The sequence below is a fragment of the Mesorhizobium sp. M8A.F.Ca.ET.057.01.1.1 genome (assembly GCF_003952565.1).
Taxonomy (GTDB): domain Bacteria; phylum Pseudomonadota; class Alphaproteobacteria; order Rhizobiales; family Rhizobiaceae; genus Mesorhizobium.
On the sequence record NZ_CP034454.1, the window covers coordinates 3,081,171 to 3,137,088 of the forward strand.

Sequence of the window (55,918 nt, forward strand, 5' to 3'; positions counted from 1 at the left end):
GGAAGCGGCGCCGCCCACGGTTCCAAGCAGAAGACCAAGCATTGCAATGCCCGACTCGCTGGCCGTCAGGCCAAGTATCGATTGCAGATAAACGGGCAGATAGACGGCAAGGCCGACGCTGGAGGCCTGGAGCAGGAACATCGACAGAGTGCCGGCCAGAACGATCGGGTTGCCCAGCACTTCCAGCGAAATGAGCGGTTCGGCCGCCCGCATCAGCCGCAGGGCAAAGGCGCCCCAGAAAAGCGCGGAGCAGACCAGGACGCCAACGACTTCCGGCGACATCCACGGGTAGGCGCTGCCGCCCCAGTTCAGCGCAAGCAGCAACAGCGCCGTGGCCACGATGAGCAGCAATGCGCCAAGGCCGTCGATGCTGTGATTCTTGGCCGTGATCGGCAGCTTCTTGAGCGGCTTGTTGATGATCGCCATCGCAACAAAGCCCAGCGGGATATTGATCCAGAAGATGAGCGACCAGTGCAGATGTTCGGCAAAAGTGCCGCCCAGCAACGGCCCGGCGACGCTGGCGACGGCCCATGTGCCGGAAAACCACGCCGCATAGCGCGCCCGCTCGCGCGGTGGGACGAGGTCTCCGACCACGGTCTGCGTCAGCGCGAAAAGGCCGCCGCCGCCGGCCCCCTGGATCGCGCGCCCCAGGACAAGGACGAACATGTTGGGGCCAGTGCGCTGACCAGCGATCCGGCAAGAAAGATGAGGATTGCCGCATAGACGGTCGGCCGACGCCCATGGACGTCGGAAATCTTGCCGTAGAGCGGTGCCACGGCGGTTGCGGTCAAGAGGTAGCCGGTGACGATCCAGGGCAGGTATTCGGCATGGCCGAGCGAGCGCCCGATGGTCGGCATGGCGGGCGCGACAATGGTCTGGTCGAGGGCCGCCAGCAGCATCGACAGAAGGACGCCGCCGATAATGGCGTTCTTTTCGCTTTCGGTCAGCGGCGCGCTCGCGGCCGCCACGGCCTGCTTGTCGACAACCTGGTCCATAATTTCTCGTCCATGCGCCTTGCGCTGCCGCATCACCATCGGGTCTTTGTGGTGCATTCGCGGCGTGATGCTCGTGCTTCCAGCTTGTGCCCGTGGCAACCCTGGATATGTCGTTCCCTATAGGCCGATTTCGACCGGTGCTCGAAAAAAATTCGAAGCTGGCACTACGCTTCCGCCCGGTTGGCTTGCATCCAGGCGAACGGAGCCGGAGAGGAAATTCAGGTCGGCGGCGGCAATTGGCCACTCCCGATGCGTTCCATCCGGTAGCGCATCAGCCGCAGGATGCGGCTTTCGAAATTGACGCCCTCGACACGGTCGAACCGCAACTGGTCCTGATCGTGTCTGGCAAGCTCGGCCGCCGTTATCTCGGCGGCCTTGGCCTTTGCCGCATTGCAATCCTTCTGCGGATGGGTTGCCTTCAGGGCGTCTTCCAGGGCGCGGCCGTGGTTCTTGGCGATCTCGACATGGCGGTCTTCATGGCGCTTGATGTCGGCGGACAATGTATCCCAGAACAGCCGCACATCGGCATCGGCTTTGCGCGGGCGGCGCCATTCGGGAAGGATCACCTTGACCTTGACGGTCACGACCGCGTCGGCGATCCGGCAGGAGCCGGACTGGCTGGCGTAGCTGATGCGCGTCGTGAAGGCCATCTGCGTGGCGCCAGGGTGGCGCGACCCCGTGCTTTTGACCTGTGGCCCGTGTTCGGCGAGCTGCTGCTCGATATCCTCCAGCGTTCTGCCGCCAATGGCGAAATAGCTGTATGTCTTCACCAGATTGGCCGCATCCGCCGGAACGGCGACGGTAAGCAGTAGTGCGCAGAGCAGGGATCGTGTCATCATGTTGCCTCTTCGGTCACCTTGCTTTACGGCGTTTGCCGGCGCAACGGAACTGATCCGATGCGGATCACACATCGTTGATGACCCCCTTGGTTGATGAGCCCATGGTTGATGCGCAATGACGGCGAGGCGATGGCAGCTGGCGCATGGGCGTCATCTCGAGCTTGGCGACAAGGCCGTGGTGGTCGGCATCCTCAATGTCACGCCCGACAGCTTTTCCGACGGCGGCCTGTTTGATGCTCCCGAAACCGCGCTGGTCCAGGCGCGCCGCATGATCGGGGAAGGCGCCGCGGTCATCGATGTCGGCGGAGAATCGACCCGGCCGGGCGCGGCGGCGATCTCGGCCAGCGAGGAGCAGGCCCGTATCCTGCCGGTGATCGAGGCTCTGGCGCGTGCCGGCGACGTGCTGATCTCGGTCGACACCTATCGTGCGGAGACAGCGCGGCTTGCTGTGGCCGCCGGCGCACACATCGTCAATGATGTCTGGGGTCTGCAGCGCGAGCCAGACATTGCGCGGGTGGCGGCCGAAACCGGCGCCGGGCTCGTTATCATGCATACCGGCCGGGACCGCGAAAAGCTGCCCGACGTGATCGCCGACCAGTTGGCGTTCCTGGGAAAATCGCTGGAGATCGGGCGCGGGCAGGGTGTCGCCGACGACCATATCGTGCTCGACCCCGGCTTTGGTTTCGCCAAGGAGACGGCGGCGGAAAACCTCGATCTGATGGCGCGGTTTTCCGAGCTTGGCGCGCTCGGCTTCCCGCTGATGGCCGGGACGTCGCGAAAACGCTTTATCGGCACCGTCACCGGCCGCGACGCAGCCGACCGGGCCGCCGGGACAGCGGCGACCAGCGTCATTCTCAGGCTCAAGGGCGCGCATCTGTTTCGCGTCCATGATGTCGCAATCAACGTGGACGCGCTGGCCGTGGCGGATGCTATGCTGGCGCGGGACACCGGATCGGAACGCTGAGCCATGTACGTCATCCGCATGAAGAATTGCGCCTTCTTTGCCAGGCACGGCGTGCTGGACGAGGAGGAAGCGCTGGGGCAGCGCTTCTATGTCGATGCCTCGCTCACCGTCGAGCCCGGGCGCGCGCTCGTCGATGACGCCATCGGGGAAACCGTCAATTACGGCGTTGCCTTCACCGTCATCGAGGAGATCATCACCGGACACAGGCGCTTCCTGATCGAGGCCCTGGCCCTGGAAGTCGCAAAGGCTCTCACCGGGCGCTTTCCCCAGATCCGCAAAGCCGAGGTCACCGTTCGCAAGCCGAATGCGCCGGTGCCTGGCGTGCTCGATTACGTCGAGGTGACCGTTGTCTGGCCCGAGTAACACCGTCTATCTGAGCCTCGGCGGCAATCTCGGTGATCCGGCCAACTCGATGGGGGCTGCGTTGCGCCTGCTCGACGCCGATGCCGATACTGACGTGGCCGCCGTTTCCTCGCTCTACCGGACGCCGCCCTGGGGCAAGCTCGACCAGCCGGATTTCCTCAACGCGGCCGCAGCACTGTCGACGCGGCTGTCGCCGCGGGCATTGCTCGACCTCTGCCTCGATGCCGAGCGAAAGCTCAAACGCGTGCGCGAGGAGAGGTGGGGGCCGCGCCTGATCGACATCGACATCCTGGTGTTCGGCGACCGCATCATCCATGAAACGGGCCTTGAAGTGCCACACCCGCGCATGCTGGAGCGCGCCTTCGTGCTGGCACCGCTGGCCGAGATCGCGCCGGACCTCACCGTTGGCGGCAAACGCGTTGTCGATCGCCTGGGCTCGGTCGATGCCGCGGGCATCGAGCGGCTGTCGTCAGGCCAGGATTGGTGGCTGCGCTAGACCCGGTGGTGTCAGCCGGAGAAGCCACCGTCATCCAGGAATGCTTTTTCCTCGGCGGTCGTTTCGCGGCCAAGCATCCGGTTGCGGTGCGGGAAACGGCCGAAGCGCTGGATGATGTCGCGGTGCTCCAGCGCGTATTTCAGGTTGAACTCGGCCCTGGCGGTGTGAAGCTCAACCGAACGGTCCTGGTCGGCAAGGTCTTCCGAATGTTCGAACGGCAAATAGAGGAATACGCGGACCTCCGGCTCCAGCGCCACATCGTGGCCGGCAGCGACCGCCTTTCGCGCGAAATGCTTTGCCAGGGGGTCGGTCGCAAACATATGGCCGGTACCGCGAAAGCAATTGCGTGGAAACTGGTCGAGCAGGATCATCAGCGCCAGCGAGCCTTCGGCATGTCCTGACCAGTCGTCGCATTCGCGCCGCGCGGCGGCGTAATGAAGGTCGAGGAAACGGCCGCGGAAATCGGCATCGAAAGCGTCGTTCTTCTCGAACCACGCATCCTCGCCGGCGTCGCGCCAGAATTTGGTGACCGACAGGGCCCTGCTGTCCAGTTCCATTGTTGATTCCCCCGTTCAATCCGCCGGTTCGGATTTATGCAGGACGCCGGCCGTTTCCTCGTTAAGCGCCTGGCCAGGACGGCGAGGCGTGGAAAGCGGGGTCGGGATCGGCGTGCCGATGTTGCCTTTCAGGAAACGCTGTCCCGAGCGGATGCCTTCGGCGAGCTGGGTCTCGAAGCGGGCCGTGTCGCGGCGCCTGACGTCCTCGATCGTTTCGGCGACGTCTTCGGGATCGACGCCCAGCGCCTCGAGCGTCGAGCCACCAAAGACGAGCGCCGATTCGAAGGTTTCGCGCAGCTGATAGTCGACGCCGGCGCGGATGAGCTGCAGCGCCGTGCCGCGGTCGAACGCACGTGCCAGCACCGTAAGCAAGGGAAACTCCGCCTTGACGAGTTCGGCGATGCGGATGGCGGCGTCGGGCTTGTCGACACAGATCAGCACGGCCCGCGCCCGGCCGGCCCCGGCCGCGTGCAGGATGTCCAGCCGCGTGCCATCGCCATAATAGACCTTGAAGCCGAAATCGGCGGCCGCTTGGATCATCTCGACATCGTTGTCGATGATCGAGACGTCGATACCGCGCAAGAGCAGGGGTTGGCTGGCGATCTGGCCGAAGCGGCCAAAGCCGATGATCAGCACGCTGCCGGTCAGGCCGTCGGCGACTTCGACGCCGTCCAGCGACTGCTCGTCGCGCGGCGTCAAATAGCGCAAGGCGATGATCGCCAGCGGCGTCAGCACCATGGAGATGATGACGATCGCCGTCAGCGTCGCGTTTGCCTGGCCGTCGATGATGCCGACGGCGGCGGCCGCGGAATAGAGCACGAAGGCGAATTCACCGCCTTGCGCCATGAAGACCGCGCGCTCCAGCGCTTCGCGGTGGCCTGATTTCAGGATGCGGGCGACGATGTAGATGCCGAAAGCCTTCATCACCATGTAGGCGACGACATAGATGGCGATCAGCTTCCAGTTCGCGGCCACCACATGCAGGTCGAGCGACATGCCGACCGCAAGGAAGAACAGGCCGAGCAGGATGCCGCGGAACGGCTCGATGTCGGCTTCGAGCTGATGGCGGAAGGTCGATTCCGAGAGCAGCACCCCGGCCAGGAACGCGCCCATCGCCATCGACAGGCCGCTGAGTTGCATGGCGAGCGCCGACCCGAGCACGACCAGCAGAGCCGCGGCGGTCATCACCTCGCGCGCACGGGCATCCGCCAGGATGCGGAAGAAAGGGTTGAGCAGGTAGCGTCCCGCCACCACCAGTCCGACGATCGCGGCGAGACCGATACCGACCTCGGTCAGCCGCTCCGACAGGCTGGTATCGGCACCGCCGGGCGCCAGGAAGGCGATCAGGGCCAGCAGCGGCACGATGGCCAGATCTTCCAGCAGCAGGATGGAGACGATGCGCTGGCCCTTGGGCGAGGCGATTTCGCCGCGCTCCTCCAGGAGCTGCATGACGATGGCAGTCGAGGTCAGCACGAAACCGGCGCCGGCGACGAAGGATTGCGCGATCGGAAACCCTCCGGCCATGCCGACACCGGTCAGCAGCACCGCGCAGACCCCGACTTGAAGCGCGCCAAGCCCGAAGATCTCGCGGCGCAGGCCCCAGAGCCGCGAAGGCTGCATTTCCAGGCCGATGATGAACAGGAACATGACGACGCCGAGTTCGGCGACATGGAGGATGGCTCCCGATTCGGAAAAGACGCCGATGCCGAACGGGCCGATCACCACGCCTGCGGCGAGATATCCGAGAATCGAGCCGAGACCCATGCGCTTGAAGATCGGCACGGCCACCACGCCTGCCGCCAGCAGCGCCACCACCTGAACTAGATCACTGCCCGATGCTTCCGCTGCCATGCCTCTTGTCCCTGTGTCCGACAGCACTCCTTGCATGCAGTTGGAGCGGGAGGCAAGGGCGGGAGCCTGGCAGGACGGGTTGGGTGCCGTTGAAGCGATTCCCCTGGTGGAACAGCGGTCTCCGCTTGCCTGCCGGACGTTTGGTGTCTATATCGGCGGGATGACTGACCATTCGTCCCGGCCGGGTCCCCCGCCTCACATCCCGATGGATGCGCTCAGCGAAGTTCTACAGGACTTTCGGTTGAGTGGAGTCAATTATGGCCGATGCGAGCTCCGACATCCGTGGAGCATCGCCTTTCCGGAGCAACCGCTGCTTCGTTTTCACTTTGTAAGTCAGGGTCCATGTTGGATCCATACCGAAGCGCAGGGATGGCATGAGTTGCGCAATGGCGATTTGGTGCTGCTGCCGCAAGGCATCGCCCATCGGCTGGCCAGCGCGCCGGACGTTGCAGGCGGCTCGCTCGATGATTGCCAGGTGACCAAGTTGGGGGGCAACGTCTGCGAAGTGGTGCGGGAAGGCACTGGCGCGACAAGCACCCTTTTCTGCGGCTCCATGACCCTGGGCGCCTGTGCGCTTAACCCATTGATCGCGTTGATGCCACCTATCATCAAGGGTTGCGACGTTGCCGGCAATGACCCGGTCGTTGGTCCCTTGCTGGCGGCAATGACCGCGGAGGCCGCGCAACCGCAGATGGGCAGCGCCACCATCTTGTCGCGTATGGCGGACTTGCTGACAGCCCGGCTCATTCGCTGCTGGGTCAATTGCACGGGAGCTTCGACCACCGGTTGGCTCGCGGCCATCCGCGACCCCCACATTGGCCGCGCTCTGGCAGCCATGCACCGAGACCCCGGCCATAACTGGACGCTCGAAAGCCTGGCCGGGCTGGCAGGCCAATCGCGCTCGATTTTCGCGGAGCGCTTCAGCGCCGTATTGGGAGAAGGCGCGGCACGCTATCTCGCCCGTCTGCGCATGCAGCTTGCCCGCGAGTTGTTGGGGCAAAACGGCTTGTCGGTGGCCGAGGTCGCTACCCGTTTGGGCTATGATTCCGAGGCATCCTTCGCTCGCGCCTTCAAGCGGATCACCAATGTCTCGCCGGGCGTTGTGCGTCGCACAATTCCTGGACGAATAGACATGAATTTCGGATTTTGAGATACATATCATCCGAAAAGACTCGTTTATGAAGATCTCCAAACTTTTGGAGATCCTTCCGTGACTGACACAACATTACAGCTTGAAGACGCGGCGATAGACCTTGATGCCGCCGCATCGGCCAGGTGGAGCGCAACCACATGGTTCGCGGTCCTTTCGTTGGCGGCCACCAGCTTTGCGCTGGTGTCCGCCGAATTCCTGCCGGCAGGTCTGTTGACGCCGATGGCGCGCGATCTCGGCATCAGCGAGGGGACGGCCGGGCAGGTGGTCACCGCCACTGCTTCCGTCGGCGCCGTGACGGCCATGTTGAGCAATGTCCTCATCGGCCGATTGAACCGCAAGACGGTGCTTGTCGGCCTCATGGCCTTGGCGGTCGGTTCCAACATTCTTGCGGCCCTGGCGCCCAATTTCTGGCTGTTATTGTTGGGCCGGGCCGGGCTGGGGATCGCTCTCAGCGCGTTCTGGGCACTTTCGGTAGCCGTCGTGGCGAGGCTGGTTGGCGCCAATGCGACGGGGCGGGGCATGGCTATCGTCACCCTCGGCGTCTCGCTCGCAACAATTGCCGCACCGTCGATGGGCGCGTTGATCAGCGACTGGCTGGGTTGGCGCAGCGCCATGGCCATGACGGCGGGGTTGGCCTTGCTTGCCATGCTGCTGCAGTTGCTCAGCCTGCCGACCTTGCCTGCAACGGCAAGCAATAGTCTTGCAGACGTGCTTCGGCTGACACGGCGGCGTGGCATTCAACTCGGTATGCTCGCCATCCTTTTGCTGATGACAGGGCATTTTGCCGGCTCGGTCTATGTGCGTCCCTTTCTCGAACATGTGACGCTCCTTGCGACCGGGCCAATTGCCCTGGCATTGCTCGGATTTGGTATCGCCGCAGTGATCGGCAATATTGCCGGCGGCCGCATGGCCGACGCCAATATCCACGTGGCTCTCGTGGTTACGGCCGCATTGATGGCGTTCGCGGCGCTGGCCTTGGTGCTTTGGGGCGTGCACATCGGCGTTGCCTTTGGCTTCGCCACGCTATGGGGCTTCGCCTTCGGCATGGCGCCGGTGGTGCTGCCGACAAATCTGTCTCGCGCGGCGCCGGACGCGCTGGAAGCAGCGGGCAGCCTGATGGTCGCGTCCTTTCAGGTCGCCATCACCTCCGGCGCAGTTGTCGGCGGTTATGTTGTGGACACTTATGGCCCTACAGCGCCTTTGACCGGGACTGCCATCCTTGCCGCATCGACAGCCGTCTTGGCGCTGCTACAGCCACGCAGCTGAACTTTGCCGCCGCCGACACAGCAGCCTGATCCGGCCGTTGGCGATGTTGCAGGCGCGTTACACAACTTAACGTCGGCAACGCGTTGCATCTTGCCACAATCGAGGGTTAGAGCACGCTCGGCTTCGGCCATTGGGGGTGAGCGACGATCAAGTCGAGCCCTTTTGAGGAGATGACTGACATGAAGAAGTTTTTGCTTGTTGCCGTCGGCCTGGCGGTGCTTGCCGGTTCGGCCTGTTCGAAGGCGCCGGAATGCACGACCGAGATCGCCACCAAGAAGGCGCAGGACATGGCCGCCGCGCTGCAGGAGGCGATCACCAAGGACCCGTCCAAGGCGGCTGACCTGACCGCCAAGGTCCAGGCGGTGACGACCAAGTACCAGGGTTCCACGACCTTGGCCGACGCTTGCAAGGCCTATGACGAGGTGACCGCCGCGATCAAGGGCTGACGCCCGGTTCGCCTGTTTCAAAGGAGGCGGTGGCGATGGGCTGCCGCCTCTTTTGTTTGGGGTATCCCGGCAATGCCAAGAACCATCCGGAATTGCGTAAAGAAATGAGGCGGGCTGCGCTCAGTTCGGCGTGATGGAGCCGACTTCGACGGCATCGACTCGCTTAAGGCTCATGCCGATCACCGGCACCAGTTGGTCCTGAACGCGCACGGCGACCGTCACCGTCATCGAATTGTCGTCGGGAATGCGTGCCTGCATGACGCCGCGCAACTGGTTGCGGTTGATGGTGAAGACCACCTTGCGGGCGTCGACGACATTGCCGCCGATGATATCGAGCCCGGCACCGGCCGAGCCACCCATGAAGGAACCCTTGTAGTCGCGGCCCTTGCGCTCGATCTTGGCCGACATCGGCTGGGTGAACATGCCGACCCGGCAGCCGCCGTCAAGCGTCATGCCCGTCTTGCCGTCGGGGGCGGAGCCGGTGAAGCTGCAGTTGAACTTCGTGCCCTTGTACTTGCCGGCGACGATTTCGCCGGGGCCGACCCACTTGCCTTCGGCCGACTGGAAAAACTGCTTGTCCGGCTCTCCGGCGCAAGCCCCGGAGGCAATACCGGCGACTGCTGTGATCGCCGCCGCCAGGGGCAAGATGCTGGACAGAATTACGCTTTTCATCGACGACACCCGGCAACAACGAGGCTGTTTGAAACCGGTTTGACCATGAAGAAGATTGGTTAATGCTTCGTCACCTCAGGGCCTCGAAAGCGCAATCCGGTCGTGCCGCGAAAGAGGCGCTCGTCATTTGTCGGGTGCGTTTGTTTCGGCGTCTTTCCTTGTCGCGAACGACGTCAGCGCGGCGAGGAAATCGCCCAGTCCCGGGCGCTTGGCGGCGCTGAAGGGCAGGGGGCGCGCCGTCTCCATTGCCGCGATGCCGATGCGCGCCGTCATCATGCCGTTGACGACGCCTTCGCCGAGCTTGGCCGAGAGGCGCGCCGCCAGGCCGTGGCCGACGATCTGCTCGACAAAGCTGTCGCCGACGGCGATCGAGCCGGTGACCGCCAGATGCGCCAGCACACTGCGCGCCAGGCGGAAGAAACCCAGCGTTCCGGGCCGTCCGCCATAGAGTTCCGACAGCCGGCGGATGAGGCGCCCAGCCTCGAAGACGACATAGGCGACGTCGACGAGCGCGCGCGGGCTGACCGCCGTCACCAGCGAGACGCGCTTGGCGGCCTCGAGGACCATCACCTTGGCCCTGGCATCGAGGGGGCCGAGGATTTCCGCTTCCGCCAGGCGCACCAGATTGGCGCCGTCGATGATCTCGCCGCGCAATTCGGCCAGCGCGCGCCGGCCGGCCGCGGTCTCTGGTTTGGCAGCGACAAAGGCCGATAGTTCATCGACCACCGCGCGTGCCGCCTTCGGATCGTCGCGCGCGATGGCGTCGAGGGCCCGCTTCTGCAGCTTTTCGACCTCGGCGAGCCGGGCGATCGCCAGGAATTCGCGAATCAGGATCACCAGAAGCGCGAGCAACGCAATCGCCGCCATGCCGGCGGCGAGCCAGCCCAGCCATTCGGCACGGGCAAAGAGATCGCGTATCAGCTGGTCTGTCCACAGGCCGACAGCCAGCGAAACCAGCACGCCCAAGGCGCCGAAGAAGATGCTGCCGAGAACCGAGCGTTTTGGGGATGCGACCGACGCCGGCGGCTCGGCGGCAATAATGTCCGGTTCGTCGAAGACGTCGACCTCCGCCGGGATGACCAGCGTCATATCGGCCTTCATCGAGCGTGGTTTGCCCGGCGGTTCGGCCTGGCGTGCTCGTGGCGCATCTTGTTTCGCCGCGGCTTCCGGCTCGATACGGAATGCCGCCGGTTTGCGGGGCGCTGTCATGCCAGATGGTCTCCGATCAGGAACTGCAGGGCACGGTCGAGCCGGATATGCGGCAGCGACAGCGTGACGCCTTCGGCCGTGCGTTCGAGTTTCGGCGGACGGAACCGGACGAAGCGGATTGCCGGGTCTGCGGAGTCCTGCCTGTGGTCCGGCCCCGAAAGGTCGAAAACAGCATCAAATTTTTCCGGTAAATCACCAGGAAATATAGCTGTTTCCGTCTTTCCGTCGAAGATTTCGCCATTGATCTTCTCGTCGGCGATCGGCGTGCCGATGATAACGGGCAAAGTTTCCCGACCCTGTTTGACGGTGCCTTCGCGGGTCGCGCGCACCGCCGCCATGGCGACCACGTCGACATCGGCGCCGGTGAAATTCGCCCGCGCCACGGCGCGGTCGGCCAGGCGCCGCACGATCGCCTGCAACCGGTCATGGCTTTCGTGGTGCAGATGATCGGCCTTGGTCGCGGCAACCAGGATGCGGTCGATACGCCGGGAGAAAAGGTCGGTGAGGAAGCTGCCCCGGCCGGGGCGGAAGCAGCTGAGGATCTCGGTGACGGCGCGCTCCAGGTCGGCCATGGCGCCAGGCCCGGCGTTCAGCGCCTGCATGGCGTCGATGAGTACGATCTGGCGATCCAGACGCGTGATATGTTCGCGGAAGAACGGTTTGACGACATGTGTTTTGTAGGCCTCGTAGCGCCGTTCCATCATGGCGTGCAGCGAACCGTTGCGCGCGCGCCTGTCGCCGAGGCCGGCCAGCGGCGCGAAAGTCAGCGCGGGCGAGCCTTCAAGGTCGCCCGGCATCAGGAAACGTCCGGGCGGCAGGGTCGAAAGCGCTCGTTCGTCGAGCTTGCATGCCTTGAGATAGGCGGCGAAGCTCTCAGCCAGCCGGCGTGCCGTCATTTCGTCGGCGTCGGCATTCGGGTCGATTTCCGCCGAGATCGCCCGCCAGGCGCGCGACAGGTCCTCGCGCACCGGCAGCGTGGCCATTTCGAGGGCTTCGCGCGAAAAATTGGTGAAGGATTTGCCGAGCAGCGGCAGGTCGAGCAGCCATTCGCCGGGGTAATCGACGATGTCGACCGACAGTTTGCCCGACGAGAACATGCGGTTCCAGCCGGAGGCCGATTCATATTCGATCGTCAGCCGCAGTTCGGAGATGGCGCGGGTCGAGTCCGGCCAGACGCGATCGTTGACCAAAGCGGCGATGTGATCCTCGTACTGAAAACGCGGCACTGCGTCGTCGGGCTGCTGTTCGAGGAAGGCGCGTGCGATACGCCCCGATTTCTGCGCCTCGAACAGCGGCAGGCGTCCGCCGTGGATCAGATTGTGGACGAAGGCCGAGATGAAGACGGTCTTGCCCGCGCGGGAGAGACCCGTGACACCCAATCGCAGCGATGGAGAAAAAAGTCCGGTGGCACGTCCCGACAATGTGTCGAGGGCAATTCTTGCCTCGTCGGTGAAGGTGGTCAGCGATGATGCCAAAATATGCTCTCTCGGACTTGCGTCCGCCCGATATAGGCGCTGGAACCCGGCTTTGAAATGGCGCTGGGAATCGGCATTAGAGATCGGTCGGTGTTAAAAACGCTTCGAGATAGCCCGCTCCCTGGGCCGCTTTCGCCAGATTGCCGGGGAAGCGGACGACGGCGAGGCCCGAGGTCGGAAAGCCATGATTGAGCATTGCCCGCTCCGTCTCGCCGCCATCGCCCGAAACCGCCATGGCGAGATCCTCCGTCATCGGGTTGTGGCCTATGACCAGCAATGACCCGGCTCCGCCATGATCCCGGACGAGCCGGAGATAGCCGGCCGCGTCTTCGCTGTAGAGCGTGTCGAAAACAGCACCTTGCCTGTGTCCGTCTGACCGGCCAGTCCCTCGAGCGTTTCCCTGGCGCGTTTTGCGTTGGAGCACAGCGTCAGGTCCGGCACATAGGAACGGGATCGCATCGCGACCCCCATCTTTTCGGCATCGGCGCGGCCGGATGCGTCGAGCGGACGATCGAAATCACGCATGCCCGGCAAGGCCCAGCCGGCCTTGGCGTGTCGCAACAGATAAAGCCTGCTCACTCAACCTCCAATGATGCCCGAAAGCCGAAGTCCTGCCGCGATTAGCCACGAGAAAAGCATCGCGCACAATGGTGCACGTTCTTCGGCGCGGCGAATCACTTGCGGGGGCGAGCGGCGGAGATCGTCCTACTTTCGCCACCAAAACAGTTCTATCCCGCTCCGGAGAAGGCTGCGGGTGCACTTTAACAATTGCGTGAGCCGGTGGCTGATTGCGCTTGTGCAGGCGTCTGGCGGCGAATATATAGGCGCCAAATTTGGGGCTGTTTGGGTGAGTCGAATGAACGACATCGTTACCGCCGATTACGTACCCTCCGAAGACGAGCCGTTCATGAACGAACGGCAGAAATCCTACTTCCGCCTAAAGCTCGTCACCTGGAAAAATGACATCTTGCGCGAAGCGCGCGAAACCCTCGAAATTCTGCAGCAGGAAAACGCCAACCATCCCGACCTCGCCGACCGCGCCTCTTCGGAAACCGACCGCGCCATCGAGCTCAGGGCCCGCGACCGTCAGCGGAAGCTCATCTCGAAGATCGATTCGGCGCTGCAGCGCATCGACGAAGGCACTTATGGCTATTGCGAGGAGACCGGTGAGCCGATCGCATTGAAGCGGCTCGACGCCCGCCCGATCGCTACCTTGTCGATCGAAGCGCAGGAGCGGCATGAGCGCCGTGAAAAAGTCTATCGCGACGACTGACAGATAGCGTTGCATTGATTTTCCAAATGGCCGGTTTTCCGGCCATTTTTGTTCGATGTCGCCGCGCATGCCAAAGCGCGCTTGAATATCGACCGGTTCAACTCACCGGCAGGCTGCCCGGGCGCAAATCATCTCTTCTGGCTTGAGAGTTCGCCCAAAAGCCTCGTCATTTCATCATCGAGCGACGGCGGCGCCTTGACTGCCGGTTTGGCCGCCGGACCGCCGGACCGTGGCTGGTCGAGCGAAACCTCGAGTTCCTTCATCAGCGTGTCGTCGATGCTGTCCTGCCTCGGCGGCGGCGGGGGCGCGTGTCTGATGGCATTGGCATTGGCGGAGCCATAGGCGGGCAGCGGCGTGACATTGGTCGACTGATAGGGTTGCGCCGCCGGTTTCGGTGCGGGAGCCGGTGGCGGCGCTGCCGGGCGCTGGCGGGCGGGCCCTGCCACCGGCTGCGGAGCGGGTGCTTGTCTGGGAGGCGCGGGAGCGGGCTGCGGCGGCCGCGGCTTCGCGGCCGAGGCCCCGGACGCTGGGATGGGCTGCGGGCCGCCATCTCCGGTCAAGGCCGGACGGCGCGGCGCTGCGAGGCGGATGTCGCGTTCGACAACGACGTCGGTCGGGCCGCCGATCAGGAGCAGATGTTCAATGTCGTCGCGTCGCACCAGCACCAGTCGGCGATGGCTGTCGACGGCGGTGGCGTCCATGACGGCGAGCCGCGTCTTGCGGTTGCGGCCACCGGCGACGAACGTGCCGAACGTCAGGTTGCGCACGAGCCTGACGATGATGAGAACGATCACCAGCAGGATCAGCGCCGCGAAGGTCCACAGGAGTGCCGCCGCATAACCGGGGCCCGCCACGCTATCCAGCCACTGCATTGGTTTCCCCTGATCGGTTTTGGAAAGTGACGCGACACTAGACCGTTGCGACTGGCCACCGCAAGTTGCCTTTCACGCATCGTGAACAGCTTGAAAGGCAGGGAAGGCCGGTCGACATCATTTTTATCTGACATTTGCCGCTCGGGCCTTTTCCGGACTAGGAGAATGTGATTCAACCGGCTAAAGCGCGTCGCGCTGAAACGGATTCATGCGACGCGCTTCAGGTTCTTGTTTTTCATGCATGTCGTTTTCCTAAAACCGAAGTTACTTTTGGGCGACATGCGTTAGGGGCGGGTGTCGGAACCTCGGATTTCACGAGCAGGGGGCATATGGCCAAGGAAGCGCGCGGCGATTTCTATCCGGTACCGATCGTCGACCAGAATACGCGACCGGGCGCGGTCACCCGGCTCATCATCTTCATCGTCGTTCTGACGGGCGCGGCCATCGTCTTCGGCCTTTTCCGCGAGCGCCTCGGCGATCCCTTCCTGCTCGGCATGCTCGGCGTGCTGGCGATGATCGGTGTCGGCTTCCTGTTCGCGACCGCGATCGGCTTCGTACAGATCACACCGCGCTCGACGGGCGACGAACTGTCCAAGGCTTTCGTCGATTCGATGGGCCAAGGCCTGCTGGTCACGGACACCAAGGGCCGCGTCGTCTACGCCAACCGGGCTTATGCCGATATGACCGGGGCCTCCTCGGCAGCCGATCTGAAGACGGTCGAAGGACTGCTCTCGGATGTCCCCGAGGCCTCGGTGACCATTTACCGGCTGGCGTCCGGCTTGCGTGACGGGCAGCCGGGCGATGGCGAGTTCAGGCTCGCGCAATCGATCCGGCCCGGCGCTGAGCCGGGCGCCCGCTGGTACCGGGCGCGCGCCCGCGCGTTCAGCGTTCCGGGTCAGCGGTTGCCGATGCTGGCCTGGCAGCTGGCCGATATTTCGCAGGAGCGGGCCGAGCAGGAGCGTTTCTTCCTCGATCTGCAGAAGGCCATCGATCACCTCGACCACGCACCGGCCGGTTTCTTTTCGGCCGACCAGGACGGCCGCGTCACCTATATCAACGCCACGCTCGCCGGATGGCTGGGCATCGATCTTGCCAGCTTCACGCCAGGTGCCGTCACCTTGCCTGATATCGTTGCCGGCGACGGGATGGCGCTGGTGCGCTCCGTCAAGGCGGATCCCGGCACGACGCGCAATGCGGTCGTCGATCTCGACTTGACGACGATGACCGGCGAGGCGCTGCCAGTGCGCTTCATGCATCGCGTTTCGGCCAGCCGCGAGGGCGTCGGCGGCCCGACCCGCACCATCGTGCTCAACCGCACGCAAGGCGAGGATGCCTCGGCCGATCTGCGCGCTTCGGAAGTGCGCTTCACCCGCTTCTTCAATTCCACACCGATGGCGATCGCCGGTGTCGATGCCAGCGGGCGCATCCTGCGCACCAACGCACCTTTCCTGTCGCTGTTTTCATCGGTCGTCGACCGCGATGCCGTGGATCGCCGGGTGCGGCTCGACACGGTAATCCATGACCGCGACCGGCCGGCCTTTGCCGCGGCGTTCGAGAAAGCCCGGCAGCGGCAGGCCGACATCGAACCGATCGACACGGTGCTACCCGGCAACGAAGAACGGCACATCCGTTTCTACGTCAACGCCGTCGCCGACGGTACCGGCGGCGAAGGGGCCGAGGAATCGGCCATCGTCTACGCCGTTGAGACGACCGAGCAAAAGGCGCTCGAAGGGCAGATGGCGCAAAGCCAGAAGATGCAGGCCGTCGGCCAACTCGCCGGTGGCATCGCGCATGACTTCAACAATGTGCTGACCGCCATCATCATGGCGTCGGACCTACTTTTGACCAATCACCGGCCGTCGGATCCGTCCTTCCCCGACATCATGAACATCAAGCAGAACGCCAACCGGGCCGCGTCGCTGGTCAGGCAGTTGCTCGCCTTCTCGCGCAAGCAGACGCTGCGGCCGGAAGTGCTGAACCTCACCGACGTGCTCGCCGATCTCAGGATGCTGCTTGCTCGGCTGGTCGGCAACGACATCAAGCTCAAGGTCGACCATGGCCGGGACCTGTGGCCGGTCAAGGTCGATATCGGCCAGTTCGAGCAAGTGGTGGTCAACCTGGCGGTCAACGCGCGCGACGCGATGCCGGCGGGAGGCGATCTCACCGTGCGCACCCGCAACGTGACCGCCGAGGAGTGTAAGACCTTCCCGTATCGCGAACTCGCGGCCGCCGATTATGTGGTGGTCGAGGTCGAGGACACCGGCTCAGGCATCGCGCCTGACGTGCTGAAGAAGATCTTCGAGCCGTTCTTCACCACCAAGGAGGTCGGCAAGGGTACGGGCCTTGGTCTGTCCATGGTCTACGGCATCATCAAGCAGACCGGCGGTTTCATTTTCTGCGATTCCGAAGTCGGCAAGGGTTCGACTTTCCGGATCTTCCTGCCACGTCACATCGCGGAAGCGAAAAAGGCGGCCGAACCCGGTGAAGCGCCGGCCGCCGCGGCAGTCAAACTGGCCGACAGCACCAAGGACCTCTCGGGGTCGGCGACGGTGTTGCTGGTCGAGGACGAGGACGCCGTGCGCATGGGCGGCATGCGAGCACTGACCTCTCGGGGTTACACCGTCCACGAGGCGTCCTCCGGCGTCGAGGCGCTGGAAGTGTTCGAAGCGCTCGGCGGCAAGGTCGATATCGTCGTTTCCGACGTGGTGATGCCGGAAATGGACGGGCCGACGCTGCTCGGTGAATTGCGCAAACGCCAGCCGGACATCAAGTTCGTCTTCGTCTCCGGCTATGCCGAGGACGCGTTCGCCAGAAACCTGCCGGCGGAGGCGCATTTCGGCTTCCTGCCAAAACCGTTCTCGCTCAAGCAACTGGCCACGATCGTCAAGGATGTGCTTGAATCTTAGGTATTTCCAATGCCGCGCCCCTTGCACAACGCGGTAACAACGCCATGATTATTGACAATACGGCAGACGGGCTTGGGGGAGCAGCTGTTGACGCCACACATCGAGGCAAGCAAGGGCGACTACGCCGACACGGTTTTGTTGCCGGGCGACCCGCAGCGCGCGGAGTGGATGGCCGGCACGTTTCTTGACGCGCCGTGTTGTGTCAATCGTCGTCGCGGTGCGCTTGGCTTTACCGGCTCGTTTCGAGGCAGGCCTGTCAGCATTCAGGCGACGGGCATCGGTGTTTCATCGTTCCTGATCTATGCGCATGAATTGCTTGATTATTATGGCGCTCGAACACTGATCCGCACCGGTACCTGCGGTGGCCTGAGCGCCGAGGCAAAGCTGCGCAGCCTTGTGATCTCGCAATCGGCACGGCCTGAAGACACTGAGAACGGTCAGGTCTTTGGCCTTTACGAGGCTGATGTCGGCCCGGACCCGGCGCTGCTCGCTTGCGCATTGGCCAAGGCAACTGAACTCGGCATCGACTACCACGCCGGCCTGACAGCCTGTACCGACATATTCTACCATCCCGACGCGCGGGCCCGCTATGCCGACGCAAGGGCGCTGGGAGCCCTGGCCGTAGACATGGAAACCAGCGCTCTCTATCGCATCTCGGCGCATTTCGGCGCGAGGGCATTATCGCTGCTGACCGTCGTCGACAATCTGGTCACCGGCGAACAGACCGACTATTCCGAACGCCAGGAGCTTTTCACCGACATGAGCCGCCTGGCGCTCGAAATTGCCACGGAAGAGTGCTAGGCGGCCTCGCGCAACGATCGTTGTTTCATAGCCATCGGCGGCGGCGTGGGTCTTGTCGTAGACGCGTCATCGACGAGCGCGTTTCGCGCCGCACGCTCCTGAAAGGCAGCCTTGCATCCAGCGCATTGATCGCCGGCGGCAGCTTTGTCGGCTCGTTGTTTGCCGGCGAAACACATGCGGCCGCCGCTCTCTCGACACTCGGCTTTCCCGAGTTGAAGCGTCGCGAATGACGGGGGGAGGATGAAGACGGGCAATTGGCCATGGTGTCTGCCTCTCGATGTGGATGTGACGGCGCACCGCTGCCTATCCAGTTTCGGCAACATCCAGATGACACGGCAGACGTGCAGACTGCCGAGGCAGCCTCGATGGGAGGCGAGGGCCTACTGATTGCCTCCCTTGGTGCAGGTCGAGGCGGTGAAGGCCCCGTCGGGTTGCTTCATGATGATGTCGAAGGAGGGCGGGGTCTGGCCGTCCAGGGTTGCCTGGGTCATCGAGAGTGCGTTGCCGCCGGCGGTATAGCCGCCGAGCGGGCCCAGCCACGAGATCACACCGTTTGCGTCCATCTGATAGTTGTAAGCCTCTTGGGCGGTACCGAAGGTGACGGGGCCTGTGTAGACGTTTCCCTTGATGGTGATGTCGCCGAGGTTGAGGAACAGGCCGAGCAGATAGACTTCGCAGTGATAAGTGCCATCGGGCATCTTGCCATCGCTGAAGTCGGCTCGTGCCGCTCCGGTCGCCGCCGCCACAGACAAAATGCCGATGAATATGCGTGAAATGCCTGATGTCATGACGTCGTCCGTTTTGAACGACAAGCTTGCCCTATTTTTGTGCCGCGCGGCAACATTTGTCGTCCGCGACCCGCGCGTCACGGTCAAAATATAGGCATGTGGTAAAAATGCGCTAAAAATAGGCACCCGCCTTGTGCGCTGCGCAAATTTCCCTCAATCAATTTTTAACCGGCTCTCTTATCTTTGTTCATCCTAATGTATCAACCAACTGATAACGTTTGGCTATTTTGCTGTTTTCAGCATGCCGGCAGCGGTTGGCACGGGGGTTGCATTGTAAAGTTGCGGTGCAATCAACCAGCTTGGGAGTCTTCGGTATGAGGGGTAATTTCTCGACAATAACAAAAATGGTCTCGGTGGGCGTAGTCGCCGCCGGTTTGATGATGTCCGCTCCGGCCAGGGCCGCCGACGACACCATCAAGGTCGGTATTCTCCATTCGCTGTCGGGCACCATGGCGATTTCGGAGACGACGCTGAAGGACGCCATGCTGATGCTCATCGACGAGCAGAACGCCAAGGGCGGCCTGCTCGGCAAGAAGCTTGAAGCCGTCGTCGTCGATCCGGCTTCCAACTGGCCGCTGTTCGCCGAAAAGGCGCGCGAACTGATCTCCAAGGACAAGGTCGCGGCGGTGTTCGGCTGTTGGACTTCGGTGTCGCGCAAATCGGTGCTGCCGGTGTTCTCCGAGCTCGACAACATCCTGTTCTATCCCGTCCAGTATGAGGGCGAGGAAAGCGAGCGCAACGTGTTCTACACCGGCGCGGCTCCAAACCAGCAGGCCATTCCGGCCGTCGACTATCTGATGAGCAAGGACGGCGGCTCGGTGAAGCGCTGGGTGCTGGAAGGCACCGACTACGTCTATCCGCGTACCACCAACAAGATCCTCGAAGCCTATCTGAAGTCCAAGGGCGTCGCGGCCGAAGACATCATGACCAACTACACGCCGTTCGGTTTTTCCGACTGGCAGACCGAAGTTTCGGCGATCAAGAAGTTCGGTTCGGCCGGCAAGAAGACCGCCGTCGTCTCGACCGTCAATGGCGACGCCAATGTTCCGTTCTACAAGGAACTCGGCAACCAGGGCATCAAGGCCGAAGACATCCCGGTCATGGCCTTCTCGGTGGGTGAGGAAGAACTTGCCGGTCTCGACACCAAGCCGCTGGTTGGCCATCTTGCGGCGTGGAACTATTTCGAGAGCGTCAGCACGCCTGAGAACAAGAAGTTCATTGCCGACTGGCACAAGTTCATCAAGAACAACAAGCGCACCACCAACGACCCGATGGAAGCCCACTATATCGGCTTCAACATGTGGGTGAAGGCGGTTCAAAAGGCCGGCACCACCGATCCGGACAAGGTCATCGATGCCATGGTCGGCGTTTCGGTGCCGAACCTGACCGGCGGCTATTCGACGATGATGCCGAACCATCACATCACCAAGCCGGTGCTGATCGGTGAAATCCAGGCCAATGGCCAATTCGAAACGGTTTCGAAGACACCGGGCCTGGTGATGGGCGACGAATGGTCCGACTACCTGCCCGACTCCAAGGATTTGATTTCCGATTGGCGCGCACCGCTCAGCTGCGGCAACTTCAACGTCAAAACCGGTAAGTGCGGCGGCAAGGGCACGAACTGATCCTCCCGGGCTGGACCTTCGGGTCGACGCCCAAGACCGCGCGCGTCCGGACAGTTCCTCCGCTGTCCGGACGCCCACTTCAACCTTCAATGGTCACCGAAAGCCGATGAAGATTCTCCACGCGATTGGCCTGACGCTTCTGTTCTTGCTGACGACGCTGTCGTCTTCGGGCGCTGCGGAAGCCGATCTGCGTGCAATCATCGCCAAATTCGCGACAGTAACGGACTTTTCCGAGACAGGAGCTGTCGTTCAAGAGTTGACGGCCACAGGCGATCCGGCTGTCGAACGGCCGCTTGCTGCACTGGCGGACGGCAATCTTTACATTCGTACGGCCGACTCGATGGTGTTTGTCGGCAAGGAAGGCGACGAAAACGTCCAGCTTTTCGACCCGCTGAGCGGCGAGCCTGCAGGCGAGGCCTCCGAGGACGACATAACCAAGATCAGCGTCAACAACACGTTGCGCCGCACGATCCGCGATGCATTGGGCACGTTGACGCTTGGTTCCAAGGATCCGACGGTCCGCATCGCCGCCGCGGACACCATGTTCAAGACACCGGACGCCGCCAATATCGGCCCGCTCGACGCAGCCATCGCCAGTGAAAGCGTGACGAGCGTCAAGGCTTTGCTGGAACAGGCGCGTGCCGCTTCCATACTGGTTTCAGACAAGCCCGACGCAGACAAGCTCGCCGCGATCGCCCTGATCGGTGCGCGTGGCGACCGCGATGCTGTTTCGTTGCTCACCTCGGTCGAGGCCAACGCCTCTGGAGCGGTCAAGGACGCGGCGACGGCTGCGATCGCAAACATCAATTCGACACTGGCCTTGTGGGATGCCGGCCAGAACATCTGGTATGGGATTTCGCTGGGTTCGGTGCTGCTGCTGGCGGCGATCGGGCTTGCCATCACCTTCGGCGTCATGGGCGTCATCAATATGGCGCATGGCGAGATGGTGATGCTCGGCGCCTACACGACTTTCGTCGTCCAGCAGGTGATCCGCACGTCCTTTCCCGGCCTGTTCGACTGGTCGCTGGTGATCGCGCTGCCGCTTGCCTTCCTGGTTGCGGCGTTCGTTGGTCTCATCATCGAGCGCGGTGTCATCCGCTTCCTCTACGGCCGGCCGCTGGAGACGCTGCTGGCGACCTGGGGCGTCTCGCTGATCCTGCAGCAGGCGGTGCGCTCGATCTTTGGACCGACCAACCAGGAGGTCGGCAATCCCACATGGATGTCCGGTTCCTTCGACGTCGGACAACTGGCCATCACCTGGAACCGGCTGTGGATCCTGGTGTTCGCGCTCACGGTGTTCGGCATGTTGCTCTACGTGATGAAGCGCACGCCCTGGGGCTTGCAGATGCGCGCAGTCACCGCCAACCGGCGCATGGCCGCCTCGATGGGCATCAGGACGCCGTGGGTCGACGCGCTGACTTTCGCGCTGGGGTCCGGCATCGCCGGCATTGCCGGCGTCGCGCTCAGCCAGATCGACAATGTCTCGCCCAATCTCGGTCGCGGCTACATCATTGACAGTTTCATGGTCGTCGTCTTCGGCGGTGTCGGCAATCTCTGGGGCACGCTGGTCGGCGCCTTCTCGCTCGGCATCGTCAACAAGGTTCTCGAACCCTATGCCGGCGCCGTGCTCGGCAAGATCGTCGTGCTGGTGCTGATCATCCTGTTCATCCAGAAGCGCCCGCGCGGCCTGTTCGCGCTCAAGGGCAGGGCGGTGGAAGCATGATGTCAGGACGCTTCTTCGCCGCAGGTGCCGACCGCCGCATCGCCATCACCATATTCGTCCTGCTGGCGGTGGCCGTCATCGTGCCGCTGCTCAACCTGGCTGTTTCGCCAACCAGCGCCTTCTACGTGCCGTCCTACATAGTGGCGCTCACCGGCAAGTATCTCTGCTACGCGCTGCTGGCACTCTCGCTCGATCTGGTCTGGGGCTATTGCGGCATCCTTTCGCTCGGCCATGGCGCCTTCTTCGCGCTCGGCGGCTATGCGATGGGCATGTATCTGATGCGCCAGATCGGCTCGCGCGGCGTCTACGGCAACCCGATCCTGCCCGATTTCATGGTGTTCCTGAACTACAAGCAATTGCCCTGGTTCTGGACCGGCTTCGACCATTTCTGGTTCGCGGCAATCATGGTCCTTGCGGTGCCCGGCCTGCTTGCCTTCGTCTTCGGCTGGTTCGCCTTCCGCAGCCGCGTCACCGGCGTCTATCTCTCGATCATCACCCAGGCGATGACCTATGCGCTGCTGCTCGCCTTCTTCCGCAATGACATGGGCTTCGGCGGCAACAACGGGCTCACCGATTTCAAGGATATTCTGGGCTTTAACGTCCAGGCCGACGCGACCCGTTCGGCGCTGTTCGCCGCCAGCGCGGTAATGCTCGCGCTCGCCGTTTACGTCACCTGGGCGATCGTCGGCTCCAAATACGGCAAGCTGCTGATGGCCGTGCGCGACGCGGAAAGCCGCACGCGGTTCCTCGGCTGGCGGGCGGAGAACGTGAAACTGTTCGCCTTCACCGTTTCAGCCGTCATGGCAGGGATTGCCGGCGCGCTCTACGTGCCGCAGGTCGGCATCATCAATCCCGGCGAGTTCGAACCGTCCAATTCGATCGAGGTGGTGATCTGGGCGGCCGTCGGCGGGCGCGGCACCATCGTCGGGCCGATCATCGGCGCGCTGCTCGTCAATGCCGGCAAATCCTGGTTCACCGGAGTGCTGCCGGAATTCTGGCTGTTCGCGCTGGGCGGCCTGTTCGTCACCGTCACCTTGCTTCTGCCGAAGGGCATAATCGGCATGTGGGACAGCTGGCGCGGCAATGCCAGGGCGTTGCGAGCAGCTTCCCTCGCCGGTGAAGCCGGCACCGAGGTGAGAGTCGCATCCGCCACCTCGAAGCCCGCTCGCTCGCCGGCGAGAAATCCAGGCGAATGGTCGTGGTCCGACCCCGAACCGCAGGCGGCGGAGTAAGCGGCCATGAGCAAGTCCAACACCATCCTCTATCTCGATGGCGTCTCGGTCTCCTTCGACGGCTTTCGCGCCATCAACAATCTGTCGCTGGTGCTCGACAAGGGCGAAATGCGCGCCATTATCGGCCCCAACGGCGCCGGTAAGACGACGATGATGGACATCGTCACCGGCAAGACGCGACCCGACGAAGGCGAAGTGTTCTTCGACGGCCAGGTGGACCTCACCAGGCATGACGAAGCCGAGATCGCCATGATGGGCATCGGCCGCAAATTCCAGAAGCCGACCGTCTTCGAAAGCCACACGATCGAGGAAAACCTGATGCTGGCGCTGAAGGGGCCGCGCTCGATTTTCCCGGCGCTGTTCCACCGCCAATCGGCCGCCGAGGCGCGACGGATCGACGAGATTCTTGGCATCATCCGGTTGGGCGACAAACGTCATGACCTGGCGGCCAATCTCAGCCACGGCCAGAAGCAGTGGCTCGAGATCGGCATGCTCTTGGCGCAGGACCCGAAGCTGCTTCTGGTCGACGAGCCGGTCGCCGGCATGACCGATGCCGAGACCGAGGAAACCGCGCGGCTGCTCAGGGACATCGCGCGTGACCATTCGGTCATCGTCGTCGAGCACGACATGCATTTCGTGCGCGAACTCGGCGTCAAGGTCACCTGCCTGCATGAGGGCTCGGTGCTCTCCGAAGGCACGCTCGATTTCGTATCGGCCGACGAGCGCGTCGTCGAAGTCTATCTGGGGAGATGAGCATGGTCTGGCGGGTGCAATTCCATCGCTTCGACATGTCGTTTCTTCGGTTCTGGAGAAGGCGTTGACATGCTCGAAGTTTCCAATGCCACGCTCCATTACGGCGCCGCCCAGGCGCTGCGTGGCGTGTCGCTGAAGGCGGCTGCCGGCCAGATCACCTGCGTGCTCGGCCGCAATGGCGTCGGCAAGACAAGTTTGATGAGATCGATCGTCGGCCATCACCGGCTGACGAGCGGAAGCGTTGCCTTCGAGGGGAAGGCGCTCGACCGGAGCGCGGCGTATGACCGCGCCCGGTCGGGCATCGCATTCGTGCCGCAGGGCAGGGAGATCTTTCCGCTACTCAGTGTGCGCGAAAACCTCGAATCCGGCTTCGCGCCCTTGAGACGCGCCGACCGCAACGTGCCGGCGCACGTCTTCGAGCTGTTTCCTGTGCTGAGGCAGATGCTTGGCCGCCGTGGCGGCGATCTTTCCGGCGGTCAGCAGCAGCAGTTGGCGATCGGCAGGGCGCTGGTAATGCGGCCGAAGCTGCTGGTGCTCGACGAGCCGACCGAAGGCATCCAGCCCTCTGTTATCAAGGACATCGGCCGCGCTATACGTTATCTGCGCGACCAGGCCGGCATCGCTGTGTTGCTGGTCGAACAGTATCTCGACTTTTGCCGAGAGCTTGCGGACGAGGTCAACATCATGGATCGCGGCCAGATCGTCCACACCGGCTCCGCGCAAGATTTAGACCGGGCTGACGTTCGCAAATTCCTCACCGTCTAGAATCGGCACTGGACTTCAATTGAAGATTTGAAGTTCTTGGCAAGTCCAATATTTCTTCCATCCATCATCTGCATCTCTGGCACACGCGAAATCGCATGCTAGTCTTTTCCTGGCTTTGTGAGTCGGCCGCTTCCGTATCAGTCTGGTTATCGCAGATCGAGGCGCGGCGAAGGTTCTGCAAGTTCCACGCAAGCAAGGCTTCCTAGCTTCCCGATCTCTGTCGTTCAAACGCGTTTGGGCACACAGGCTAAGGGACAGCCATGGAACGTTACGTCGAGGACTACCAGAAGCGGCGGCTTACCGAACGTGTCGACATCATCGCCGCCATCAACATCTTGAGGTCACAGGGCTGCGACTACGATGATCTGATCGAGGAGATCACCAAGGTCTTTTACGTCGACCTCGACGCCTTCAATGAAATCGTCATGGCGGCCTAGGGGCAGTCTTCGCTATTCAACAATCACAGAGTGATCAGCTCGCGCGCCGGAATGGCGAGGCGATGACGCGGTTGCGGCCTCCGCGCTTGGCGTCGTAGAGCGCCTTGTCGGCGGCGCTGAGCACCTTGTCCAAGCTGAGGCCCTCTTTGCTGCCAAACGCAAATCCGGCGCTCACCGTGCAGGTGAGCGAACCGGTTTCGGTTTCTATCAGTCGCATCGCGAAAGCCGCCCGAATGCGCTCAGCTGCTTCCTCGACCGTCTCCAGCAGAGTGCGCCTCAGCACCAGCGCGAATTCCTCGCCGCCCATACGCGCGGCGACGTCGGTCTGGCGAAGATTGCCGGCGAGTTCCCTGGCAAACACCTTCAGCACCTCGTCGCCCGCCGCGTGGCCGAATTCGTCGTTGATGGCTTTGAAATTGTCGAGGTCGAAGACGACCACCGCGGTAAAGGCGCCGATCGGAACATCACCGTGCATGTCGAACAGGGCGCGCCGGTTGAGCAGGCCGGTCAGGGGATCCGTCAGGGCGTTGCGGTGGTGGTGCCGCGCCAGACGCCCCTGGTTGAGGGCAAGCGAGAGTGCCCCAATACCCGTCATGCTGGCAATCACCACGATCAGGCTGAGCTCCTCGGCCCAATTGCTTGGCGCATGGCCGAGCACCAGTTTTCCATCCCAGGCGAGAACCATCGCGCAGAGCGCGAAGGACGTGGCCGTGGCTGAATAGAGCGTGGTGATGCCGATCGTCAAAGCGGGCGCCTCATCGCGGCCTCTCCAATATTCGAACGCCGTGGCGAACAGGAGCAAGGCGGCGAACATGTTCTCGAAGATGAAGCCGAGGCCGTCATAGCCCAAAGCCATGGGAGGCAGCGCCATCGCCAGGGAAACGCAACCCGACAGCGCCCGCGGCAGCGGCGAGCCGCCGGTGCGGAACTGATAGGCGGCACCCAGCATGGCCGAAAAGCCGATCAGCAGGAACGCCGAGGTGGCGATGCCGAGCAGGCGCCCGGGCATGTCGATATAGGCGTCATAGATGAAAATATCGCCGACCACGAACACCAGGCTGATCGCCCATGTCAGCAGGAATTTCTCCGAGCGGGCGGTCAGCCACATGCCGAACAATGTCATGCTGAGGCAAGCAGCGGAGAAACCGACAGCGAGCAGAAGTGAAGTGTAGTCGAGCGACATGCCCCTCTTTCCCTGCCGGCGACGGTTCGACCTCTGCGGCTTGGCGTCGGCGTATTCATGCGGCAAGGAAGTGTCGATAAGGTTACGATCACGGCGAAGATGCCCAGGAATAGGCGCTTTGCTACGCCCAAAACGCATAGGCGACGCACTTATAGTTGGCTGGAAACCGACTGATGCTTTTTCAGTCGCTTACACGCTTCATCAGCGCCATTGCCCCGAACGGTGCGCGCACCTTGCCCTCGGTGATGAAGTAGACGAAGACGTCGCGCGGCTGGACCGGGGCGTCGGTGGCGGGGTCGGCGCGCCGCAGATCGGCCGGCTGCTTGCCTTCCGCCCAGATTTTTGCGCGCGCCGCCCATTCGTCGAGGCCCTTTGGCGTGTAGCAGTCGGGATTGTCGTCGCTGCCGCTCTGCAGCCGCGCATAGACGAAATCGCCGGTGATATCGGCGATGTCGGGATATTTGGCATGGTCGGCATAGACGATCGCCGCCTTGTATTTGCGCGCGAGCGCAGCGAATTCCGGCACGATGAAGCTGTCGTTGCGCACTTCGAGCGCGTGACGCAACGCGACACCGTCCTGTTTTTCCGGCAGCAGTTTCAGAAACGCCTCGAAATCATCAGGATCGAATTTCTTGGTCGGCGCGAACTGCCACAGGATTGGGCCCAGCTTGTCGCCGAGCGCGGCCACGCCGGAACCCAGGAAACGCATCATCGACTCGCCGGCTTCGCCCAGCACACGCCGGTTGGTGACGAAGCGGTTGCCTTTCAGCGAATAGACGAAACCGTCCGGCGCCTCGTTGGCCCATTTGATGAAGGTCGGCTCCTTGAAGCTGGAATAATAGGTGCCGTTGACCTCTATGCTCGGCACCTGCCGGCTGGCATATTGCAGTTGCTTCGCCTTCGACAGTTTTTCGGGATAGAAGGACGTGTCCCAAGGCTCGAAGGTCCAGCCGCCCATGCCGGCGCGGATTGATCCCGATTTGCTCATCGTCGTCCTCCCAAATTTCTAAAAGCGATCAGGCCGCTGTGGGCCTGTCGAGGGGTTTGGCCATGTCGACCAGTATCCACCCCGGCCGATAGGGATTGGGTCGGCGACCCGTTTCGTGAAAACCATAGGCGAGATAGAGCGCGATGTTCCGTTCCATCTTGGCGTTGGTGTAGAGCCGCACCTCCGGCAGGCCCCACAGCCGCGCCTGTTCATCCGCGTGCTTGAGCAGCGCGATGCCAAATCCCTTGCCTTGAGAGCAGGGGGCGACCGCGACGGAGAAGATCATGACGTGGTCGGGATGGCGTTCCAGCGTGATCAGCCCGGCAAGCGCGGCGTCACTCTCCAGCAGCCAGACCCCGCCCTGGGCGACGCGCGGCGCGTAGTCCTCGGTAACCGGGATCGGTTGCGCGTCGAGTATAGCGTTGTAGGGGCATAGGCCGCTTGCGTCAGTGCGACGATCGCGGCGAGATCTTCGGGACGGGCAAGCCTCACGCTAAAGCGACTCTGGACCGTGATGAGACCATCCTTACCCATCACTCCGCCGCTTCGCGCTTGCCCCCGGGCGCCGTTCCAGAAGCTCCTTGAGGAACTGGCCGGTGTAGCTGCGCTTCTCCCGCACGATGGTTTCCGGCGTACCCTGGGCGACCAACTCGCCGCCGCCATCACCGCCTTCGGGACCCAGGTCGAGCACCCAGTCGGCGGTCTTGATCACTTCGAGATTGTGCTCGATGACCACCACCGTGTTGCCCTGGTCGACCAGTTCGTGCAGCACTTCCAGCAATTTGGCGACGTCGTGGAAATGCAGGCCGGTGGTCGGCTCGTCGAGGATGTAGAGCGTCTTGCCCGTCGCCTTGCGCGACAGTTCCTTGGCGAGCTTGATGCGCTGCGCCTCGCCGCCCGACAGCGTCGTCGCCTGCTGACCGATGTGGATGTAGCCGAGGCCGACCTGCTTCAGCGTGTCGAGCTTGTCGCGCACGCCAGGCACGGCGGCGAAGAAATCGACGCCTTCCTCGACGGTCATATCGAGCACGTCGGCGATCGACTTGCCCTTGAACAGGACGTCGAGCGTCTCTCTGTTATAGCGCTTGCCGTGGCAGACGTCGCAGGTGACGTAGACGTCGGGCAAAAAGTGCATCTCGATCTTGATGACGCCGTCGCCCTGGCAGGCCTCGCAGCGGCCGCCCTTGACGTTGAACGAGAAACGTCCCGGCTGGTAGCCGCGCGCCTTGGCTTCCGGCAGGCCCGCGAACCAGTCGCGGATCGGCGTGAAGGCGCCGGTATAGGTGGCGGGGTTCGAACGCGGCGTCCGCCCGATGGGCGACTGGTCGATGTCGATGACCTTGTCGAGGAATTCCAGCCCCTCGATGCGGTCGTGCTCGGCCGGATGCTCGCGCGAGCCCATGATGCGGCGCGAGGCCGCCTTGAACAGGGTCTCGATCAGGAAGGTCGACTTGCCGCCGCCCGACACGCCGGTGACGGCGGTGAAGGTGCCGAGCGGAATTTCGGCGGTGACGTTCTTCAGATTGTTGCCGCGCGCGCCGACAACCTTCAGGCGCCGGTTCTTCTTCGCCTCGCGACGCACGCCGGGCGTCGCCACTTCGAGCGCACCCGACAGATATTTGCCGGTGATCGAATTGGGGTTGGCCATCACTTGCTGCGGCGTGCCCTGGGCGATGATCTCGCCGCCATGGATGCCGGCCGCCGGACCCATGTCGACGACATAGTCGGCATGCAGGATGGCGTCCTCGTCATGCTCGACGACGATCACCGTGTTGCCGATGTCGCGCAAATGCTTGAGCGTGTCGAGCAGACGCGTGTTGTCGCGCTGGTGCAGGCCGATCGACGGCTCGTCCAGCACGTAGAGCACGCCGGTTAGGCCCGAGCCGATCTGCGAGGCCAGCCGGATGCGCTGGCTTTCGCCGCCCGACAGCGTGCCGGAATTGCGCGACAAAGTCAGATAGTCGAGACCGACATCGTTGAGGAAGCGCAGGCGCTCGCGGATTTCCTTCAAGACGCGGACAGCGATCTCGTTCTGCTTGTCGTTGAGTTGCGCCGGTAGGTCGGTAAACCAGCGATCGGCGTTGCGGATCGACTGTTCGGTGACCTCGCCGATATGCTTGCCGCCGATCTTCACGGCCAGCGCTTCCGGCTTCAGGCGGTAGCCCTTGCAGACCGGGCAGGGCGTTGCCGACATGAAGCGCTCGATCTCTTCGCGCATCCAGGCGGATTCGGTCTCTTTCCAGCGCCGTTCGAGATTGGGGATGACGCCCTCGAAGGTCTTGGTCGTCTTGTAGGAGCGCAAGCCGTCATCATACTGGAAGGTGATTTCGCGCTCGCCGGTGCCGCGCAGGATCGCCTCCTGGGCTTGCGCGGAAAGATCCTTGAACTTGTCGCCGAGCTTGAAGTCATACGCCTTGCCCAATGCCTCGAGCGTCTGCGAGTAATAGGGCGAGGTCGACTTCGCCCACGGGCTGACGGCGCCGTCGCGCAGCGACACGTTCTCGTCGGGCACGACGAGGTTGGGATCAATGGCGCGCTGGCTGCCGAGACCGTCACAGGTCGGGCAGGCGCCGAACGGGTTGTTGAAGGAAAACAGCCGGGGCTCGATCTCTGGAATGGTGAAGCCGGACACCGGGCAAGCAAATTTTTCCGAGAACAGGATGCGCTCATGCGTCTCGTTCTTGGATTTGTTGACCGAATCCTCGCCGGTCTGGCTGGCGTCGAGCGGCTTGTCGGCGAACTCGGCCACCGCTAGCCCCTCGGCCAGCTTCAGCGCGGTCTCGATGGAGTCAGCGAGACGCGTGGCGAGATCGCCGCGCACGACGATGCGGTCGACGACGACGTCAATGTCGTGCTTGTATTTCTTGTCCAGCGCCGGCACGTCGGCGATTTCATAGAAGACGCCGTCGACCTTGACGCGCTGGAACCCCTTCTTCTGCAACTCCAGCAGTTCCTTGCGGTATTCGCCCTTGCGGCCGCGCACGATGGGCGCCAGCAGGAACAAGCGCGTGCCTTCCTCGACCGCCAGTACCCGGTCGACCATCTGGCTGACCGTCTGGCTCTCGATCGGCAGGCCGGTGGCCGGCGAATAGGGCACGCCGACACGGGCAAACAGAAGCCGCATATAGTCGTAGATCTCGGTGACGGTGCCGACCGTCGAACGCGGGTTCTTCGAGGTGGTCTTCTGCTCGATGGAGATGGCCGGCGAAAGGCCGTCGATCTGGTCGACGTCGGGCTTCTGCATCATTTCGAGGAATTGCCGTGCATAGGCCGAGAGGCTCTCGACATAGCGGCGCTGGCCCTCGGCATAGATGGTGTCGAAAGCGAGCGACGATTTGCCGGAGCCCGACAGGCCGGTCATGACGATCAGACTGTCACGCGGCAGGTCGAGATCGACATTCTTCAGATTGTGTTCGCGCGCCCCGCGAATGGAAAGGAATTTATGGTCGGCCATCGCCGGTCGCCGCCTCAGATCTGGAATTCGTGGGATTGGCGGGATTTTCCCGGCCATCCCCTATGTAGGTCTTTTTGCCGCCACGTCGAGAGACGCCACAACTCCCGACAGAAGTCGTTTAACCGTCTTTCGCGCAAAGGGGCAAGCGGAAAGAACAAAGGCCGAACACGCTCCTGACAAAGCTTTGCGGAAACTGACCCTCACGTAACCTCCCGGCGATCACATTTTTCCGTAACCGGCTATTGATGGTTGACGCGGCCGGCTCACGGGGGCAGTGTTGAGAGGTCAGCGAAGCCGGCTGTCTTTCGATGGCCTCGCCGCCCCAAGGCGGCCTGCGAGACGCCGCAGGCATTTGCGATTTGCGCTTCGCGACGGCAATGTCGCAACGGACAAAAGGAGCGGAGCATGACGCCACCGGACAGTCCCCCAGGGCTCCACGTCTCGTTGGAGCCGAGGCAGGCATAAGTGCCAGGGTATAACGTTTGCGCTACCCGACAAACCGTGACCTGCCATATCCCCCAAAATCAGAGACTGTTAGTCGGATCGTCGGCTGAATGCCGCGAAGCATCCGAAATCCAACGCCGGCAGTACACTCCCGGCAAGAAATGGATTTGAGATCCAGAAAAGCCCCGTCCGTTTGCCCCAGGCACGGCGGGGCTATTCTTTTGGGCGGCTCGAGTTTGCAGCCCGGATCTTCTGCTTACCTGGGCGGCTTGATCCCACCACCCCCGACATCGACCGTGATGCTGCCGGAAATCCTGACATCGGTATCGCCGATTTTGAACTGCCCGTTGCCGCTGCTGGGGAAGGCGTCGTCGGGTTCGGGCACCGGGGCCGGCTTGGCGATGCGATAGTCGCCGCTCACGCCGGGCAGGGCGCTTTTTTGCGCTACCGTCGAAGCGTCTTCGGCAAGTGCCGAACTGGAGACGAGGCCGACGATGGCGAGCACCATGGCGGCTGTGACGCGGTGCGATGATCTGGATCGATGAGTGTCGGTCATCTCCCTGTTATAGGGACCTGCCGCCACTGGAACCAGACCGGTATCGTCAAATCTTTGACATAGGCGGATTTGACCTGGTTCTCGGGTCACGCCGCCTTTTTGCGGGTGTCGAAAACATGGTCGACAAGGCCCCATGCCTGGGCCTCGCGGGCCGTCATGAAATGGTCGCGGTCGAGCGTGCGTTCGACTTCTTCATAGCTGCGGCCGCAATGCTGGGCGTAGAGTTCGGTCATGTGGCGTTTGGTCTGGCCGATGCGTTCGGCGTGCCGCTGGATGTCGGAAGCCTGGCCCTGGAAGCCGCCGAGCGGCTGATGCAGCAGGATGGTGGCGTTGGGCAGCGCGATGCGGCGCCCGGCCGTGCCCGCCATCAGCAGGAACGATCCCATCGACGCGGCAAAGCCCATGCATACGGTCGACACCGGGCAGCTGATGTATTGCATCGTGTCGTAAATGGCGAAGCCGCTGGTCACCATGCCGCCCGGCGAGTTGATGTAGAGCGAAATCTCCTTCTCGGGATTGTCCGACTCCAGCGACAAAAGCTGTGCGCAGACCAGCGCCGAGACGTCGTCGTTGATCTCGCCGTTGATGAAGACGATGCGCTCGCGCAGCAACCGCGAGAAAATGTCGAAGGCGCGCTCGCCGCGGCTCGATTGCTCGATCACCATCGGCACAAGACTGGCAACACCGCTCATTTTTCTTCTCCAATTTCCGTGTTCAGGCCGCGCGCAGCAGAAGATGCGGCGTGTTGCTCGCGGCGATGGGCTTTGCGGCTCCGCGCAACGAAAGCCGGCAGCCGGCGCTCGTGATGGTAACGGCCGCCTTGCGAGCAAAGCCGTCATGGACGATGCGCAGATGCGTGCCGCCCGAAACGGTGCGGGCGAGTGTGAAGGTGACGGTGCTGTCGAGCGGGTGCTGTCGCGCCGCGGCGTCCGACTGCTCCCGCCAGGAATAGCGCAGCAGGCGCTCGGGCTCGGCGTCGAGGATCTCGCACTGGATCGCCGCGTCGGGCCCGGCGAAGGCAAAGCGGCTGCCGGTCTGTGGCCTGATATCATTCGGCATCATCCAGGCGGCGAGCAGTTCCGGCACGGTCAACGCCCGCCACACCTTTTCCGGCGGCTCGGCAAGGTCATATTCGAATTCGATCGCATTCGGAGCGACTTCGCTTTGGCTCTTCATTGATCCATGTCCTTCAAAACCGTCTTCAGCCTTTCGATGCGCTCCGGCCAGAACGTCCGGTAGCGTTCAATCCAGGAGAGCAGCGGGGCAAGCCCCTGCGGATCGGCCCGGTAATAGGCGTTGCGGCCTGCCCGCCGTTCGACCACGAGCCCGGCACCGCGCAGCACCGCCAAGTGCTGGGAGACGGCCGGCTGCGACACAGTCAGGCCGCTGCGCAGTTCCGACACGCTCATCTCGCTTGTCGCGAGCCGCTCGAAGACGGCACGGCGCGTCGGGTCGGCCAGGGCGCGAAAAATCTCTGCTTCGATCATGGCAAAAGCATAAGTCGATACTTATTGATTTGGCAAGCGCTGTTTTGCAACCCATATGAAGGCCTTGGCCATTGCTGCCATTCCTTGACAATCAGCAGCAGTGCATATAGGAACGAAAAGGGAACAAAAACCTTGTGGGAAAAGCCAGCCTTGGCAGGCGGCTGACGTTTGTAGCCTGTAAGGTGCTGCGACAAAAATTTGTGTCGGATGAGCGCGGAGAAATATCATGGCGGGTAGCGTCAACAAAGTCATTCTGGTCGGCAATCTCGGCGCGGACCCTGAAATCCGCCGCCTGAATTCGGGCGAGCCGGTCGTCAACATCCGCATCGCCACCTCGGAAAGCTGGCGCGACAAGAATTCAGGCGAACGCAAGGAAAAGACCGAGTGGCATAACGTCGTCATCTTCAATGAGGGCATCGCCAAGGTGGCGGAGCAATATCTGAAGAAGGGCATGAAGGTCTATGTCGAGGGCCAGTTGCAGACCCGCAAATGGCAAGACCAGACCGGTGCCGACAAATACACGACCGAAGTCGTGCTGCAGAAATTCCGTGGCGAGCTGCAGATGCTTGACGCGCGCGGCCAGGGTGAGGGCGGCCAGGTTGGCGGCTACAGCGGTGGCGGCAGCAGCCGCGGGTCGGATTTCGGCCAGTCGAGCCCGAATGAAGGGTTCAACCGCGGTGGCGGCAACGCTCCCAGGGGCGGCGGTGGCGGCGGTTCGTCGCGCGAACTGGACGACGAAATTCCGTTCTGATCGGAAGCCATACCAAACGGCGAATGCTTGTGCTTGAAATGCCCCGAGGGTCCTTCATGGACTTTCGGGGTTTTGCATTGTTGATTTGAGCTGACGCCGGCGCGATCAACGGACTGAAAGGACAGGGCGATGAAGGCACGGGTAAAATGGGTCGAGGAGCGGACCTTCGTCGGCGAGTCCGGCAGTGGCCACAAGGTCGTATTGGGAACCGCGTCCAGCCCGGAAGGAAAGACGCCGGGCCGAGCCCGATGGAACTGGTGCTGATCGGCACCGGCGGCTGCTCGGCCTATGATGTCGTCCATATCCTCGAAAAGGGGCGTGAGGCGGTCGAGGACTGCGTGGTCGAACTCGACGCCGACCGGGCCGAGACCGATCCGAAGGTGTTCACCCGCATCCATATGCATTTCATCGTCAAAGGCCGTGCGCTGTCGCGCGACAAGGTCAAGCGCGCGATAGATCTGTCGATCGATAAATATTGCTCGGCTTCCGCCATGATGGCCAAGACGGCCATGCTTACGCATGACTTCGAGGTGGTCGACACGACGGCGAAGTAGGGCAGTAAGGCTCAACTAGCCATCAGCGCCTTGATGCCATCCGCCACGAACTGCACCGCCAGCGCCGCCAGGATGACGCCGAGCAGGCGGGTCAGGATCGAGCGGCCGGTCTGGCCAAGGATGCGGTCGATGCGTTCCGACAGCACGAACACCAGATAGGTGATGGCGAGGCAGACGAAGATGATGCCGACCAGCGCCGCCTGCGCGGCAAAGCCCTGAAACGAGCCGGAGAGCAGCACAGTCGCCGAAATCGCGCCGGGACCGGCGATCAGCGGGATCGCCAGCGGGAAGGCGGCGATATTGTGGATCATGTCCTTGGTGATGGCGACGTCGCCGATCTTCTCCTTGCGGTCCTGGCGGCGCTCGAAGACCATTTCGAAGGCGATGAAGAACAGCAGAAAACCGCCGGCGACGCGGAAGGCCGGCAGCGTGATGCCGAACACCGACAGGATCGAGGCACCGGCGATCGCGAACAGCGCCATCACCAGGAAGCCGATGATCGAGGCGCGCACGGAGACCTGCTGGCGTTCGTCGCGATTCATGCCGCGTGTCACGGCTAGGAACAGCGGTGCCAGCCCGGGCGGATCGATGGTCACGAGAATGGTGACGAAGGCATTGAACAGGCTGTCGAAACTCGGCATCGCTGACCCCTCCCGCCGGGCCGGGCCCGCACTCCGGTATTGGTAGAGCAAAGCCCGGCCGGTGGGAACTGTCAGGAAAGAAATGGTGCGCGAAGCTGTGAAGCCGGCGGGACAGCGCGCCCCTCTGTCCTGCCGGACAGAGAGGGGCGCGAAGGATCGCTCCTTTTTCAATTCCTCGCAATTTTCGATCGCTACCGAGCTTCATTCGTCCGCCGCGCCAGGAACTCAACTTCCTGCCGCCATGTCGCGCCGTCGTCGTGCGAGCGCTCGCCAAGCCAGCGGAAGGAGTTCTCGGTGATCCGCGAAAAGCTCCAGCGCACCGACGACCCGGTGCCGTCGGCGCCCACTTGCACGATGGTGTCGCCGTCGGCGTGGCCAAGCTGGCGGCTGTAGTACTGGTTGCGCGGGTCGCTCCAGAAAATGTGCCAGGCATCGGCGCTTGGGTCATAGACCCGCAATGTCGTGCCGTAAAAAGTCCATTTGCCGAGCGAAGGCGAGGGGCCGGCGTCACGCGCGGGCAGGATCCAGACGTCCTGGATCGCTCGGCCTTCCAGCACCCAGCCGAAATGCACCTCGCCACGGCCGGTCAGCAGCGTGCCGTCCTCGAGATGGCGTGAGGCGTCAAATGTCCAGGCGCCGACGAAGCGGCCGTAAAGGTTCAGCTTTTCGGCGCGCCCTTCGATCGGTCCAGGACTGTGCAAGGCTTTGGCAAATGAGGATTGATCGAACATGGCTGCGACCTCTTCTTGTCAGGAGACCGCGAGGAATAGGCCGTGGCAGGGTTCTGGGCTTGGGAAAAATTGCTATATTTCGGCGATGACGGCGACCGTGAATACCCTTTCATCCGGACCTGGCTGGCACGTGGCGGATGTCATCTGCACGGCCAGCGCCGGCGATCGGCCGTTCGAGGAAGCACATCGGGATTTTTGCGTCGCGGCGGTCACCAACGGCTCGTTCCGCTACCGCGCGCAGCAAGGCACGGCAATGCTCGCGCCAGGCAGTCTCCTGCTCGGCAATTCCGGCACGTGCTACGAATGCGGGCACGAGCATGGCAGCGGCGACCGTTGCCTCTCCTTCCATTTCGCCCCGGCCTATATGGACCGGATCGTGGCTGATGTGCCTGGCGCCAGGGCGCTCACCTTCGCGGCGCCACGCCTGCCGCCGTTGCCGGCCTTGGCGCCGTTGCTGGCCGAGGCGGAAGCCGCGCGCGACCTGGCCAACGCAGACGCCTTCGAGGAACTCGCCTTGCGCATCGCGGGTGCCGCCGTGGCTACAATCTCCGGCGCTACGCATGCAGGGTGCGACCCAAGCCGCCGCGATCAGAAAAGGGTTGCCGAGGCGGTGCGGCGGATCGAACTGGGTGCCGACGGACCGATCTCGCTTCCGGCGTTGGCGGATGAGACCGCGACCAGCCCCTATCATTTCCTGCGCACCTTCCGGCAGGTGGCCGGCATGACGCCCCATCAGTACCTGCTCAGGACCCGGCTGCATCGCGCGGCAGTGCGATTGCACACGTCGAACGATGCCATCTCGGCAATTGCGTTCGAGACCGGCTTCAACGATCTGTCGACCTTCAACCGCCGGTTTCGGAGGGTCATGGGCGAGACCCCGGGCCGCTATCGCGCCAGGCGCGCGGGCTGCGGCTGAGAAGTTGCGTCACCACCCGTGGCATCAGTCCATGGTCGGCCCGCACCAGCCGGGCAGATAGTCGGCGTCCTTGCCTTTGGCCAGCACGAGCGCATCCTTCATCGCCTTGTCGAAATTTTTCGCCACCGCGCCTTTGACGATGCGCCTGCGCAGGAAATCCGCCCACAGGAATTCGCTGAACGGCGTGGTGTCCTTGGCGTAGCCACCCAGCCGGCGCAGTTCGCCAGCCATGCTCCGGTAAGGGTCGTCGACCAGTTCGCCGATGGTCTTTGGCAGGGCGGCATAAGCCTGACGCTGGCCGTTTTCATCGAACGGATGCATCCAGCCGCGGTTGTCGAGCATCAAAAGGAACGCATCCTTGTCCAGCGCCGACAGGTCGCTGATCACCGTCACGAGGACATCCTTGACGCCTTCCTCGATCAGGGCCCTGGCAAGATGATGGTGATCGGTGACGTAGTTGCGATTTTTCGGGCCCAACACGACCGGGATCATGTGCTTGCCCAGAAAGGCGCCTGTCTTCGCGGCGCTCTGCGAGCGGATCAGCTGGCGTTTGAGGTCCACCTCCCGCATCCCGACCGTAATCTGCGTTGGCCGCAGCTCCTCGACCGGGACCGGGGTCACCAGCGGCTCTCTCGGGACGATCATGGTGCACTCTCCTGGTTTTCCGGCGGGCCGGAATGCAGAGCCTTGACGGCGGCATCGACGCTGTGGAAGATCCGCTGCGGGCCGACGAGATCGATGATGCCGAACCGCGCAAGGGCTGCCTGCGCACGCACCGATTCCATCCGAGCAATGGCGAATATTGCGCCCGCATTACGGCAATGAGTGATGGTTTCGATCAATGCCTGGGCGGCGGTGTAGTCGATCTCGACAATGTTACTGGCCTCCAGCACGACGAGTTTCACATCGCCCTTGCCGGCGTCGACCAGATCACAAAAGCCGCGTTTGAAACGGTCGGCATTGACGAAGGACAATGGCGCCTGGAACGCCGCGACCAGCACGCCGGGAAGTTGTTCGCCAGCGGTCGGCTTGCCCGGCGGCCACCACACCGAAGTTCCCGGCACCTGTTCCAGTTCGATCGGCAGCGTCTGGGTCGCGCTCCAGATTCCGTGCAGCAGCGACAGGCCGATGCCGACCGCCACGCCGGTCTCGATGGGCAGGACCACGATGGCCGCCATGGTGATCAGGATCAACGCGAATTCGACCGGCGCCTGCCGGTAGACATTGGCGAACACCTTCCAGCGCAGAATGTGCTGGGCGACGAACATCAGGACACCGGCGAGGGCGGCCTGCGGAACATCGGCGAGCAGGCCGCCGCCAAAGGCGCCCAGCACTAGAACGAGCGCCGCGGCAATGAGGCTCGAGAGTTGCGAGCGGCCGCCCGACTGGGAGACGATTGCCGTGCGTGGTGGGCTGGCGTTGATGGCGAAGGCGCCGAACAGGCTGGACGCGATGCTCCCGGCGCCGACACCAACGAAATCCCGATTGACGTCGGGCGCGTCGCCCTGCGGGGCAAAGGAACGGGACGTGGCGGCCGTCTGCACCATGACGACGATGGCGATCAGCAATGCCAGCGGGACGAGCGCCTGCACGTCGTCGAGACCGGCCAGTGGCGACCCTGCCCGCGGCAGCCCATTCGGCAAGGCGCCAAGCACCTCGACGCCGTGATCCTTGAGGCCGAAAACGGCGACCGCGATGGTGGCAAGCACCATGCCGATCAGCGCGCCGGGGATGCGGGCGCTGATACGCTCGGAAAACAACACGATTGCGAATACCCCAGGGCCGAGCGTCAGGCTCCAGGGGTTGGTGAGATGGAGGCTGCTGGCGATCTCGCCGATGCGCCGCACGGTTTCGCCGCTTTCCGCCGGCAGGCCGAGCAGTCCAGGCAATTGCGAAACGATGATATGGACGGCGATGCCCGCGAGAAAGCCAGTCGTGACCGGCACCGAAAGCAGGTCGGCGATCCAGCCGAGGCGAAAGACGCCGCTCAGCATCACGATCAGCCCGACCATCAGCGCCAGCGTGGCAGCCAGCGTCAGATAATGCGGTGAGCCTGATGATGCGAGCAGCGCCAGGCTGCCGGCAAACAAAGGCGTGATGGTCGAATCCGCGCCGGCCGAAAGGTGGCGATTGGCGCCGAACAGCGCAAACGCCACCGAACCGGCGACAAAGGCGAAAAACCCGATCTCGGGCGCAAAGCCGCCGAGCCTGGCTGTTGCCATCTGCTCGGGAATGGCGATCGCGGCCAGTGTGACACCTGCGATCAGATCGCCATTGAAATCCCGGGGCGTCCAACCGTGCAGCGCACGCAAAGGCAGCCATGAGCTCCAATTCATGGTGATCGCGGCTTTTGCTTGGGGAGTTGGTCCATTACCGGCTTTTGCCTTGGTGGCGGCGAAAAGCGTAACGGCCATATCGTCGCAATTAGCGGTATCCTTTTGAAATTACCACTAAAAATGACACTGGAAAAGTGCCGCGAACATTGGAGTTTCGGCCGTGCTTCCTATATAAGCGGTCAGTGATTCCTGATTAGATTGTGATCCGATTTGACCGACCAAAAGACACCGCGCGGCGCCGACGGCGGCCCCACCGGCATCGAACCCATCTCCATCATCGAGGAGATGCAGAGTTCTTATCTTTCTTACGCCATGAGCGTGATCGTCAGCCGTGCGTTGCCCGATGTGCGCGATGGCCTGAAGCCGGTGCACCGCCGCATTCTCTACGCGGCGCATGAGAGCGGCTACCACTGGAACCGTAAATACGTGAAGTCGGCGCGTCCTGTCGCCGACGTGATGGGTAAATACCATCCGCATGGCGATGCCTCGATCTATGACGCCTTGGTGCGCATGGCGCAGGACTGGTCGCTGCGTGTGCCCTTGATCGACGGGCAAGGCAATTTCGGCTCGATCGATGGCGATCCGCCGGCGGCGATGCGCTATACCGAATCGCGCCTGACCAAGGTCGCGCATGAGCTTCTGGAGGATATCGACAAGGACACCGTCGATTTCCAGGACACTTATGATGCGTCGGACACCGAGCCGAAGGTTCTGCCGGCGCGCTTTCCCAATCTGCTGGTCAACGGCTCGGGCGGCATTGCCGTCGGCATGGCGACCAACATCCCGCCGCACAATCTCGGTGAAGTCTGCAACGCCGCCATTGCCGTCATCGACAATCCGGCGATCGACCTGCCGGCGCTGATGGAGATCATTCCGGGCCCTGATTTCCCGACCGGCGGCATCGTGCTTGGCCGCTCCGGCATCTACAGTGCCTATTCGACCGGCCGCGGCTCAATCGTCATGCGCGGCAAGGTCAACATCGAGCAGCGCGGCAATGACCGTGAATCGATCATCATCACCGAGGTTCCCTATCAGGTGAACAAGGCCTCGATGATCGAGAAGATGGCCGAACTGGTGCGCGACAAGCGCGTCGAGGGCATTTCCGACATTCGTGACGAAAGCGACCGTCAGGGTTATCGCGTCGTCATCGAACTCAAGCGTGACGCCGTTGCCGACGTCGTCCTCAACCAACTCTACCGGTTCACGCCGCTGCAGACGTCTTTTGGCGCCAATATGGTGGCTCTGAACGGCGGCAAGCCGGAACTGCTGAACCTGACCGACATGCTGACGGCGTTCGTCACTTTCCGCGAGGAGGTGATCAGCCGGCGGACAAAGTTCCTCCTCCGCAAGGCGCGCGACCGCGCCCATGTGCTGGTTGGTCTGGCCATCGCCGTCGCCAACATCGACGAAGTGATCAAGCTTATCCGCACCGCGCCGGATCCGCAGTCGGCGCGCGAGCAGTTGATGGAGCGGCGCTGGCCTTCGGGAGACGTTGAATCGCTGATCCTACTGATCGACGATCCGCGCCATCGCATCAACGAGGACGGCACCTACAATCTGTCCGAGGAACAGGCGCGCGCCATCCTCGAACTGCGCCTGCAGCGCCTGACCGCGCTTGGCCGCGACGAAATCGCCGATGAGTTGAACACGATCGGCGACGAGATCAAGGACTACCTCGACATCCTGTCGTCGCGCGCACGCGTCCAGCAGATCGTCAAGGACGAGCTTGCCGCCGTGCGCGACGAGTTCGGCACGCCACGGCGCACCGAGCTCACCGACGGTGGCGCTGACATGGAAGACGAGGACCTGATCCAGCGCGAGGACATGGTCGTGACGGTGAGCCATTCCGGCTACATCAAGCGCGTGCCGCTTTCGCTCTACCGGGCGCAGCGCCGCGGCGGCAAGGGCCGCTCCGGCATGTCGACCAAGGAAGAGGATTTCGTCACCCGGCTGTTCGTCGCCAACACGCACACGCCGGTGCTGTTCTTCTCCTCGCGCGGCATTGTCTACAAGGAAAAGGTCTGGCGCCTGCCGATCGGCAACCCGCAGTCACGCGGCAAGGCACTGATCAACATGCTGCCGCTGGAGCAGGGCGAGCGCATCACCACGATCATGCCGCTGCCCGAGGACGAGACGAGCTGGGGCGAACTCGATGTGATGTTCGCCACCACGCGGGGCACCGTGCGCCGCAACAAGCTTTCCGACTTCATCCAGGTCAACCGCAATGGCAAGATCGCCATGAAGCTGGAGGAAGAAGGCGATGAGATCCTCGGCGTTGAGACCTGCACCGACAATGACGACGTGCTTTTGACCGCCAGCTCGGGACAGTGCATCCGCTTCTCGGTCGGTGACGTGCGCGTCTTCCAGAGCCGGAACTCGGTCGGCGTGCGTGGCATCACCATGGCCGACACCGACCGCATCATCTCGATGTCGGTGATCGAAAATGTCGATGCGCCGCCGGCTGAACGCGCCGCCTATCTTAAGCGTGCCGCGGCCGAACGGCGGCTTGCCGCGGGCATGGCGGCCGGTGAAGAGGAAGAGATCGCGCTGACCAACGAAGAGGTCGGCGAGGAGACGGAGCTTTCCGACGAGCGCTACGAGTTCCTCAAGATGCACGAGCAATACGTGCTGACGGTCACCGAATATGGTTACGGCAAGCGTTCTTCGTCTTATGATTTCCGCCTGACCGGACGCGGCGGCAAGGGCATCCGCGCCACGGACGTCTCGAAGACGGCCGAAATCGGCCGTCTCGTGGCAACTTTCCCGGTCGGCAATGACGATCAGATCATGCTGGTGTCGGACGGCGGCACCGTCATTCGTGTGCCCGTCAATGACATCCGTTTCGCCAGCCGCGCGACCAAGGGCGTGACCATCTTCAACACGGCTGAAGGTGAAAAGGTGGTTTCGGTCGAACGGATTTCGGAGCCACAAGCGGACGAGGAAGAGATCGAGGGTGGCGCGGAGCCCGATTCGACGACTGACAGCAGTCCGGATAACGCCGAATAATTGTTGGTTGACATAGCAACGCCGGCTTGGTGGCCGGCGCGGCAGCAAGTCGACAATAACTTAGTAGTGCTTACGCAGGCCAAAGCCTTCGAAGCGTTTGGTGGTGGCCTTGACGCGAATGCGCTGTGCCTCCTGATGCAGCCCGAATACTGTGGCGATCAGCATGGCGACGGTCATTGCGGTGGCGAGCATGTAGATCAGCATGTGCGTGTTCTCCTGCGCCTTACAACGAATATATGGGGCTTTGGTTTCATCTTATTAAGGGTGCAACCTAGTGAACGCTGCGTGAAGGCTTCGTGATCAGCGTATTCATCTGTCGTTCATGTGCCGGAAAAGGTTCACGGGCCGCCTGCCGATCGGATTTGCCTTTGTGAGAGAGGCTCGCTAGAAGCTCCGGCATGACCGAACGCATCGCCCTTTATGCCGGCTCCTTCGACCCGCTGACCAACGGCCACCTCGATGTGCTGAAAGCGTCACTGGCGGTTGCCGACACCGTCTATGCGGCGATCGGCATTCATCCGGGCAAGAAGCCGCTGTTCTCCTTCGAGGAGCGGGTGCGGTTGATTGAAGCCGCCACGAAAGCCGAATTCGGCCGCGACGGCGCCCGCATCAAAGTGGTCGCTTTCGATGGGTTGGTGATCGATGCCGCCAGAAGGGAAGGCGCCTCGATCATGATCCGCGGTCTGCGCGATGGCACCGACCTCGACTACGAAATGCAGATGGCGGGCATGAACGAAACCATGGCGCCGGAGTTGCAGACGGTTTTCCTGCCCGCCAGCCCGTCGGTGCGAACCATTACCGCCACACTTGTGCGCCAGATAGCCTCGATGGGCGGCGACATCCGTCCCTTCGTTCCGGCGGCCGTGGCCGGTGCGCTCACCGCAAAATTCGCGAAATAGCTCGGAGAAAATCCTCATGCAGCTCAGAAGGCTCGCCTCATTCCTTGTTGTGCTCGCCGGTCTCTTGACCGCGTCCGTTTCCGCCTATGCCGCGGACCCGGAAAACACCATGATCATCACGCTGAAGGGGGGCGACGTCACCATAGCTTTGCGCCCCGATCTGGCACCCAAGCATGTCGCGCAGATCAAGAAGCTGGTGCGCGATCATGCCTATGACAATGTGGCTTTCCATCGCGTCATCGACGGCTTCATGGCGCAGACCGGCGACGTCAAGTTCGGCAACATGGAGAAGGGATTTAACGCCCAGGCCGTCGGCACAGGCGGCTCGGACCTGCCCGACCTGCCGGCCGAATTCTCTCAGACCGAGCACTACAAGCGTGGCGTGGTCGGCATGGCCCGCTCGCAGGATCCGAACTCCGCCAACTCGCAGTTCTTCATCATGTTCGCGCCGGCACCGCCGCTCGATGGCCAATATACCATCGTCGGCAATGTCGTCAGCGGCATGGAGCTGGTGGACAAGATCAAGAAGGGCGACGAGGCGGACAATGGCACGGTCGCCGATCCCGACCGGATGATCAAAGTGCGCATTGCCGCCGACAAATAGTTCCATTTTACAAAAGGATATCTGACATGGCTGAGATCAAGGACCGCGAGAACGCGCTCATCATGGAAACGACCAAGGGCGAGGTCGTCATCGAACTGTTTCCCGATTTGGCCCCCGGCCACGTCGCTCGCATCAAGGAACTGGCGCGCGAAGGCGCCTATGATGGCGTCGTCTTCCACCGCGTCATCGAAGGCTTCATGGCGCAGACCGGCGACGTCAAGTTCGGCAACTCGTCGAAGCCGACCTTCGCTCCCTCCCGCGCGGGCATGGGCGGATCGGAAAAGCCTGACCTGAAGGCAGAGTTCTCCAACGCCAACCACGGCCGCGGCACCTGCTCGATGGCCCGTTCGCAGAACCCGAACTCGGCCAACTCGCAATTCTTCATCTGCTTCGACGATGCCGCTTTCCTCAACCGCCAGTACACGGTCTGGGGCCAGGTCATCGAAGGCATGGACAATGTCGACAAGATCAAGCGCGGCGAGCCGGTGCAGGATCCCGACAAGATCGTGTCGCTGAAGGTCGCGGCAGACGTCAAGTAAAGCGAAACGACAATGATGGGCGTCGTCTGGTCGCTTCTCGGCATCCTGTCCGGCGCCTTCATTGCCATTCAGGCGCCGATCAACTCGCAGCTTGCGCGCGGCCTGGGTCTCCCGGTCGCGGCGGCCGCGTTTTCGTTCCTGTCGGGCGCGGTCGTGCTCGGCATCATCTCCGTTACGGTGGTGAAGCTGCAAGGCATTTCGCTCGACTGGAAGGCGCCGGCGCCGTGGCTGTTCGTCGCCGGCGGCATGCTCGGCGGCTTCTATGTCACGCTCTCCACCATACTGACGCCACGCATCGGCGCGGCCGCCCTGATGGCGTTCCTGGTGGCCGGCCAGTTGCTCGCCGGCATGCTCATCGACCGCGTCGGCTTCCTCGGTGTCGCGGTGCGTGAAATCTCGCTCGGCCGCGTGGCCGGCGCCGTGCTTCTGCTGGCCGGAGCGCTGCTCGTTCGGCTGTTTTGATTCCCGATGCGCGTCGACCTCTTTGATTTCGACCTGCCGGAGGAGCGCATCGCGCTTCGCCCGGCGGAGCCGCGCGACAGCGCCAAAATGCTCGTCGTAAAGCCGGGCAAGGGCCTGGAGGACCGGACGGTTGGCGATCTGCCGTCCTTGCTCCGCGCCGGCGACGTGCTGGTTTTCAACGATACCAGGGTCATTCCAGCGCAGCTGAAAGGCATCAGGCGGCGCGGTGAAGCGGCTGCGCAGGTCGAGGCCACGCTGCACATGCGCATGGCTCCAGACCGCTGGCTGGCGTTCATGCGGCCGGGAAAGCGCATCGCCGCCGGCGACCGCATCCATTTCGGTCATGACGGCAATTCCTGTTTCCTTGGCCAACTCGATGCCACGGTGCTCGAGAAGGGCGAGGGCGGCGAAGCGCTGCTCGGCTTTGATCTATCCGGGCCCTTCCTCGACGAGGCGCTGCACGCGGTCGGCCACATTCCGTTGCCGCCCTACATTGCCTCGAAGCGCGATGACGACGAGCGCGACCGTGCCGACTACCAGACCATCTATGCCCGGGAAGAAGGCGCGGTAGCGGCGCCGACCGCCGGCCTGCATTTCACGCCGGAGCTTTTTGCGGCGCTGGACGCCAAGGGGATCGAGCGCCGCTTCGTCACGCTGCATGTCGGCGCAGGTACGTTCCTGCCGGTGAAGGCGGACGACACCGCCGACCACAAGATGCATGCCGAGATCGGCTCGGTCAGTGCGGCGACCGCCGATGCGCTCAACGCAGCAAAAGTGAGGGGTGGGCGCATCATTGCCGTCGGCACGACCTCGCTGCGTCTGCTGGAGAGCGCGGCGCGTGAAGACAGTACGGTGGCGCCATGGTCCGGACCAACCGACATCTTCATCACGCCCGGCTACCGCTTTCGCACCGCCGACATGCTGATGACCAATTTCCATCTGCCGCGCTCGACACTGTTCATGCTGGTTTCGGCCTTCAGCGGTCTCGACACGATGCGTGCCGCCTATGCGCATGCCATCGCGACCCGCTACAGGTTCTACTCCTATGGCGACGCAAGCCTGCTTTACCGAGCGGAGATGAGCGATGGACGATGATCTGCAAACCCTCGATCGCGAAAGCCTTGTCGCGGAAGTGAAAAAGCAGCGCGCCGGTATTCGCGCGCACCGCGATACATCAGGCCATGATCTGTGCTGGCATCACCCCGATCTGTGGGACCTGCTGCCTGAAAAGACCGCGCCGGCGATCGCCGTGCCACCCTGGCCCAAATTCATGCGCGGCTGCATCCAATACCGTCAGTCGCTCGACAGGCAGGCGCCGGATGCCCCGGTCCACGACAAGGAATTCAATGGCTGAGACGTTCACTTTCCAGGTGCAGGCGACAGATGGCAAGGCGCGGCGCGGCCTGATCGACATGCCGCGCGGCGAAATCCGCACGCCGGCCTTCATGCCGGTCGGCACCGGTGGCACCGTCAAGGCCATGTACATGGACCAGGTGCGCGGCGTCGGCGCCGACATCATCCTGGGCAATACCTATCACCTGATGTTGCGGCCCGGCGCCGAGCGCGTGGCGCGGCTTGGCGGCCTGCACGAATTCGCCCGCTGGCCGCGCCCGATCCTGACCGACAGCGGCGGATTCCAGGTGATGTCGCTATCTAAGCTGAGGAAGCTGACAGAGAAAGGCGTCACCTTCCGTTCGCATATCGATGGCGCGGCTTATGAGATGTCGCCGGAGCGCTCGATCGAGATTCAAGGCCTGCTCGATTCCGATATCCAGATGCAGCTTGACGAATGCACGGCGCTGCCGGCCGAGTTGAAAGAGATCGAGCGCGCCATGGAACTGTCGCTGCGCTGGGCCGAGCGCTGCAAGACGGCGTTCGGCGACCAGCCGGGCAAGGCGATGTTCGGTATCGTGCAGGGTGGCGACAACGCCGCGCTCAGGGTGCGCTCGGCGCAGGAACTGAGCGCGATGAACCTCAAGGGTTATGCCGTCGGCGGCCTGGCTGTCGGCGAGCCGCAAGCAGTGATGCTCGACATGCTCGACATCACGTGCCCGGAACTGCCTGACAACAAGCCGCGCTATCTGATGGGCGTCGGCACGCCGGACGATATCCTGAAATCGGTGGCGCGCGGCATCGACATGTTCGACTGCGTGATGCCGACGCGAGCCGGCCGGCATGGTCTTGCCTATACCAGGCGCGGCAAGGTCAATCTGCGCAACGCCCGTCACGCTGACGATCCGCGCCCGCTCGACGAAGAGAGTGATTGCCCCGCGGCGCGCGACTATTCGCGCGCTTATCTGCACCATCTGGTGCGCTCGCAGGAGGCGCTCGGGGCGATGCTGCTGACCTGGAACAATCTTGCGTATTATCAGAAGCTTATGCAGGACATTCGTGCCGCGATCGAGAGCGGCACCTTCGTAACGCGCGGGGCCGAAATCACCGAGGGCTGGGCGAGGGGTGATATCGCCGTCCTATAAGGTTCAGGTGCTTAACGAATTCGACGCGCGCAGGCTGCAGCCGGTGATCTGGAATGTGCCGTCGGGCTGCTGCTGAAGCGTGTAGACCGCCTCATAGTCCTTGCCGTCAGGGCCTATGATCAGCACTTGCTGGACGATCGAACCCGGCCCCGTCTGCTCGACCTTGCCGAAAGAGTAGGACCGTGGCTTGCGTACAGGCGGGTAGCCGTTGGTTACCATGTTCATGAAGGCATCGATGGTCGGGAATACCTGCTTCACGTTCGGGGCGGCGAAGCTGTAGGCCTTGGCGCCGTCATCGGCGATGAGGGCCTTCAATTGACTGTCGATGACGGCCTGGCCAGCCTTGATCTCGGCATCGCCGGCAAACGCCTGGGAAGCCAGCATGAGCGAAACGAATGCGAATGCGAAAAAGCCGCGGCGCATGGCCTGTCTCCACCGTCCCTCGAAAAGCCGCCTCCAGAAAAGCTGTTGCGGAGGCATCCTAACATACGGGTGACGGCGCTTCACGGTTTCAGCGGTCGCCAATATTCGTCCCGCCTCGGCGGATTCCTCGAGCGCGGCATGCCGGTTGCGGAGCTGTGCGAGGCCGTGGCCAAGGCCCGCGCCGGCTAAGTGCGCATTCCAGCGCTTGAAAGCCCGCCTCCAGTCTGCCAGAAGGGCCGCTTGAACGTGGACGTTTAGCGGGACCAGGCCATGAAGGCGTTTTTCGTGCAGATCAAATGCGAGCTGGGCAAATCCTACGAAGTCGCCAGCGCGCTTGCCGACGCCGAGATCGCCTCGGAAATCTACTCCACCGCCGGCAATTACGATCTGCTCGCCAAATTCTATGTCGACGATGAGGAAGATGTCGGCCATTTCGTCAACGAGAAGGTACAGATTCTTCCCGGCATCAAGGACACGTTCACCGTCGTCACCTTCCGCGCCTTCTAGTCGCGAAGCGGATTTGCCCGGGCACGAGGCAAAGCCTGATCAAGCGCATATTTCAGCTGCCTCAATTTTAGGCAGCCGCGACATACTCATCGTCCGGATCTCCCAAATCGCCGATTGCGCTTGATTTTCTCCGGCGACGCCAGTGAAATGGCCTCACAGGGGAGTATGCGATTGGCAGCGTTCGATGAAATGCTTCCGGAAGTTTCCGGATTGAGAAGACCGTATTCGGCTTACGATCGCTGGCTGAAGGAGCAGGATCCGGCCAGACTTACCGAGAAGATGCAGGACGCCGAACGCGTCTTCCGCAAGACCGGCATCACGTTTGCCGTCTACGGCGAGCAGGAAGCATCCGAGCGATTGATCCCCTTCGACATCGTTCCCCGCATCATTTCGGGCAATGAGTGGCGCCGCCTGACGCAAGGCATCGAGCAGCGCGTGCAGGCGCTGAACGCCTTCCTCGACGACATCTACCATCGCCAGGAAATCCTTCGCGCCGGCCGCGTCCCAAGGGACTTGATCGCCAAGAACGAGGCTTTCCTGCCGGAAATGATCGGCGTGCGGCCGCCGGCTGGCGTCTACACCCACATTATCGGCGTCGACATCGTGCGTATCAGCGAGGACGAGTTCTACGTGCTGGAAGACAATGCACGCACGCCGTCCGGTGTCTCCTACATGCTGGAGAACCGCGAAACGATGATGCAACTGTTCCCCGAGCTGTTCCAGAAGATCAAGGTGCGGCCGGTGGAGAATTACCCGCAGCTTCTGCGCCAGTCGCTGGCGGCGGTGCGGCCGCAAGGCACCAAGGGCGCCCCGACCATCGCGGTGCTGACGCCCGGCAGTTTCAATTCCGCCTATTTCGAACACGCTTTCCTTGCCGACCAGATGGGGGTGCAGCTTGTGGAGGGGCAGGATCTGCGCGTCGTCGACGGCCATGTCGCGATGCGTACGACCGAAGGCTACAAGCAGATCGACGTTCTCTACCGCCGCGTGGATGATTCTTTCCTGGACCCGCTGACCTTCAGGCCGGATTCGGCTCTTGGCATACCCGGCATCATGGATGTCTACCGCGCCGGCAACATCACCATCGCCAATGCGCCAGGAACCGGCATTGCCGACGACAAGGCGATCTATTCGTACATGCCCGAGATCGTCGAATTCTACACCGGCCGCAAGGCGATCCTCGGCAACATCCCGACCTGGCGCTGTTCGGAGCCGGACAGCCTGAAATATGTGCTCGAACACATCGACGAGCTGGTCATCAAGGAAGTGCACGGTTCCGGCGGCTACGGCATGCTGGTCGGCCCGGCCGCAACCAAGAAGGAATGCCAGGATTTCGGCAAGAAGCTGCAGGCCAGGCCGTCTAATTACATCGCCCAGCCGACGCTCGCGCTCTCGACCTGTCCGATCCTGACTGAAAAGGGGCTGGCGCCGCGCCACGTCGACCTGCGGCCTTATGTGCTGGTCTCCGACCGCATCCAGATCGTCCCTGGTGGGCTGACGCGCGTTGCGCTGAAGGAAGGCTCGCTGGTGGTGAATTCCTCGCAAGGCGGCGGCACCAAGGACACCTGGGTGCTGGATGATTGAGAGTAGGGAATAGTCAGTCGTGAATAGTGGAAGCAGAGGGGACAGGGAAATGCCATATTCCGTTGAGATTCAATCGCTTGCCATTCCCTACTCGCTCATCCCTACTCACTAGCCCGAAGGGCCATTCCATGCTTCTCGGCCGCACCGCCAACGGGCTCTACTGGATGAACCGCTATATCGAGCGGGCCGAAAACATGGCGCGGCTGGTCGATGCCGGCCTGCGCATGGCGTTGACCCGCACTCAAAGCGCCTCGGAGGAGTGGAACTCCGTGCTGCTCAGCGCCGGCTCAGACGCTGCCTTCACGCAGAAGTATTCGGACTATTCGGCGGCGAATGTCGCTGATTTCCTGCTGCGCGACACGTCTAACCCGTCAAGCACGATGTCGTCGATCGAGACCGCCCGCAACAATGCGCGCATGGTGCGCACGGCGCTGACGCGCGAGACCTGGGAGAGCATCAACGAAGCCTGGATGGCGCTGAAACGGATGCTGGCGAGGCCGATCGACGAGCGCGACCTGCCCAATGTGCTCGATGCGATCAAGCGCGAGACAGCGCTGATCCGTGGCTCGTTCTACGGCACCATGCTGCGCAACGAGATTTTCGACTTCTCGCAACTCGGCACCTATGTCGAGCGCGCCGACAACACCGCGCGCATCCTCGACGTGAAATACTACGTGCTGCTGCCGTCGATCTCCTGGGTCGGCTCGACGCTCGACAATTATCAGTGGGAATCGATCCTGCGCTCGGTATCGGCGCATCGCTCCTATCGCTGGGTCTACGACGCCGACTACAAGCCGACCAATATCGCGGACTACCTGATCCTCAACGTCCGCATGCCGCGGTCGCTGACCTTCTGCTATCGCTTCCTGGCAGAGCATCTGAAGTTTCTCTCCGACGACTATGGCGAGCGCCATGCGTGTCACGCAACGGCGGAAAAAACGCAGGCGATGCTCAGGACAGGATCGATAAAGGACATATTCGACACCGGCCTGCATGAGTTCCTGGCAGGGTTCATTGGCGACAACACCAGGCTCGGCGACGAGATCGCGCAGGACTACAGGTTTTATTGAACATGATTTCGAACCGAAGGACCGCGTCAGCGAAAAGTGGATACCGGTTTTCAATAGAGATCATGCACTCGAACGGAAAATGGCCATGCGGCTGAAAATCACGCACCGGACCGAATACCGTTACGACGCGCCGGTGCAGTATTTGCTCCGGAGGCTGCGACTGCTTCCCATGAGCGGGCCGACCCAAACCGTGCTGTCCTGGACGCTGAAGGTCGAAGGCGCGCGCGAGGAGGTGCGATTTACCGACCATTACGGCAACGATAACAGGCTGTTGAGCGTCGAAGGCGATCACGATTTCATCACCGTCGAGGCCTTGGGCGAGGTGGTGACGCGCGATACATCAGGCGTTTGCGGGCCGCATCAAGGCTTCGCGCCGCTGTGGTTGTTCGCGCAAGAGACTGCTTTGACCACCATAGGCGGCGGCATTCGTGATCTTACCGAGGCGGTCGGCAAGGGCACCGACCTCGAAAGGCTGCACAGATTGATGGCGGCCATCGGCGAGCGCGTCGCCTACACGCCCGGCGCCACCAATGCGACGACCGCGGCCGAGGAAGCCTTGGCGCTGAAGACCGGCGTTTGCCAGGACCATAGCCACATCTTTGCCGCCGCCGCGCGCGCCATGGGATTTCCGGCCCGCTATGTCAGTGGCTATCTGATGATGGATGCGGCGGTGGAGCAGGCGGCGAGCCACGCCTGGGCCGAAGCCCATGTCGCGGGCCTCGGCTGGGTTGCCTTCGATCCCGCCAACGGTATTTCTCCCGATGAACGCTATGTGAAGGTGGCTATCGGCCGCGACTACCGTGACGCTTCGCCGGTGTCGGGAATTCGGATGGGACAGGCGGAAGAACTGCTTGCGGTCACTGTCACGGTAGAGCAGTAATCCCCTAGGATTGCTGCCTCAAGAGATTCCATGACCTATTGCGTCGGCCTCAAGATCGATCGCGGGCTCGTGTTCATGTCGGACACGCGCACCAATGCCGGCATGGATTCGATCTCGACCTTCAAGAAGATGCACGTCTGGGAGCAGCCGGGCGAGCGCGTCATCGTCTTGATGTCGGCCGGCAATCTGGCGACGACACAGGCCGTGGTCAGCCTGCTCGACGAGCGCACCAAGGCGGTGACCGACCGCCACGAGAAGCTGCTCGAAACGCCATCCATGTACCAGACGGTGCGGCTGGTCGGCGACACGGTGAAAGAGGTGATCGCGCAATCGTCGCCCGCCGGCGAGAAGGCCGATTCCTATTTCAATGCCTCCTTCATCCTCGGTGGGCAGATCAAGGGCAGCCCGCCGCGCCTGTTCATGATCTATCCCGAAGGCAATTTCATCGAGTCGACCGATGACACGCCGTTCTTCCAGATCGGCGAGACCAAATACGGCAAGCCGATCATCATCCGCGCCTATGAAAAGACGATGAGCCTCGCCGAGACGGTGAAACTCCTGCTGGTGTCGTTTGATTCGACGCTGAAGTCGAACCTGTCGGTCGGCTTGCCGCTCGACCTGCTTTTCCTGGAACGGGACGCCTTTCAGGTCGGCCTGAAAAAGCGGATCGGCCAGGACGACCAGTATTACCGCACGATCTCCGATGGATGGTCGAGTGCGCTGAAGACGGCGTTCGCCAGCCTGCCGGATTTTCCCGGCTAGTTTGGCTATCCCGTCGGCCGATGGCCGTTGCAAATATTTCACATGTTAATTAATAACTGATCTTGATGAGCCGGCGACAGCCACCGGCAGCGAAAGTCATGTCGGGAGGACAAGATGAACAATGACGATTTTCGGCAATGGTCGCAACGCGCCGCCGACTGGGGTGCCGACTATCGCAACAATTTGCGTGAGCGGCCGGTGCGGCCGTTGGTCGAGCCGGGCGACATTTTCAGGAGCATCGAGGAGTCGCCGCCCGAAGACGCCGAACCGATGGACAGAATCTTCGCCGATTTCGAAGCCAAGATCGTGCCGGGGATGACACATTGGCAGCACCCGCGGTTCTTCGCCTATTTCCCGGCCAACGCGGCGCCGGTTTCGGTGGTGGCGGAATACCTGGTGTCGGCGATGGCCGCGCAATGCATGCTTTGGCAAACGTCACCGGCGGCGACCGAGCTTGAAACCCGCACCGTCGACTGGATGCGCCAGGCGCTCGGCCTGCCGGAGGGCTTTTCCGGAGTGATCCAGGATTCGGCCTCGTCGGCGACACTCAACGCCGTGCTGACCATGCGCGAGCGGGCGCTCGGCTGGCAAGGCAACAAAAAGGGTTTGGCCGGGCAGGGGCGGTTGCGCATCTATTCTTCCGACCAGGTGCACACATCGATCGACCGGGCGATCTGGGTCTCGGGCATCGGCGAGGACAATCTTGTGCGCGTTCCGGTCGCCGGCCGTTTTCGCGCCATGGACACGGCAGCCCTGGAAGCAGCCATCATCGCCGACCGGAAAGCCGGCATGCTGCCTGCGGGTATTATCGCCTGTGTCGGCGGCACCAGCACCGGAGGCACGGACGATATTGCAACGGTTGCGCAGGTTGCCAGGCGGTACGGGCTCTACCTGCATGTCGATGCCGCCTGGGCCGGGTCGGCGATGATCTGCCCGGAATACCGGCATTTCTGGTCTGGTGTCGAAGGCGCCGATTCGATCGTCTTCAATCCGCACAAATGGCTGGGCGCGCAGTTCGATTGTTCGATCCAATTCCTGCGCGACCCTTCGAGCCATGTCAGGACGCTGGCCATCAAGCCCGACTATCTCAAGACGCACGGCCATGACGGCATTATCAACTACTCAGAATGGTCGGTGCCGCTCGGCCGGCGCTTCCGCGCGCTGAAGCTGTGGTTCCTGCTGCGCGCCCATGGACTGGAGAACCTGCGAACCATGATCCGCAACCATGTCGCCTGGAGCGAAGGCCTCGCCACGCGTCTGGCAAGAGAGGCGGATTTCGAGATCGTCAGCGAGCCGATGCTGTCGCTGTTTTCGTTCCGGCACAAGGCGGCTTCGGATACCGACGCCGACGAGCACAATCTGCGGCTGGTCAATGCGATCAACGACGATGGCCGCATCTACCTGACGCAAACGAAAGTCGATGGAAGGGTGGCGATCCGCTTCCAGGTCGGCCAGTTCGATGCGACGGCGGAAGACGTCGACGCCGCTTTCACCGCCATTACCGAACTTGCACGCGGTGTGCCCTGAAAAGGCTGGATCAAGGTCGCGCCGAGGTTCCCTCGTACAATCATCGGATTTCATTAGCCGGCTTGAGCCTTTTCATCGGTTTCGTTTTCGACTATAAGCAAGAAAAACGAAAACGGGAGCTTGCTTGATGTATCTGTCACCGCGCCACGCCGAGATCATCCAGATGGCCAAGGACAACGGCCGCGTGCTGGTCGACGATCTGGCCACGCATTTCAACGTGACGCCGCAGACGATACGCAAGGACCTCAACGATTTGTGCGACCAGCGGCTGCTTTCGCGCATCCATGGCGGCGCCTTGTTCCCGTCTGGCATCGAGAACATGGAGTATGAAGCCAGGCGCAAGATCGCGGCCGACGAGAAGGAAGCGATTGGCCGCGCGGCGGCCAGGCTGATCCCCGACAACGCCTCGCTGTTCATCAACATCGGCACCACGACGGAGGCGGTCAGCAAGGCGTTGCTCGATCATAACGGCCTGATGGTCATCACCAATAACATCAATGTTGCCAATAGGATGCGCATCTATCCCTCGATCGAGGTGGTGATTGCCGGCGGTGTGGTGCGCGGCTCGGACGGGGGTGTCGTCGGCGAGGCGGCGGTCGATTTCATCAGGCAGTTCAAGGTCGATTATGCTGTCATCGGCGCCTCCGCGATCGATCATGATGGAGCGCTGCTCGATTTCGATTTTCGCGAGGTGAAGGTGGCGCAAGCGATCATCGCCAATGCCAGGCATGTCATCCTGGTATCCGACCAGACCAAATTCGAGCGTACGGCGCCGGTACGCATCGGTCATCTGTCGCAGGTCAACACCTTCATCACCGATCGCTGCGAGATCGCTTCGGTGCGTAAGATCTGCCAGGAGACCGAGGTTCAGTTGATTGAGACGTCGCCTGCGTGAGGCCCTTCACGGCATTCTCGCCGGCTTGTGATATTTCGTTTGACATTCGTTATGAGTTCGAAATAATTCCGCTACGGTTTCGCAAAAGACCCAAAATGGTGCAGTGCGAAATCGTGGAGGAATTAAGTGGACCCATCTTCAGTCCGGGACATTTTCGTCATAGGTGGCGGCATTAATGGCTGCGGCATAGCCCGTGATGCCGTTGGGCGCGGGTTTTCGGTCTTTCTCGCCGAGATGAACGATCTCGCCAGCGGAACCTCCTCTGGTTCGACCAAGCTGATCCATGGCGGGCTGCGCTATCTCGAATTCTACGAATTCCGCCTGGTGCGCGAGGCGCTCATGGAGCGCGAGGTTCTGTGGAAGAACGCACCGCACATTATCTGGCCGATGCGCTTCGTGCTGCCCTACGCCAAGGGCCTGCGACCCGCCTGGCTGATCCGGCTTGGCCTGTTCCTTTACGACCACATTGGCGGGCGCAAATTGCTGCCGGCGACCAGGACGCTCGACATGGCAAGCGACCCGGCGGGCAAGCCTTTGAAGCCGCTGTTCAAAAAGGCCTTCGAATATTCCGATGGCTGGGTCAACGATGCGCGGCTGGTGGCGCTGAATGCACGTGACGCCGCTGACCGGGGCGCAACCATCCGGACCCGCACGAAAGTGCTTGGAGCGCGCCGCGAAGGCGGGATCTGGACGATAAAGATCGAGAACCTGCAAACCGGCGAGACCGAAGAGATCAAGGCACGGCTGCTGGTCAATGCGGCGGGGCCTTGGGTCGACCACG

General features: G+C 62.5%; 54 protein-coding genes and 4 pseudogenes (2 of these 58 only partly in view). 34 read left to right on the top strand and 24 right to left on the bottom strand.

The features are described 5' to 3' along the window. Positions 1–995 (bottom strand): annotated as a pseudogene (locus tag EJ077_RS14340) (MDR family MFS transporter); it reaches 486 nt to the left of the window's first position. Between the two features lie 218 nt (positions 996–1,213). After that, the gene (locus tag EJ077_RS14345; RefSeq protein WP_208702700.1) at positions 1,214–1,834 is read right to left on the bottom strand and encodes a DUF922 domain-containing Zn-dependent protease; all 621 of its coding nucleotides are present in this window, start codon (positions 1,832–1,834) and stop codon (positions 1,214–1,216) included. A 115-nt stretch (positions 1,835–1,949) separates the two neighbouring features. Here EJ077_RS14345 and folP point away from each other — a divergent pair, with 115 nt between their 5' ends. The 3 genes from folP to folK are packed head-to-tail and all read left to right on the top strand — an operon-like array spanning position 1,950 to position 3,657. Next, a complete protein-coding gene (gene folP, locus EJ077_RS14350) occupies positions 1,950–2,798 on the top strand; it encodes a dihydropteroate synthase (RefSeq protein WP_208702701.1) in 849 nt (282 codons plus the stop codon). Between the two features lie 3 nt (positions 2,799–2,801). Next, positions 2,802–3,161 carry a dihydroneopterin aldolase gene (gene folB / locus EJ077_RS14355; protein WP_023773903.1) on the top strand — a complete coding sequence of 120 codons (360 nt, stop codon included), beginning with the start codon at positions 2,802–2,804 and terminating at the stop codon, positions 3,159–3,161. Beyond that, on the top strand, positions 3,145–3,657 hold the full coding sequence (gene folK / locus EJ077_RS14360) for a 2-amino-4-hydroxy-6-hydroxymethyldihydropteridine diphosphokinase (RefSeq protein ID WP_208702702.1): 513 nt from the start codon (positions 3,145–3,147) through the stop codon (positions 3,655–3,657). Before folB ends, folK begins: the two co-directional genes overlap by 17 nt. Positions 3,658–3,668: 11 nt before the next feature. On the opposite strand, the gene EJ077_RS14365 is transcribed toward folK, so the two are convergent. After that, positions 3,669–4,214 carry a DUF924 family protein gene (locus EJ077_RS14365; RefSeq protein WP_208702703.1) on the bottom strand — a complete coding sequence of 182 codons (546 nt, stop codon included), beginning with the start codon at positions 4,212–4,214 and terminating at the stop codon, positions 3,669–3,671. Positions 4,215–4,229: 15 nt separating this feature from the next. Further along, a complete protein-coding gene (locus EJ077_RS14370; RefSeq protein WP_208702704.1) occupies positions 4,230–6,065 on the bottom strand; it encodes a monovalent cation:proton antiporter-2 (CPA2) family protein in 1,836 nt (611 codons plus the stop codon). A gap of 160 nt (positions 6,066–6,225) precedes the next feature. Between EJ077_RS14370 and EJ077_RS14375 the strand changes: the two genes are divergently transcribed. From EJ077_RS14375 to EJ077_RS14385, 3 genes are all read left to right on the top strand, one after another. Further along, a complete protein-coding gene (locus EJ077_RS14375) occupies positions 6,226–7,215 on the top strand; it encodes an AraC family transcriptional regulator (protein ID WP_208702998.1) in 990 nt (329 codons plus the stop codon). Positions 7,216–7,275: 60 nt separating this feature from the next. Further along, positions 7,276–8,484, top strand: a complete 1,209-nt coding sequence (locus EJ077_RS14380) for an MFS transporter (RefSeq protein ID WP_208702705.1) — start codon at positions 7,276–7,278, stop codon at positions 8,482–8,484. A 179-nt stretch (positions 8,485–8,663) separates the two neighbouring features. After that, a complete protein-coding gene (locus tag EJ077_RS14385; protein WP_027029131.1) occupies positions 8,664–8,930 on the top strand; it encodes a hypothetical protein in 267 nt (88 codons plus the stop codon). A gap of 120 nt (positions 8,931–9,050) precedes the next feature. On the opposite strand, the gene EJ077_RS14390 is transcribed toward EJ077_RS14385, so the two are convergent. The 4 genes and pseudogenes from EJ077_RS14390 to EJ077_RS14405 all read right to left on the bottom strand — a co-directional run bounded on the left by EJ077_RS14390 (position 9,051) and on the right by EJ077_RS14405 (position 12,865). Next, positions 9,051–9,602 carry a hypothetical protein gene (locus EJ077_RS14390; protein ID WP_208702706.1) on the bottom strand — a complete coding sequence of 184 codons (552 nt, stop codon included), beginning with the start codon at positions 9,600–9,602 and terminating at the stop codon, positions 9,051–9,053. A 123-nt stretch (positions 9,603–9,725) separates the two neighbouring features. After that, positions 9,726–10,811: a YcjF family protein gene (locus EJ077_RS14395; protein ID WP_208702707.1), complete on the bottom strand. Its 1,086-nt coding sequence runs from the start codon at positions 10,809–10,811 to the stop codon at positions 9,726–9,728. Continuing rightward, a complete protein-coding gene (locus EJ077_RS14400; RefSeq protein ID WP_208702708.1) occupies positions 10,808–12,286 on the bottom strand; it encodes a YcjX family protein in 1,479 nt (492 codons plus the stop codon). Before EJ077_RS14400 ends, EJ077_RS14395 begins: the two co-directional genes overlap by 4 nt. 76 nt (positions 12,287–12,362) lie before the next feature. Beyond that, positions 12,363–12,865 (bottom strand): annotated as a pseudogene (locus tag EJ077_RS14405) (histidine phosphatase family protein). 277 nt (positions 12,866–13,142) lie between these two features. Here EJ077_RS14405 and dksA point away from each other — a divergent pair. Beyond that, a complete protein-coding gene (gene dksA, locus EJ077_RS14410) occupies positions 13,143–13,559 on the top strand; it encodes an RNA polymerase-binding protein DksA (protein WP_006202025.1) in 417 nt (138 codons plus the stop codon). A 128-nt stretch (positions 13,560–13,687) separates the two neighbouring features. On the opposite strand, the gene EJ077_RS14415 is transcribed toward dksA, so the two are convergent. Further along, positions 13,688–14,431 (bottom strand): flagellar biosynthetic protein FliO, encoded by a 744-nt coding sequence (locus EJ077_RS14415; RefSeq protein ID WP_208702709.1) that lies wholly within the window; start codon positions 14,429–14,431, stop codon positions 13,688–13,690. Between the two features lie 329 nt (positions 14,432–14,760). Here EJ077_RS14415 and cckA point away from each other — a divergent pair, with 329 nt between their 5' ends. Together cckA and EJ077_RS14425 are read left to right on the top strand one after the other, a co-directional pair. Next, on the top strand, positions 14,761–17,337 hold the full coding sequence (gene cckA, locus EJ077_RS14420) for a cell cycle histidine kinase CckA (RefSeq protein WP_208702710.1): 2,577 nt from the start codon (positions 14,761–14,763) through the stop codon (positions 17,335–17,337). An 87-nt stretch (positions 17,338–17,424) separates the two neighbouring features. Next, positions 17,425–18,138, top strand: coding sequence for a DeoD-type purine-nucleoside phosphorylase (locus EJ077_RS14425; protein ID WP_208702711.1), 714 nt, complete (start codon positions 17,425–17,427; stop codon positions 18,136–18,138). A gap of 380 nt (positions 18,139–18,518) precedes the next feature. Here the strand turns inward: EJ077_RS14425 and EJ077_RS14430 are convergent, their stop codons facing one another. Further along, positions 18,519–18,926 (bottom strand): hypothetical protein, encoded by a 408-nt coding sequence (locus EJ077_RS14430; protein WP_208702712.1) that lies wholly within the window; start codon positions 18,924–18,926, stop codon positions 18,519–18,521. A gap of 344 nt (positions 18,927–19,270) precedes the next feature. Here EJ077_RS14430 and urtA point away from each other — a divergent pair, with 344 nt between their 5' ends. From urtA to EJ077_RS14460, 6 genes are all read left to right on the top strand, one after another. Beyond that, positions 19,271–20,551, top strand: a complete 1,281-nt coding sequence (gene urtA / locus EJ077_RS14435; RefSeq protein WP_245458780.1) for an urea ABC transporter substrate-binding protein — start codon at positions 19,271–19,273, stop codon at positions 20,549–20,551. A gap of 106 nt (positions 20,552–20,657) precedes the next feature. Further along, positions 20,658–22,274, top strand: coding sequence for an urea ABC transporter permease subunit UrtB (gene urtB / locus EJ077_RS14440; RefSeq protein WP_208702714.1), 1,617 nt, complete (start codon positions 20,658–20,660; stop codon positions 22,272–22,274). Beyond that, positions 22,271–23,506: an urea ABC transporter permease subunit UrtC gene (gene urtC / locus EJ077_RS14445; RefSeq protein WP_208702715.1), complete on the top strand. Its 1,236-nt coding sequence runs from the start codon at positions 22,271–22,273 to the stop codon at positions 23,504–23,506. Before urtB ends, urtC begins: the two co-directional genes overlap by 4 nt. A gap of 6 nt (positions 23,507–23,512) precedes the next feature. Beyond that, entirely contained in the window at positions 23,513–24,259 is a 747-nt protein-coding gene (gene urtD, locus EJ077_RS14450) for an urea ABC transporter ATP-binding protein UrtD (RefSeq protein ID WP_208702716.1), read from the top strand. A gap of 69 nt (positions 24,260–24,328) precedes the next feature. Beyond that, a complete protein-coding gene (gene urtE, locus EJ077_RS14455; protein ID WP_208702717.1) occupies positions 24,329–25,024 on the top strand; it encodes an urea ABC transporter ATP-binding subunit UrtE in 696 nt (231 codons plus the stop codon). 260 nt (positions 25,025–25,284) lie between these two features. After that, a complete protein-coding gene (locus EJ077_RS14460; RefSeq protein WP_084636783.1) occupies positions 25,285–25,461 on the top strand; it encodes a hypothetical protein in 177 nt (58 codons plus the stop codon). Positions 25,462–25,495: 34 nt separating this feature from the next. Here the strand turns inward: EJ077_RS14460 and EJ077_RS14465 are convergent, their stop codons facing one another. The 8 genes and pseudogenes from EJ077_RS14465 to EJ077_RS14500 form a co-directional block, all read right to left on the bottom strand. Then, on the bottom strand, positions 25,496–26,644 hold the full coding sequence (locus EJ077_RS14465) for a sensor domain-containing diguanylate cyclase (protein WP_208702718.1): 1,149 nt from the start codon (positions 26,642–26,644) through the stop codon (positions 25,496–25,498). A gap of 181 nt (positions 26,645–26,825) precedes the next feature. After that, entirely contained in the window at positions 26,826–27,632 is an 807-nt protein-coding gene (locus EJ077_RS14470; protein WP_208702719.1) for a DUF72 domain-containing protein, read from the bottom strand. Positions 27,633–27,660: 28 nt separating this feature from the next. Then, positions 27,661–28,166, bottom strand: a pseudogene (locus EJ077_RS14475) (GNAT family N-acetyltransferase). After that, positions 28,159–31,086 carry an excinuclease ABC subunit UvrA gene (uvrA, locus tag EJ077_RS14480; protein ID WP_208702720.1) on the bottom strand — a complete coding sequence of 976 codons (2,928 nt, stop codon included), beginning with the start codon at positions 31,084–31,086 and terminating at the stop codon, positions 28,159–28,161. The pseudogene EJ077_RS14475 and the gene uvrA overlap by 8 nt, the downstream one beginning before the upstream one ends. Positions 31,087–31,786: 700 nt before the next feature. After that, positions 31,787–32,086, bottom strand: coding sequence for a hypothetical protein (locus tag EJ077_RS14485; RefSeq protein WP_208702721.1), 300 nt, complete (start codon positions 32,084–32,086; stop codon positions 31,787–31,789). Positions 32,087–32,172: 86 nt separating this feature from the next. Continuing rightward, entirely contained in the window at positions 32,173–32,778 is a 606-nt protein-coding gene (locus EJ077_RS14490; protein WP_127280361.1) for an ATP-dependent Clp protease proteolytic subunit, read from the bottom strand. A 22-nt stretch (positions 32,779–32,800) separates the two neighbouring features. Further along, on the bottom strand, positions 32,801–33,262 hold the full coding sequence (locus tag EJ077_RS14495; protein WP_208702722.1) for an SRPBCC family protein: 462 nt from the start codon (positions 33,260–33,262) through the stop codon (positions 32,801–32,803). Further along, entirely contained in the window at positions 33,259–33,573 is a 315-nt protein-coding gene (locus EJ077_RS14500) for an ArsR/SmtB family transcription factor (protein ID WP_015317709.1), read from the bottom strand. Before EJ077_RS14500 ends, EJ077_RS14495 begins: the two co-directional genes overlap by 4 nt. Positions 33,574–33,799: 226 nt before the next feature. Between EJ077_RS14500 and EJ077_RS14505 the strand changes: the two genes are divergently transcribed. After that, positions 33,800–34,324, top strand: a complete 525-nt coding sequence (locus EJ077_RS14505; RefSeq protein WP_023773877.1) for a single-stranded DNA-binding protein — start codon at positions 33,800–33,802, stop codon at positions 34,322–34,324. A gap of 129 nt (positions 34,325–34,453) precedes the next feature. Continuing rightward, a pseudogene (locus tag EJ077_RS14510) lies at positions 34,454–34,878 on the top strand (OsmC family protein). An 11-nt stretch (positions 34,879–34,889) separates the two neighbouring features. On the opposite strand, the gene EJ077_RS14515 reads toward EJ077_RS14510, so the two are convergent. Both EJ077_RS14515 and EJ077_RS14520 read right to left on the bottom strand, forming a co-directional pair. After that, positions 34,890–35,519 (bottom strand): MarC family protein, encoded by a 630-nt coding sequence (locus EJ077_RS14515; protein WP_127280359.1) that lies wholly within the window; start codon positions 35,517–35,519, stop codon positions 34,890–34,892. A 191-nt stretch (positions 35,520–35,710) separates the two neighbouring features. Further along, a complete protein-coding gene (locus EJ077_RS14520) occupies positions 35,711–36,250 on the bottom strand; it encodes a hypothetical protein (RefSeq protein WP_208702723.1) in 540 nt (179 codons plus the stop codon). 85 nt (positions 36,251–36,335) lie between these two features. Here EJ077_RS14520 and EJ077_RS14525 point away from each other — a divergent pair, with 85 nt between their 5' ends. Continuing rightward, complete coding sequence (locus EJ077_RS14525) at positions 36,336–37,166, top strand: helix-turn-helix transcriptional regulator (protein ID WP_208702724.1); 831 nt, start codon at positions 36,336–36,338, stop codon at positions 37,164–37,166. Between the two features lie 24 nt (positions 37,167–37,190). On the opposite strand, the gene EJ077_RS14530 is transcribed toward EJ077_RS14525, so the two are convergent. Together EJ077_RS14530 and EJ077_RS14535 are read right to left on the bottom strand one after the other, a co-directional pair. Beyond that, positions 37,191–37,811 carry a ParB-like protein gene (locus EJ077_RS14530; protein WP_208702725.1) on the bottom strand — a complete coding sequence of 207 codons (621 nt, stop codon included), beginning with the start codon at positions 37,809–37,811 and terminating at the stop codon, positions 37,191–37,193. Continuing rightward, positions 37,808–39,502 carry a SulP family inorganic anion transporter gene (locus EJ077_RS14535; protein WP_245458748.1) on the bottom strand — a complete coding sequence of 565 codons (1,695 nt, stop codon included), beginning with the start codon at positions 39,500–39,502 and terminating at the stop codon, positions 37,808–37,810. Before EJ077_RS14535 ends, EJ077_RS14530 begins: the two co-directional genes overlap by 4 nt. Positions 39,503–39,712: 210 nt before the next feature. On the opposite strand from EJ077_RS14535, the gene gyrA reads away from it, so the two are divergent. Then, a complete protein-coding gene (gyrA, locus tag EJ077_RS14540) occupies positions 39,713–42,508 on the top strand; it encodes a DNA gyrase subunit A (RefSeq protein ID WP_208702727.1) in 2,796 nt (931 codons plus the stop codon). Positions 42,509–42,568: 60 nt separating this feature from the next. On the opposite strand, the gene EJ077_RS14545 is transcribed toward gyrA, so the two are convergent. Next, positions 42,569–42,712: a hypothetical protein gene (locus EJ077_RS14545; protein WP_208702728.1), complete on the bottom strand. Its 144-nt coding sequence runs from the start codon at positions 42,710–42,712 to the stop codon at positions 42,569–42,571. Between the two features lie 194 nt (positions 42,713–42,906). On the opposite strand from EJ077_RS14545, the gene coaD reads away from it, so the two are divergent. Genes coaD through tgt form a run of 7 tightly spaced genes read left to right on the top strand, consistent with a single transcriptional unit; the run spans position 42,907 to position 47,489 of the window. Next, entirely contained in the window at positions 42,907–43,407 is a 501-nt protein-coding gene (gene coaD, locus EJ077_RS14550) for a pantetheine-phosphate adenylyltransferase (protein WP_127281064.1), read from the top strand. Positions 43,408–43,423: 16 nt separating this feature from the next. Next, positions 43,424–44,011, top strand: coding sequence for a peptidylprolyl isomerase (locus EJ077_RS14555; RefSeq protein WP_208702729.1), 588 nt, complete (start codon positions 43,424–43,426; stop codon positions 44,009–44,011). Positions 44,012–44,037: 26 nt separating this feature from the next. Next, a complete protein-coding gene (locus EJ077_RS14560) occupies positions 44,038–44,550 on the top strand; it encodes a peptidylprolyl isomerase (protein ID WP_208702730.1) in 513 nt (170 codons plus the stop codon). Positions 44,551–44,562: 12 nt separating this feature from the next. Beyond that, a complete protein-coding gene (locus EJ077_RS14565) occupies positions 44,563–45,012 on the top strand; it encodes a DMT family transporter (RefSeq protein WP_023773870.1) in 450 nt (149 codons plus the stop codon). Positions 45,013–45,018: 6 nt separating this feature from the next. After that, positions 45,019–46,107, top strand: coding sequence for a tRNA preQ1(34) S-adenosylmethionine ribosyltransferase-isomerase QueA (gene queA, locus EJ077_RS14570; protein ID WP_208702731.1), 1,089 nt, complete (start codon positions 45,019–45,021; stop codon positions 46,105–46,107). After that, on the top strand, positions 46,097–46,366 hold the full coding sequence (locus tag EJ077_RS14575; protein WP_208702732.1) for a hypothetical protein: 270 nt from the start codon (positions 46,097–46,099) through the stop codon (positions 46,364–46,366). Before queA ends, EJ077_RS14575 begins: the two co-directional genes overlap by 11 nt. Next, positions 46,359–47,489, top strand: a complete 1,131-nt coding sequence (gene tgt / locus EJ077_RS14580; protein ID WP_208702733.1) for a tRNA guanosine(34) transglycosylase Tgt — start codon at positions 46,359–46,361, stop codon at positions 47,487–47,489. Before EJ077_RS14575 ends, tgt begins: the two co-directional genes overlap by 8 nt. Positions 47,490–47,492: 3 nt before the next feature. Here the strand turns inward: tgt and EJ077_RS14585 are convergent, their stop codons facing one another. After that, positions 47,493–47,912 (bottom strand): DUF4864 domain-containing protein, encoded by a 420-nt coding sequence (locus tag EJ077_RS14585; protein WP_208702734.1) that lies wholly within the window; start codon positions 47,910–47,912, stop codon positions 47,493–47,495. A gap of 270 nt (positions 47,913–48,182) precedes the next feature. Between EJ077_RS14585 and EJ077_RS14590 the strand changes: the two genes are divergently transcribed. The 8 genes from EJ077_RS14590 to glpD all read left to right on the top strand — a co-directional run. Next, positions 48,183–48,419, top strand: coding sequence for an Lrp/AsnC family transcriptional regulator (locus EJ077_RS14590; RefSeq protein WP_010909609.1), 237 nt, complete (start codon positions 48,183–48,185; stop codon positions 48,417–48,419). Positions 48,420–48,590: 171 nt separating this feature from the next. Continuing rightward, complete coding sequence (locus EJ077_RS14595; RefSeq protein WP_208702735.1) at positions 48,591–50,003, top strand: circularly permuted type 2 ATP-grasp protein; 1,413 nt, start codon at positions 48,591–48,593, stop codon at positions 50,001–50,003. Between the two features lie 128 nt (positions 50,004–50,131). Then, on the top strand, positions 50,132–51,073 hold the full coding sequence (locus EJ077_RS14600; protein ID WP_208702736.1) for an alpha-E domain-containing protein: 942 nt from the start codon (positions 50,132–50,134) through the stop codon (positions 51,071–51,073). An 85-nt stretch (positions 51,074–51,158) separates the two neighbouring features. Next, positions 51,159–51,953 carry a transglutaminase family protein gene (locus EJ077_RS14605; protein ID WP_208702737.1) on the top strand — a complete coding sequence of 265 codons (795 nt, stop codon included), beginning with the start codon at positions 51,159–51,161 and terminating at the stop codon, positions 51,951–51,953. 30 nt (positions 51,954–51,983) lie between these two features. Next, positions 51,984–52,715: a peptidase gene (locus tag EJ077_RS14610; protein WP_208702738.1), complete on the top strand. Its 732-nt coding sequence runs from the start codon at positions 51,984–51,986 to the stop codon at positions 52,713–52,715. Between the two features lie 114 nt (positions 52,716–52,829). Beyond that, on the top strand, positions 52,830–54,242 hold the full coding sequence (locus tag EJ077_RS14615) for a pyridoxal phosphate-dependent decarboxylase family protein (RefSeq protein ID WP_208702739.1): 1,413 nt from the start codon (positions 52,830–52,832) through the stop codon (positions 54,240–54,242). Between the two features lie 127 nt (positions 54,243–54,369). Continuing rightward, positions 54,370–55,137 (top strand): DeoR/GlpR family DNA-binding transcription regulator, encoded by a 768-nt coding sequence (locus EJ077_RS14620; RefSeq protein ID WP_208702740.1) that lies wholly within the window; start codon positions 54,370–54,372, stop codon positions 55,135–55,137. A 126-nt stretch (positions 55,138–55,263) separates the two neighbouring features. Next, on the top strand, positions 55,264–55,918 hold the beginning of the coding sequence (glpD, locus tag EJ077_RS14625) for a glycerol-3-phosphate dehydrogenase (protein WP_208702741.1). Its footprint extends 872 nt past the window's final position; the window shows 655 of its 1,527 coding nt (coding positions 1–655); it begins with the start codon at positions 55,264–55,266; its stop codon lies off the right edge, out of view.

What these genes read in the sequence shown, in the direction of transcription:
- EJ077_RS14345 (WP_208702700.1), bottom strand. Translation starts at nt 1,834, where the DNA reads ATGATGACACGATCCCTGCTCTGCGCACTACTGCTTACCGTCGCCGTT.
- folP (WP_208702701.1), top strand. Translation starts at nt 1,950, where the DNA reads ATGACGGCGAGGCGATGGCAGCTGGCGCATGGGCGTCATCTCGAGCTT.
- folB (WP_023773903.1), top strand. Translation starts at nt 2,802, where the DNA reads ATGTACGTCATCCGCATGAAGAATTGCGCCTTCTTTGCCAGGCACGGC.
- EJ077_RS14365 (WP_208702703.1), bottom strand. Translation starts at nt 4,214, where the DNA reads ATGGAACTGGACAGCAGGGCCCTGTCGGTCACCAAATTCTGGCGCGAC.
- EJ077_RS14370 (WP_208702704.1), bottom strand. Translation starts at nt 6,065, where the DNA reads ATGGCAGCGGAAGCATCGGGCAGTGATCTAGTTCAGGTGGTGGCGCTG.
- EJ077_RS14375 (WP_208702998.1), top strand. Translation starts at nt 6,226, where the DNA reads ATGACTGACCATTCGTCCCGGCCGGGTCCCCCGCCTCACATCCCGATG.
- EJ077_RS14385 (WP_027029131.1), top strand. Translation starts at nt 8,664, where the DNA reads ATGAAGAAGTTTTTGCTTGTTGCCGTCGGCCTGGCGGTGCTTGCCGGT.
- EJ077_RS14390 (WP_208702706.1), bottom strand. Translation starts at nt 9,602, where the DNA reads ATGAAAAGCGTAATTCTGTCCAGCATCTTGCCCCTGGCGGCGGCGATC.
- EJ077_RS14395 (WP_208702707.1), bottom strand. Translation starts at nt 10,811, where the DNA reads ATGACAGCGCCCCGCAAACCGGCGGCATTCCGTATCGAGCCGGAAGCC.
- dksA (WP_006202025.1), top strand. Translation starts at nt 13,143, where the DNA reads ATGAACGACATCGTTACCGCCGATTACGTACCCTCCGAAGACGAGCCG.
- EJ077_RS14415 (WP_208702709.1), bottom strand. Translation starts at nt 14,431, where the DNA reads ATGCAGTGGCTGGATAGCGTGGCGGGCCCCGGTTATGCGGCGGCACTC.
- cckA (WP_208702710.1), top strand. Translation starts at nt 14,761, where the DNA reads ATGGCCAAGGAAGCGCGCGGCGATTTCTATCCGGTACCGATCGTCGAC.
- EJ077_RS14430 (WP_208702712.1), bottom strand. Translation starts at nt 18,926, where the DNA reads ATGACATCAGGCATTTCACGCATATTCATCGGCATTTTGTCTGTGGCG.
- urtA (WP_245458780.1), top strand. Translation starts at nt 19,271, where the DNA reads ATGGTCTCGGTGGGCGTAGTCGCCGCCGGTTTGATGATGTCCGCTCCG.
- urtB (WP_208702714.1), top strand. Translation starts at nt 20,658, where the DNA reads ATGAAGATTCTCCACGCGATTGGCCTGACGCTTCTGTTCTTGCTGACG.
- urtC (WP_208702715.1), top strand. Translation starts at nt 22,271, where the DNA reads ATGATGTCAGGACGCTTCTTCGCCGCAGGTGCCGACCGCCGCATCGCC.
- urtD (WP_208702716.1), top strand. Translation starts at nt 23,513, where the DNA reads ATGAGCAAGTCCAACACCATCCTCTATCTCGATGGCGTCTCGGTCTCC.
- urtE (WP_208702717.1), top strand. Translation starts at nt 24,329, where the DNA reads ATGCTCGAAGTTTCCAATGCCACGCTCCATTACGGCGCCGCCCAGGCG.
- EJ077_RS14460 (WP_084636783.1), top strand. Translation starts at nt 25,285, where the DNA reads ATGGAACGTTACGTCGAGGACTACCAGAAGCGGCGGCTTACCGAACGT.
- EJ077_RS14465 (WP_208702718.1), bottom strand. Translation starts at nt 26,644, where the DNA reads ATGTCGCTCGACTACACTTCACTTCTGCTCGCTGTCGGTTTCTCCGCT.
- EJ077_RS14470 (WP_208702719.1), bottom strand. Translation starts at nt 27,632, where the DNA reads ATGAGCAAATCGGGATCAATCCGCGCCGGCATGGGCGGCTGGACCTTC.
- uvrA (WP_208702720.1), bottom strand. Translation starts at nt 31,086, where the DNA reads ATGGCCGACCATAAATTCCTTTCCATTCGCGGGGCGCGCGAACACAAT.
- EJ077_RS14485 (WP_208702721.1), bottom strand. Translation starts at nt 32,086, where the DNA reads ATGACCGACACTCATCGATCCAGATCATCGCACCGCGTCACAGCCGCC.
- EJ077_RS14490 (WP_127280361.1), bottom strand. Translation starts at nt 32,778, where the DNA reads ATGAGCGGTGTTGCCAGTCTTGTGCCGATGGTGATCGAGCAATCGAGC.
- EJ077_RS14495 (WP_208702722.1), bottom strand. Translation starts at nt 33,262, where the DNA reads ATGAAGAGCCAAAGCGAAGTCGCTCCGAATGCGATCGAATTCGAATAT.
- EJ077_RS14500 (WP_015317709.1), bottom strand. Translation starts at nt 33,573, where the DNA reads ATGATCGAAGCAGAGATTTTTCGCGCCCTGGCCGACCCGACGCGCCGT.
- EJ077_RS14505 (WP_023773877.1), top strand. Translation starts at nt 33,800, where the DNA reads ATGGCGGGTAGCGTCAACAAAGTCATTCTGGTCGGCAATCTCGGCGCG.
- EJ077_RS14515 (WP_127280359.1), bottom strand. Translation starts at nt 35,519, where the DNA reads ATGCCGAGTTTCGACAGCCTGTTCAATGCCTTCGTCACCATTCTCGTG.
- EJ077_RS14520 (WP_208702723.1), bottom strand. Translation starts at nt 36,250, where the DNA reads ATGTTCGATCAATCCTCATTTGCCAAAGCCTTGCACAGTCCTGGACCG.
- EJ077_RS14525 (WP_208702724.1), top strand. Translation starts at nt 36,336, where the DNA reads ATGACGGCGACCGTGAATACCCTTTCATCCGGACCTGGCTGGCACGTG.
- EJ077_RS14530 (WP_208702725.1), bottom strand. Translation starts at nt 37,811, where the DNA reads ATGATCGTCCCGAGAGAGCCGCTGGTGACCCCGGTCCCGGTCGAGGAG.
- EJ077_RS14535 (WP_245458748.1), bottom strand. Translation starts at nt 39,502, where the DNA reads ATGAATTGGAGCTCATGGCTGCCTTTGCGTGCGCTGCACGGTTGGACG.
- EJ077_RS14545 (WP_208702728.1), bottom strand. Translation starts at nt 42,712, where the DNA reads ATGCTGATCTACATGCTCGCCACCGCAATGACCGTCGCCATGCTGATC.
- coaD (WP_127281064.1), top strand. Translation starts at nt 42,907, where the DNA reads ATGACCGAACGCATCGCCCTTTATGCCGGCTCCTTCGACCCGCTGACC.
- EJ077_RS14555 (WP_208702729.1), top strand. Translation starts at nt 43,424, where the DNA reads ATGCAGCTCAGAAGGCTCGCCTCATTCCTTGTTGTGCTCGCCGGTCTC.
- EJ077_RS14560 (WP_208702730.1), top strand. Translation starts at nt 44,038, where the DNA reads ATGGCTGAGATCAAGGACCGCGAGAACGCGCTCATCATGGAAACGACC.
- EJ077_RS14565 (WP_023773870.1), top strand. Translation starts at nt 44,563, where the DNA reads ATGATGGGCGTCGTCTGGTCGCTTCTCGGCATCCTGTCCGGCGCCTTC.
- queA (WP_208702731.1), top strand. Translation starts at nt 45,019, where the DNA reads ATGCGCGTCGACCTCTTTGATTTCGACCTGCCGGAGGAGCGCATCGCG.
- EJ077_RS14575 (WP_208702732.1), top strand. Translation starts at nt 46,097, where the DNA reads ATGGACGATGATCTGCAAACCCTCGATCGCGAAAGCCTTGTCGCGGAA.
- tgt (WP_208702733.1), top strand. Translation starts at nt 46,359, where the DNA reads ATGGCTGAGACGTTCACTTTCCAGGTGCAGGCGACAGATGGCAAGGCG.
- EJ077_RS14585 (WP_208702734.1), bottom strand. Translation starts at nt 47,912, where the DNA reads ATGCGCCGCGGCTTTTTCGCATTCGCATTCGTTTCGCTCATGCTGGCT.
- EJ077_RS14590 (WP_010909609.1), top strand. Translation starts at nt 48,183, where the DNA reads ATGAAGGCGTTTTTCGTGCAGATCAAATGCGAGCTGGGCAAATCCTAC.
- EJ077_RS14600 (WP_208702736.1), top strand. Translation starts at nt 50,132, where the DNA reads ATGCTTCTCGGCCGCACCGCCAACGGGCTCTACTGGATGAACCGCTAT.
- EJ077_RS14605 (WP_208702737.1), top strand. Translation starts at nt 51,159, where the DNA reads ATGCGGCTGAAAATCACGCACCGGACCGAATACCGTTACGACGCGCCG.
- EJ077_RS14610 (WP_208702738.1), top strand. Translation starts at nt 51,984, where the DNA reads ATGACCTATTGCGTCGGCCTCAAGATCGATCGCGGGCTCGTGTTCATG.
- EJ077_RS14615 (WP_208702739.1), top strand. Translation starts at nt 52,830, where the DNA reads ATGAACAATGACGATTTTCGGCAATGGTCGCAACGCGCCGCCGACTGG.
- EJ077_RS14620 (WP_208702740.1), top strand. Translation starts at nt 54,370, where the DNA reads ATGTATCTGTCACCGCGCCACGCCGAGATCATCCAGATGGCCAAGGAC.